The 57,671-nt window shown below is 44.4% G+C and carries 43 protein-coding genes, 3 tRNA genes and 1 pseudogene (2 of these 47 running past the window's edge); 13 read left to right on the top strand and 34 right to left on the bottom strand.

Annotated features, from left to right (window positions below; translation table 11 throughout):
- Window positions 1-1,224: the 5' portion of a sensor domain-containing diguanylate cyclase gene (locus tag ACYX4M_RS15470; protein WP_476080781.1), read on the bottom strand. Its footprint begins 237 nt before the window's first position; the window shows 1,224 of its 1,461 coding nt (coding positions 1-1,224); its start codon is at window positions 1,222-1,224; its stop codon lies off the left edge, out of view.
- Window positions 1,225-1,422: 198 nt separating this feature from the next.
- Between ACYX4M_RS15470 and ACYX4M_RS15465 the strand changes: the two genes are divergently transcribed.
- Together ACYX4M_RS15465 and ACYX4M_RS15460 are read left to right on the top strand one after the other, a co-directional pair.
- Complete coding sequence (locus tag ACYX4M_RS15465) at window positions 1,423-1,998, top strand: exopolysaccharide biosynthesis protein (protein ID WP_476080780.1); 576 nt, start codon at window positions 1,423-1,425, stop codon at window positions 1,996-1,998.
- A 141-nt stretch (window positions 1,999-2,139) separates the two neighbouring features.
- Window positions 2,140-2,913 (top strand): DNA/RNA non-specific endonuclease, encoded by a 774-nt coding sequence (locus ACYX4M_RS15460; protein WP_476080779.1) that lies wholly within the window; start codon window positions 2,140-2,142, stop codon window positions 2,911-2,913.
- A gap of 66 nt (window positions 2,914-2,979) precedes the next feature.
- Here ACYX4M_RS15460 and ACYX4M_RS15455 read toward each other — a convergent pair whose 3' ends face one another.
- The 8 genes from ACYX4M_RS15455 to ACYX4M_RS15420 form a co-directional block, all read right to left on the bottom strand.
- A complete protein-coding gene (locus tag ACYX4M_RS15455) occupies window positions 2,980-3,831 on the bottom strand; it encodes a sterol desaturase family protein (RefSeq protein WP_476080778.1) in 852 nt (283 codons plus the stop codon).
- A gap of 114 nt (window positions 3,832-3,945) precedes the next feature.
- Window positions 3,946-4,587 (bottom strand): CDP-alcohol phosphatidyltransferase family protein, encoded by a 642-nt coding sequence (locus tag ACYX4M_RS15450; RefSeq protein ID WP_476080777.1) that lies wholly within the window; start codon window positions 4,585-4,587, stop codon window positions 3,946-3,948.
- Entirely contained in the window at window positions 4,581-5,219 is a 639-nt protein-coding gene (locus ACYX4M_RS15445) for an ATP-binding cassette domain-containing protein (protein WP_476080776.1), read from the bottom strand. The genes ACYX4M_RS15450 and ACYX4M_RS15445 overlap by 7 nt, the downstream gene beginning before the upstream one ends.
- Window positions 5,209-6,972, bottom strand: a complete 1,764-nt coding sequence (locus ACYX4M_RS15440; protein ID WP_476080775.1) for an ABC transporter permease — start codon at window positions 6,970-6,972, stop codon at window positions 5,209-5,211. Before ACYX4M_RS15440 ends, ACYX4M_RS15445 begins: the two co-directional genes overlap by 11 nt.
- Window positions 6,972-8,249, bottom strand: a complete 1,278-nt coding sequence (locus ACYX4M_RS15435; protein ID WP_476080774.1) for an ABC transporter substrate-binding protein — start codon at window positions 8,247-8,249, stop codon at window positions 6,972-6,974. Before ACYX4M_RS15435 ends, ACYX4M_RS15440 begins: the two co-directional genes overlap by 1 nt.
- A 37-nt stretch (window positions 8,250-8,286) precedes the next feature.
- Window positions 8,287-9,150 carry a DUF547 domain-containing protein gene (locus tag ACYX4M_RS15430; RefSeq protein WP_476082893.1) on the bottom strand — a complete coding sequence of 288 codons (864 nt, stop codon included), beginning with the start codon at window positions 9,148-9,150 and terminating at the stop codon, window positions 8,287-8,289.
- 29 nt (window positions 9,151-9,179) lie between these two features.
- Entirely contained in the window at window positions 9,180-11,333 is a 2,154-nt protein-coding gene (locus tag ACYX4M_RS15425) for an FAD-dependent oxidoreductase (RefSeq protein WP_476080773.1), read from the bottom strand.
- Between the two features lie 15 nt (window positions 11,334-11,348).
- Entirely contained in the window at window positions 11,349-13,688 is a 2,340-nt protein-coding gene (locus ACYX4M_RS15420; RefSeq protein ID WP_476080772.1) for a TonB-dependent receptor, read from the bottom strand.
- A gap of 156 nt (window positions 13,689-13,844) precedes the next feature.
- Here ACYX4M_RS15420 and ACYX4M_RS15415 point away from each other — a divergent pair, with 156 nt between their 5' ends.
- The gene (locus ACYX4M_RS15415; protein ID WP_476080771.1) at window positions 13,845-14,255 is read left to right on the top strand and encodes a hypothetical protein; all 411 of its coding nucleotides are present in this window, start codon (window positions 13,845-13,847) and stop codon (window positions 14,253-14,255) included.
- Window positions 14,256-14,341: 86 nt separating this feature from the next.
- Here the strand turns inward: ACYX4M_RS15415 and ACYX4M_RS15410 are convergent, their stop codons facing one another.
- The gene (locus ACYX4M_RS15410; RefSeq protein ID WP_476082892.1) at window positions 14,342-14,806 is read right to left on the bottom strand and encodes an EVE domain-containing protein; all 465 of its coding nucleotides are present in this window, start codon (window positions 14,804-14,806) and stop codon (window positions 14,342-14,344) included.
- Window positions 14,807-15,058: 252 nt separating this feature from the next.
- Here ACYX4M_RS15410 and ACYX4M_RS15405 point away from each other — a divergent pair, with 252 nt between their 5' ends.
- Window positions 15,059-17,413 carry a YgiQ family radical SAM protein gene (locus tag ACYX4M_RS15405; RefSeq protein WP_476080770.1) on the top strand — a complete coding sequence of 785 codons (2,355 nt, stop codon included), beginning with the start codon at window positions 15,059-15,061 and terminating at the stop codon, window positions 17,411-17,413.
- A gap of 130 nt (window positions 17,414-17,543) precedes the next feature.
- Here the strand turns inward: ACYX4M_RS15405 and ACYX4M_RS15400 are convergent, their stop codons facing one another.
- From ACYX4M_RS15400 to ACYX4M_RS15390, 3 genes are all read right to left on the bottom strand, one after another.
- Window positions 17,544-17,963 (bottom strand): hypothetical protein, encoded by a 420-nt coding sequence (locus ACYX4M_RS15400; protein ID WP_476080769.1) that lies wholly within the window; start codon window positions 17,961-17,963, stop codon window positions 17,544-17,546.
- Complete coding sequence (locus tag ACYX4M_RS15395) at window positions 17,963-19,627, bottom strand: S41 family peptidase (protein WP_476080768.1); 1,665 nt, start codon at window positions 19,625-19,627, stop codon at window positions 17,963-17,965. The genes ACYX4M_RS15400 and ACYX4M_RS15395 overlap by 1 nt, the downstream gene beginning before the upstream one ends.
- 182 nt (window positions 19,628-19,809) lie before the next feature.
- Entirely contained in the window at window positions 19,810-20,940 is a 1,131-nt protein-coding gene (locus tag ACYX4M_RS15390) for a strictosidine synthase family protein (RefSeq protein ID WP_476080767.1), read from the bottom strand.
- A gap of 225 nt (window positions 20,941-21,165) precedes the next feature.
- Between ACYX4M_RS15390 and ACYX4M_RS15385 the strand changes: the two genes are divergently transcribed.
- Window positions 21,166-21,744 carry a demethoxyubiquinone hydroxylase family protein gene (locus ACYX4M_RS15385; protein ID WP_476080766.1) on the top strand — a complete coding sequence of 193 codons (579 nt, stop codon included), beginning with the start codon at window positions 21,166-21,168 and terminating at the stop codon, window positions 21,742-21,744.
- 327 nt (window positions 21,745-22,071) lie between these two features.
- Here the strand turns inward: ACYX4M_RS15385 and ACYX4M_RS15380 are convergent, their stop codons facing one another.
- The 5 genes from ACYX4M_RS15380 to ahpC all read right to left on the bottom strand — a co-directional run bounded on the left by ACYX4M_RS15380 (window position 22,072) and on the right by ahpC (window position 28,871).
- Window positions 22,072-23,571, bottom strand: a complete 1,500-nt coding sequence (locus ACYX4M_RS15380) for a PepSY-associated TM helix domain-containing protein (RefSeq protein WP_476080765.1) — start codon at window positions 23,569-23,571, stop codon at window positions 22,072-22,074.
- A 10-nt stretch (window positions 23,572-23,581) separates the two neighbouring features.
- Window positions 23,582-24,118, bottom strand: a complete 537-nt coding sequence (locus ACYX4M_RS15375; protein WP_476080764.1) for a hypothetical protein — start codon at window positions 24,116-24,118, stop codon at window positions 23,582-23,584.
- A 9-nt stretch (window positions 24,119-24,127) separates the two neighbouring features.
- On the bottom strand, window positions 24,128-26,290 hold the full coding sequence (locus tag ACYX4M_RS15370; RefSeq protein WP_476080763.1) for a TonB-dependent siderophore receptor: 2,163 nt from the start codon (window positions 26,288-26,290) through the stop codon (window positions 24,128-24,130).
- Between the two features lie 262 nt (window positions 26,291-26,552).
- Window positions 26,553-28,142 carry an alkyl hydroperoxide reductase subunit F gene (gene ahpF, locus ACYX4M_RS15365; RefSeq protein ID WP_476080762.1) on the bottom strand — a complete coding sequence of 530 codons (1,590 nt, stop codon included), beginning with the start codon at window positions 28,140-28,142 and terminating at the stop codon, window positions 26,553-26,555.
- Window positions 28,143-28,313: 171 nt separating this feature from the next.
- Window positions 28,314-28,871: an alkyl hydroperoxide reductase subunit C gene (gene ahpC / locus ACYX4M_RS15360; RefSeq protein WP_461851522.1), complete on the bottom strand. Its 558-nt coding sequence runs from the start codon at window positions 28,869-28,871 to the stop codon at window positions 28,314-28,316.
- 301 nt (window positions 28,872-29,172) lie between these two features.
- On the opposite strand from ahpC, the gene ACYX4M_RS15355 reads away from it, so the two are divergent.
- Together ACYX4M_RS15355 and ACYX4M_RS15350 are read left to right on the top strand one after the other, a co-directional pair.
- Complete coding sequence (locus ACYX4M_RS15355; RefSeq protein WP_476080761.1) at window positions 29,173-30,501, top strand: DUF2252 family protein; 1,329 nt, start codon at window positions 29,173-29,175, stop codon at window positions 30,499-30,501.
- A 321-nt stretch (window positions 30,502-30,822) separates the two neighbouring features.
- Window positions 30,823-33,414, top strand: coding sequence for an ExeM/NucH family extracellular endonuclease (locus ACYX4M_RS15350; protein ID WP_476080760.1), 2,592 nt, complete (start codon window positions 30,823-30,825; stop codon window positions 33,412-33,414).
- 170 nt (window positions 33,415-33,584) lie between these two features.
- Here ACYX4M_RS15350 and ACYX4M_RS15345 read toward each other — a convergent pair whose 3' ends face one another.
- A complete protein-coding gene (locus ACYX4M_RS15345; protein WP_476080759.1) occupies window positions 33,585-35,270 on the bottom strand; it encodes a response regulator in 1,686 nt (561 codons plus the stop codon).
- A 216-nt stretch (window positions 35,271-35,486) separates the two neighbouring features.
- Entirely contained in the window at window positions 35,487-36,158 is a 672-nt protein-coding gene (locus tag ACYX4M_RS15340; protein ID WP_476080758.1) for a 2OG-Fe(II) oxygenase, read from the bottom strand.
- A gap of 384 nt (window positions 36,159-36,542) precedes the next feature.
- Between ACYX4M_RS15340 and ACYX4M_RS15335 the strand changes: the two genes are divergently transcribed.
- The 3 genes from ACYX4M_RS15335 (at window position 36,543) to rluF (ending at window position 40,028) form a co-directional block, all read left to right on the top strand.
- Window positions 36,543-38,099, top strand: a complete 1,557-nt coding sequence (locus tag ACYX4M_RS15335; RefSeq protein WP_474807194.1) for a GNAT family N-acetyltransferase — start codon at window positions 36,543-36,545, stop codon at window positions 38,097-38,099.
- Between the two features lie 206 nt (window positions 38,100-38,305).
- A complete protein-coding gene (locus ACYX4M_RS15330) occupies window positions 38,306-39,112 on the top strand; it encodes a hypothetical protein (protein WP_476080757.1) in 807 nt (268 codons plus the stop codon).
- Between the two features lie 157 nt (window positions 39,113-39,269).
- Window positions 39,270-40,028: a 23S rRNA pseudouridine(2604) synthase RluF gene (gene rluF, locus ACYX4M_RS15325; RefSeq protein ID WP_474807197.1), complete on the top strand. Its 759-nt coding sequence runs from the start codon at window positions 39,270-39,272 to the stop codon at window positions 40,026-40,028.
- Between the two features lie 94 nt (window positions 40,029-40,122).
- Here the strand turns inward: rluF and rpsO are convergent, their stop codons facing one another.
- The 13 genes and pseudogenes from rpsO to ACYX4M_RS15260 form a co-directional block, all read right to left on the bottom strand.
- Window positions 40,123-40,392 carry a 30S ribosomal protein S15 gene (gene rpsO, locus ACYX4M_RS15320; RefSeq protein ID WP_012518257.1) on the bottom strand — a complete coding sequence of 90 codons (270 nt, stop codon included), beginning with the start codon at window positions 40,390-40,392 and terminating at the stop codon, window positions 40,123-40,125.
- A gap of 123 nt (window positions 40,393-40,515) precedes the next feature.
- Window positions 40,516-41,487, bottom strand: coding sequence for a tRNA pseudouridine(55) synthase TruB (gene truB, locus ACYX4M_RS15315; protein ID WP_476080756.1), 972 nt, complete (start codon window positions 41,485-41,487; stop codon window positions 40,516-40,518).
- Entirely contained in the window at window positions 41,488-41,889 is a 402-nt protein-coding gene (gene rbfA, locus ACYX4M_RS15310) for a 30S ribosome-binding factor RbfA (protein ID WP_118495169.1), read from the bottom strand.
- 113 nt (window positions 41,890-42,002) lie between these two features.
- A pseudogene (gene infB / locus ACYX4M_RS15305) lies at window positions 42,003-44,610 on the bottom strand (translation initiation factor IF-2).
- 24 nt (window positions 44,611-44,634) lie between these two features.
- Window positions 44,635-46,131 (bottom strand): transcription termination factor NusA, encoded by a 1,497-nt coding sequence (gene nusA / locus ACYX4M_RS15300; RefSeq protein WP_476080755.1) that lies wholly within the window; start codon window positions 46,129-46,131, stop codon window positions 44,635-44,637.
- Window positions 46,132-46,176: 45 nt separating this feature from the next.
- Entirely contained in the window at window positions 46,177-46,635 is a 459-nt protein-coding gene (gene rimP, locus ACYX4M_RS15295) for a ribosome maturation factor RimP (RefSeq protein WP_179983224.1), read from the bottom strand.
- 300 nt (window positions 46,636-46,935) lie between these two features.
- Entirely contained in the window at window positions 46,936-47,937 is a 1,002-nt protein-coding gene (locus ACYX4M_RS15290) for a response regulator (protein WP_476080754.1), read from the bottom strand.
- A gap of 14 nt (window positions 47,938-47,951) precedes the next feature.
- Window positions 47,952-51,278 (bottom strand): MHYT domain-containing protein, encoded by a 3,327-nt coding sequence (locus ACYX4M_RS15285; RefSeq protein ID WP_476080753.1) that lies wholly within the window; start codon window positions 51,276-51,278, stop codon window positions 47,952-47,954.
- Window positions 51,279-51,435: 157 nt separating this feature from the next.
- Window positions 51,436-51,512: transfer RNA gene (locus ACYX4M_RS15280), tRNA-Met, on the bottom strand.
- 52 nt (window positions 51,513-51,564) lie between these two features.
- Window positions 51,565-51,641: transfer RNA gene (locus ACYX4M_RS15275), tRNA-Met, on the bottom strand.
- Window positions 51,642-51,694: 53 nt separating this feature from the next.
- Window positions 51,695-51,771: transfer RNA gene (locus ACYX4M_RS15270), tRNA-Met, on the bottom strand.
- A gap of 203 nt (window positions 51,772-51,974) precedes the next feature.
- Window positions 51,975-52,277 carry a 4a-hydroxytetrahydrobiopterin dehydratase gene (locus tag ACYX4M_RS15265; protein ID WP_476080752.1) on the bottom strand — a complete coding sequence of 101 codons (303 nt, stop codon included), beginning with the start codon at window positions 52,275-52,277 and terminating at the stop codon, window positions 51,975-51,977.
- A gap of 166 nt (window positions 52,278-52,443) precedes the next feature.
- Complete coding sequence (locus ACYX4M_RS15260) at window positions 52,444-55,137, bottom strand: TonB-dependent receptor plug domain-containing protein (protein ID WP_476080751.1); 2,694 nt, start codon at window positions 55,135-55,137, stop codon at window positions 52,444-52,446.
- 418 nt (window positions 55,138-55,555) lie between these two features.
- Here ACYX4M_RS15260 and ACYX4M_RS15255 point away from each other — a divergent pair, with 418 nt between their 5' ends.
- Both ACYX4M_RS15255 and ACYX4M_RS15250 read left to right on the top strand, forming a co-directional pair.
- Window positions 55,556-56,539 (top strand): mechanosensitive ion channel family protein, encoded by a 984-nt coding sequence (locus ACYX4M_RS15255; protein ID WP_476082891.1) that lies wholly within the window; start codon window positions 55,556-55,558, stop codon window positions 56,537-56,539.
- 17 nt (window positions 56,540-56,556) lie between these two features.
- On the top strand, window positions 56,557-56,721 hold the full coding sequence (locus ACYX4M_RS15250; RefSeq protein WP_476080750.1) for an entericidin A/B family lipoprotein: 165 nt from the start codon (window positions 56,557-56,559) through the stop codon (window positions 56,719-56,721).
- A gap of 173 nt (window positions 56,722-56,894) precedes the next feature.
- On the opposite strand, the gene ACYX4M_RS15245 is transcribed toward ACYX4M_RS15250, so the two are convergent.
- Window positions 56,895-57,344, bottom strand: coding sequence for a MaoC family dehydratase (locus ACYX4M_RS15245; RefSeq protein ID WP_476080749.1), 450 nt, complete (start codon window positions 57,342-57,344; stop codon window positions 56,895-56,897).
- Between the two features lie 231 nt (window positions 57,345-57,575).
- On the opposite strand from ACYX4M_RS15245, the gene ACYX4M_RS15240 reads away from it, so the two are divergent.
- Window positions 57,576-57,671: the beginning of a LysR family transcriptional regulator gene (locus ACYX4M_RS15240; protein ID WP_476080748.1), read on the top strand. It continues 807 nt past the right edge of the window; the window shows 96 of its 903 coding nt (coding positions 1-96); its start codon is at window positions 57,576-57,578; its stop codon lies beyond the right edge, outside the window.

Raw genomic sequence — 57,671 nt, 5'->3', positions numbered from 1 at the left:
AGCGTGGAGTTCATCAAGCCGAGTATTAGGTAAAATAACGGCAAATTCTTCACCGCCATAGCGGGCAACTAGATCGTCACTACCTAAGCAGCTATTAGTTAATGTATCGGCAATTTTTTGTAATGCCGCATCGCCAGCCACGTGACCATAAGCATCGTTAAACTGCTTGAACAAATCCACGTCAATAAGCAGTAAGCTTAGCGCCAAGCCTTGTTCTTCACATCGCTCCACATCTCGCTGCAACGTATTTTCAAATAACCTTCTGTTCGCAATCCCTGTTAAGCCATCAATATTCGCTAAACGTTCTAGTTGCTTATTAGCTTCAAGCAGATCGATTTGTGCTTTTTGAAGCGCTTTTCGGTTGCGTAGACTTTGTAATGTGTTACCAAGCATCTCGCCTATTCGGCGCAAATATTCAATATCAAATGCGTTCCATGAGTATGGGCTGCCTATAATGTCACAGCCAATGAAACCGTAAATAGTATCGTCCACCATGATACGGACACACAAAATAGAGAAAATTCTCTCTTCTTCAAAAACGAGCTTTTCCGCCGCAGCCTCTTCAGGAAGTGTCGTTACATCATCAACTTTAAACATTCCATTAGAAATATGGGAAATGAAAAAGGGTAGCGAACTCGTTGGCATATTCTGAAGTTCATCAATAAAAGGCGTTACACCTGCGGCAACCCATTCGTGAGTATTAGACATACATTCACCATCATCGCTAAACTCAAAAAGGTAGCATCTATCTACATCACAGAACTTACCTAAGGCAGCCAAAGCTTGATCAATAATGCCGTCGAGTTCATGAACACTGGCTGTAATTAGTTTTGATGAAAAATTAGTGAGAAGCTGATTAAAAACTATATGCTTGCTTACTGCTGAACTTTTACTGTTCTCGCTAAACAATGCTGTAAAGTTTGTTTTAATCTGTACCACAACCCAATCCCCTACAGGAGTGGTTACCACACCACTTTCAACAAAACAGTTCATTGTCCTAGAACCTGTTTGAAGTCTGTAGTGCTGCGCTACTGCCTGCCCCTTTTCTGCAAGCACAAATGGCGACTTATCTGGGGAAATCTCTTCCTTTGTTTCGAGGTCAAAAAAACTAAAAGAATGCGTATCAACAGAATCAGATTGTCGTATCCCGAAATCCCGTTCAAAGCCCTTACTGACATGAATGCTGGCGGACTCTGGGCACTTGAATAAGATGCTCGAGGGCATTTGTCTCAGAATGGAAAGTATATCTGTCGTATTCAATTTGAATCTCACGAACTTCTATTCAGTAAATGTAGCAGTTAATCTTTAACTAGTTAAAAATCTATTTATCCCACGGCGCGCACCGGCACTTCATTAAACTTATTTAAGGAAAAAGCGTAATGATAAGTATAGCGATCATTAAATTGGAATTAGTAGGCGAATATGGGAAATTCAATTGTTGAATTAATGGAAGACATGTACAGCGAGAGCGAAAACACTACGTCACTAGGTGAGGTAATAGAACGCTTCGAAGACAGGGGCTTTGGTCCCCTTTTATTGATGCCAGCCCTGATCGCTCTGCTTCCCACTGGCGCCATCCCAGGCGTACCCACGCTGTGTGGAATCACTTTATTTTTTATATGTTCACAAGTCGCCATAGGAAAAACCAGTCCGTGGCTTCCAACATTTATTAAAAATAAAGAGGTATCTACTAACAAACTAGATAGCGCAGTTGAAAAAGCCAAGCCTTATGCGCAGAAAGCTGAAAAGCTATTAAAACCTAGGCTTACCTTTCTTTCACATACCCCATCAAAGAATATTATTGCGGCATATTGCGCGATTGCATCACTTTGCATGATACCTCTGGAGGTATTACCCTTTGCGGTAGCCTTGCCCGCTTTTGCTCTATGCGTTACCGCGCTTGGAGTAACCAACCGTGACGGCGTCTTTCTTATTGTTGGTATGCTGCTTCAATTAGGCACCGGATACTTAGTATTCAAGGCACTGGCGATGATGTAACAAAAAGTACCGGCTACAGTGTTCCCCCTACCTTAGGCGACAACCACTTGTTTTGTCGTGATTTTTACGTACTATTCGTGAAATTAAACAACTGTACTTTGGTACAGATTATTACTTTCATTAGAATAGAGCCGAAAAATAATGAAGAGACTTATTGCCGTATCTCTTGCTGTATCATTTGTTGTCCCCGCGTTTAAAGCCTTTGCTGAAAACTGTGTATTCAGCTGCCCTATTGGATTAAGTGGGCAAACCATAACTCGCTCTATTTATACGTTGAATAATAACCCACAAACAAAGTTTGCTAATTGGGTGGCGTATCATGTTACGCCCGAGACTATTGATGGCCCATCAAGAAGCCGTAACTGGAAAGCAGACCCTGAGTTGGATGATGAAAGCACATTAGAGCCCAATGACTATCAAGGTGCGTGGCGCGGTATAGGCACAGACAGAGGTCATCAAGTTCCTCTTGCCTCCTTTAGTAACTCACCAAATTGGCGAGAGTTGAATTACCTTTCAAACATTACGCCTCAAGACTCTGATTTGAACCAGGGTCCATGGGTTAAATTGGAAAATGCAGTGCGTAGCCTAGTGAGAACAGGGCATGATGTTTATGTGGTTTCGGGCCCTCTTTACGAAACTTTTTTCGCTGCGTTACCGGGTGCCGATGAGTTGCACAGCATCCCCAGCGGTTACTTTAAAGTTATCGTGAGTGAAGTTAACGGTTTAATGGAGGCCTCTGCATTCATTATGCAGCAAAATGCTTCTCGCCGTGATGATTACTGCGCAACGCAAGTTACCATTGACGAAGTAGAAGCGAGAACCGGGTTAGATATTATGCCAGTATTACCCGATGAAAATGAGGAAACCATTGAAGGCAGGCTCGGTAAGCTAGCGATGCGACTTGGCTGTAGCTAAGCTCTATGTATAGCTTACAGAACGAGTTATTTTGACACGCTAATAGGCAGCCTTTTTGTTTGCTAACTAGTTGCTTTTAAAAGGTTGCAGTAGCAAGGCACGAATTGAAGCGTTCTCTTTTACCGCAGGCACATCTTGTTGGCCTATAGGCAGTGTTTCGTCGCTTTGTTTTGCTCTAGGAGTAAAGCTTTTAAAAAGCCTGTCCCACCAAGATACGCTAAAGCCATAGTTAGAATTTGATTCCGCCTTTGCTTGGCTATGATGTATGCGGTGCAAGCGCTGGGTAATAAGCACCCAGCCCACTCTGTCATCCCACTTTTGCGGCATTCGAATGTTAGCGTGGTTAAATAGCGCAAACCCGTTAAGTGCGACTTCAAAAATAACAATAGCTATGGCTGGTATGCCTAGTATCGCCACTGCCAAAGCTTTAACGCCCAGACTAATAGCAATTTCAACGGGATGAAATCTAAGCCCTGTAGTGGTGTCGACATGGCTGTCGGCGTGATGCATTTTGTGAAAACGCCATAAAAAAGGCACCGTGTGAAACAATCGATGCTGCCAGTAAATAAGCATATCCAGCAGCAGTACACTTATTACCACTATACCGACAAACAGAGCGTTGCCGTATTGGGTATTATTTATTTGCTCAGTAGACGGCAAAATACCGACGGTTTTAGCTGTTACTAGATTAAACAGCCCAACGCCCTCTTGCTGGGCCCATATCGATACACCAACTAATGTTGCGGGAAGTAAAACTCTAGAGACTAGGGCCCCCAACACCACCATGGAAAGGTTTCCTACCCAGCGTGTTTTCCTATTCAACACGGCATTACGCGCTGGAAACAAGGCTTCCAGTACTGCCATAAAGACAAAAACACCAAGAAATACACTTAGGCGAATAGCTGACGCATTATCCACTACGGTTCTCTTTTCGATTCAATTTCATGTTTACTTCTTAACAACTAATTACGCTTTGTGCTCGCAGAAGGAGCAGTTCTGGCCCCTTCCCTTATCAGTTGTGACGCCCTAAACCTAATCAGTTGTCGAACACTGACTTTGTTCTACTTTATTTAAGGTGCTAAACCCACCCGCAATTCGAGTGACCACCGTTACGGCACAAGCAGCGGCAAAAATATATGCTAGTACAGCAAAATGTTCAGGCCAGATGCAAAAAGCAAGAAACATAAGAATTGTTTCTGTCCCCTCGGTTAACCCCTGCATATAATAAAAGCTCTTGTTAGCGAACTGGGGTCTGTCAATATGAAATTTTTCAGCTGCAATAGCAAAAGCCAAAAAGCTACTGCCCGTACCGATAAATGTGGCAAGCAGCACCATTGCTGGTATGCCCCAGTTGATGGGATCAGCAATGCCAAACGCTAAGGGAATAGATGCATAAAACAAAAAGTCTAGGCATATATCAAGAAATCCACCTGCACTGCTGCTACTTTGTTGATAGCGTGCTAACTCACCGTCAATACCGTCAAATACCCTGTTGAGTATAATGCAGCTGAGTGCCATTCCCCACCAGTTAAAAATAATAAAGGGGATGGCAAGAATACCTAAAATAAAGCCTGCAACGGTAACTTGATTCGGGCTGATGCCCTTTGCATCCAGTGTTGCGATCAATGGTTTTAATAGCGGTTTAATAAAGGGGGTAATTTTCGCATCTAGCATGATGATAACTCTATTATTTGACCGCCAGCAGCGAGGGCGTCCTCTTTGTCGTGTGTTACAAGTACTGCGGGAATGTTTCGCGCTTTTAGCTGCGCAAATGTCCAGCTTCGAATTTGCTCACGAAGGGCAAAATCTAGCTTACTAAAAGGCTCGTCTAACAATACGATGTCAGGTTGTGAAGCTATCGTTCTTAGTAACGAAACACGGGATTGTTGCCCGCCTGATAATGAAGTGACTGCGCGTTCCCCTATGCCCGCTAAGTCGACAGCGCTTAGCATTTGATCAATAGCCTGCATTTTAGCTTTTCGGTTTGTTTGACTGTTTTTAGGCATGGCAAAGGCAATATTTTCAGCAACCGTCATGTGCTCAAAGAGCAAGGCGTCTTGAAACATTATGCCCACTTTACGCAAATGAGCGGCTTTGTCGTTTACCACGGCCCCATTAATTTTGATGATACCGCTAAAACTGAACGGCGCGTTAAGTTGACCAGTAATTGCCTGCAGTAAAGTAGACTTTCCAGACCCACTTGGCCCCATTACCGTTAAAATTTCTCCGTCCTTCACACACACATTCACTTTTAATAGTGTGTTTTGTACATGAGAAATCACCAGATTTTCTAAATTAAGCGCCATGTAATACTGCTCTATTCTTTTTATCTAAAGTACGAATCTTGCTACCAGGTTTTACTAATGTGGCGGGTAAATACCACGCTATTACAAAGCCAACTAAAGGCATAATTGCTTGGATAATAACGAATACAGCCGTTAAGCGAGTACTGCTTCCCGATACTGATGCAACGGCTTCTGTTGTGATAGTGGCAATAGTTCCCCCCGAGGCCAGTAACGTAGGTAAGTACTGGCTGAAGCTGATAGCAAGCCCCAGCGCCCACGCCACCATAATGGCTGAAAACATGGATGGTAATTTAATAAGGTAGAACACTTGCCAGGGCGTTTTGCCTAAGCTTTGAGCAACCATTGCGTATCGTATGTCGAATTTGCGATAGGCTACCGCCATAGACAAAAATACATAGGGCACGACGTAAACCATATGAGCAATGTAGGTATGAAACCAAACAGCGTCTTGCAGCACTAGTTGCTGGAACCAAACTAAGCCATATAAAAAAGCGACACCAGGCACCAATAGCGGCAAAAACAACGAAATTGAAAACGCCCTTTTGGCATTTGTACCTGCGGGTTTAAGCAGCTCACTTTCAAGTGTAAATAATACTAACCCCAATGCTGAGGTACTTACCATTATCCCAAGTAATAAACTATTAGAAATTGGCGTAGCAAGAGTTTCTAGTGCTGTGCGCCAATGCAATAGCGTGGCACCTTCTGGCAGTAAGTTAGGATACAACCACTGCTTAGCCATTGAGTACATAAGTACCGAATAAATCACCGCACCGATTAAAGCAATGTATAGCGCTACAGTACTATAAGCGGCGCATTGCACAAGGCGATCAAAAAAGCGCCGATTTCCTTTCGCAAGCCTTTTCCTTGCCACATGTATAACTATACGTTCAATGCCTAACAACAGAAGTAACGCCAACGCACTAACTGTAACCTGAAGCACGGCTGCACTGCTTGCCAATAGGCGCATAGACAAATCGATATGGTTAAACCAATGCATAATCGCTACGGCCAAAGTGCTGGGGTTATTTCCCCCTAATATAAGCGGTATTTCCACGTTAGAAGTAGCGAAGACCAACACCGCTAATATAGGTAATCTGATTTGTGTGAAGACAGTGGGCATTACAAGCTTAAAAAAGGTTGCCACGGGAGAATAGCCAAGCGCCGTGCCCACTTTGATATAGCCAGAAAGTTTACTTTTCACTAATGGCTGGGACATTACACTTAACGCCATTAAAAGAATAAACGGTAGCTCTTTTAAGCTTAACGCCAGCAGTACGCTTAGCCCCCAAGAGTCATATGGGAAAAAGGCATCATAGGGAAAAAAAGCGTCGCCGGCACCAGGAATCGTAAAGTTCGTTCCAACTGCAGCTATTCGAGCAAATATGCCTGACGGGCTGAATACAAATAGCAAGGCAATGGCTGCAGCGGCATGAGGAAAAACAAGAAACGGACTTAATAAACCTTGAATTTTGTTTAGCCAATTCGATTGATAAAATGACGCTAGTAATAAAAATGCGCCAGCCATCGCCAGTAATGTAGACCCCACCCCAGTAAAAAGTGATAGCCACACCATCTGCCAAATATCATCAAGAGCAAATAGCGTTCTAAAAACGTCTAGTGAAAAGCTGTTTGCGCCTATGGCAGGAAAATAGCCTAACGCCGGAAACGCTACGCCAACCAACCCAGCCAAAACAGGGATGCACAGTAAAAGTAATAAGCACCAGCGTGCAACTTGCGTAAATTGAGCGAACATCAATAACGCGCTCCATAGCGTTGGTACCAAACTTCTCGCAATGCATCAGTCCAGCTTGAATGGGGTTCGGCCAGTAATATGGTTGGTTGAGACTTATCCAGCGCCGATGGGTGAATATTATCTTCTACGAAAAGCGCTTGGTCTGACGCTGAGAGGCTTTCAAGATCAAGCACGGTATCGTCTCCCCATACCTCTACTGCCTGTTTTTTAGCTTGTGCCTGGGGTGAAAGTAAAAAATTAACCACCGTTTTTGCCGCCGCTTTGTTCTTAGAATTATAAGTAAGCCCTACAAAGTGGACGTTTGCCAAGCTGCCGTCTTGCATAGAGTATGTACGTACGTCTTCGGGTAAATCAAAGCGAGTTACCGCCGAAGGAATTTCTGAAGCGGTAAAAGAGAAGGCCATTGAAAGCTCACCCGTTCCCACCAAACGTTGCAGTTGGGAGGCTTGCCGTAACATGTGTTTACCCTGTTGCCACATGGTGGGGTGCAGCGCATCAAGATACGTCCACAAACTCGGTAAAACTGCATTGAGCGATTTATCATTCGCTGGCTGATAGAAAAGGCTTAATTTATCTTTATTAAGTGCAAGCGCTGCATACTTAATAAAACTAATACCTAAATAATCGCTCGGTACTGGATAGGTAAACCTACCTGGTGATTTTTGGCTAAATCGTAGAAGCTCTTCAATGGTTTTCGGCGCCATAAGCCCTAGCGTATTTAAATGTGCGCTACGGTAGTAAAAAACCATAGATGCTTTGCCCCAAGGCGCCTCCATTCCTAACGTAGGCTCACCAAAGTCTGTGGTTACCGCGGGGTTTTGCTCAGGATTGGTTAGGCTAAAGTTGTCAAGCTCTCCTACCCACGAACTACTTAACAAATCGTGCTTTTTCATCGCAGCGAAGTTTTCGCCATTTATCCATATAAGGTCAACACTCCCGTTTTTGTGATTTCCAGCCGCCTTTTCAGCAAGCACACGAGAAACCGCATCACTAGTGTCGGCCAGCTTCACATGTTGTAGTTCTATGTTAAAGCGAGTTTTAACTTGCTCGGCTACCCACTGAAGGTAGCCATTGACCTGGGCGCTACCACCCCAGGCATGAAATCTAACAAGAGGCGGTTTTTCGCTAGCTGCTTCATCGCTGGTTTGGCCCAACGCAGGCTGGGCCTCAACAAATACCGAAAAAATGACTATGCAGGTAAAAAAGAATACCTGCATAGTGGTGAACAAGGGTCTATTTGTACTTAACTGGGCCGCAGCTTGCCACTCTGAATTCATTTGGGAAACATTCAGAGCTCTAGCATTAATGTTAGCGCTACTGTGCCGCATTAAGCGCCCAGTCATAGTTTAGGTATTCGATATCTGCAGTGTCATTTTTTAACGCTGAAACTTGCGCTTCAGTTAATTGCATTGCGTCTTTATACAGCAAGATAAACTCGTTGAGCGTTGACGTGTCGCGCCACTCGCCGTTTTCACCTTCAAAATCCTCACTGTACCAATCAAATATTTTTGATAGATAGAGTGTGTTATCGCTCATTTTGTTGCGAGAGGTGTCAGCCAAAAACCGCTTAGTTTGTGCCTCTAACTGCGAATCCAGTTTGTCTGTTGTGTATGCTTCTTCACGAAGCGCTGGGCAACCTACGCTGGCACAATTCACCGCAAAATGAATGCGAGGCTCGTTATAGTTTTTTGTGGTTTGGTTTGTACCGCGAATAAGTTCGTGTTCAATTTCATCCAATGTGCGAGTTTCGCCAAGCAGCGGGGCTATCTCTTTTTTCCAAGGCGAAGAAAAGAAACTTCCTAAATCTCGGATAGAGTCAATAGCTGGGTACTCAGTTAAAATAAGCTCAATGGTATAGGCGTTGTACGCGTTAATAAGAAAAGCGAGCTGTTTGTCCTTATTCCATGAATCGAATGTACTTTGCTCAACCTTAGCCAATCGCGCTAAATACTCGTTAAGCCTAGTCTGCTCTTTTTTAAAGCCATCGTAATTTACCTGTGTACTTGCGCCGTTGGAAATCGGCGTGACGTATTTACCTAATAATTTATCAAACGTGCTATGTAGGCCCGCTTCAGCACTAGCATAGAAACTTACGCTTGCAGCAAACAGCGCTAAGCTGCCTACTGCCACACTACGTGATACTGTACTTAAACGCGACAATAGGGCGATTTTGCGCACAAAAGACGATTGAGTAGTTTTCACTTCTATTACCCTCTGCGCCACGTGTGGAATTTCTCAACGTAGCTTAAAAGTTTTTCAGGAGCATTAGCGCGCTTCCAGTTCCCCGCTGCGTATTTCGCTCCTTCTGCCCACGTAGGGTAAGCGTGAATAGTGCCAAGAATTTTGTTAAGACCTAAGTCGTGTTTCATGGCAATAACAAACTCAGCAAGTAAATCACCAGCGTGCTCAGAAACAATAGTAACGCCCAGTATTTTATCCTTGCCCGGCGGTGTAAGCACCTTTATAAACCCTTTACGTGCACTCTCGGCCACGGCACGATCGAGTTCGGCGAATTCGTACCGAGTTACTTCCACATCAATGTCTTGTTCTGCAGCATCTCGCTCACTAAGACCTACCCTCGCCACCTCAGGGTCGATAAAGGTAGTCCAAGGGATCACGCGATAGTCCACCTTAAACTTCTTAAATGTACCGAACAGTGCGTTAACCGCCGCATACCATGCCTGGTGAGCGGCTACGTGGGTAAACTGATAGGGCCCTACCACATCACCTGCTGCAAAGATGTTTGGCATAAGGGTTTGCAGGTATTCATCGGTTTCTATGGTTCGATCGAACTGAATTCCCAAATCTTCAAGACCAAACCCATTAAGGCGCGCTTTTCGACCAACCGCCACAATCACTTCGTCATAGGCGATAGTAGCCTCAACACCTTCTTTAGCAACGACTAATACTTTTTCACCATCTTTCGTTTCAAAGCGCAGTGCTTCATGGGATGTGAGAACATTCACTCCGCTTTCTCGCAGTACAGATTCAGAATATTCAGCTACGTCCGCATCCTCGCGGCCCATTAAACGCGGAGCGCGTTCAACTTGCGTAACCTCACTACCCAGGCGAGAAAATGCCTGCGCCAGTTCACAGCCAATAGGCCCACCACCCAACACGATTAAACGCTTTGGCGCTTCTTCTAGGTCAGCAAACTTAGTCCACAAGGTGTCAGACGTGACATAACCGCTTTTTCCAATACCAGGCAGGTCTGGAACAAAAGGCGCTGCGCCTGTGGCAACAACAATGTTTTTAGTAGTTAGCGTTTGCGTGCCGCCATCATTCTTTTTAATTTCTACTGTCCAGGGGTCGATGATCTTTGCATAGCCTTTTACAACGTCAACACCCAAACTGGTGTAACGCTCTACACTGTCGTTGGGCGCGATAGCCGCAATGACTTCATGTACACGGGCCATCACTTTTTTAAACGACATGGCAGGTGATACGGGCTGCAAACCATAGTTGTCGGCATGGCGCATTTGGTTAGCTACTTTCGCCGTTTTTATAATGGCTTTACTGGGTACGCAGCCATAGTTAAGGCAGTCGCCACCCATTTCCCCGGCTTCTACCAGCGTCACTTTTGCTTTGACTGCTGCCGCAATATAGCTGGTGACTAATCCGCCCGCACCGGCGCCGATCACCACTAGGTTACGGTCAAATTTCTTTGGTTTGTTGTAGCCTTTGTAGACGCGGCGGCGATTTACTATTGCCACAATGCCTTTAGCAATCCACGGGAATATACCTAGCAATACAAATGAGAAGATAAGCCCTGGCGATACTATGCCTGACAGACTGTCAATTTGCGCCAACTGCGTACCAGCATTTACATAAACAGCGGTGCCAGCAAGCATGCCTATCTGGCTTACCCAGTAGAACGTCCAAGTTTTAAGCGACGTCAGCCCCATTAACAGATTGATTAAAAAGAACGGAAATACCGGTACCAAACGCAAAGTAAATAAGTAAAACGCACCTTGCTTTTCTACGCCCTCATCAATCTTTTTAAGTTTTTCTTTAAACTTGTTGCGAACGGTATCACGTAAGATAAACCGCGCGACTAAAAACGCCAGTGTTGCACCTAAGCTTGAGGCAAACGACACAATCACCAAGCCCTGCGCCAGCCCAAACAGTGCGCCTGCCGCTAGGGTCAAAATTGCCGCACCTGGCAGCGACAGAGCGGTAACCGCCACATAAATAGCGAAGAACACCCCAATGCTCAATACAGGGTTTTCTTCTATTTGCGCTTGAAACGTATCGAGTGATTCCTTCATCCCCTGAAGGGTTAAATAGCTATTCAAATCAAAGTAGAAAAAGCTAAATATAGCGGCGGCGATAACCCCTAAAAGCGCTATTTTCTTAAACATAAAAATCCTTAGCGCTTAAAACGCGTATTGCATGGTAACTTGAGCGTGACGGGGCACGTTTGGCATAACAAGCGTTGCGCCGAAATATCCACCTTCAAACAGCGGCTGCCAATTTTCTTCATCAGTCACGTTAATTACATCTAAGCGTACACGCAGATCGTCGCTAACTTGGTAATCAGCATTTAAGTCTATGGTGTACTGGTCGCGAATATGCACGGTTTGTAAAAAGTCTAGCGGGAAAGACTTGGTGTATAAAGCACTCGCACCAAGCTGAACATCATCAGTTACCTGCCAGCCAGCATTAATAGATGCTATTTGCGGTGGAATACCTTGTACTCGGCTGTTCGATGCTGGGAACGCCGCAAACGACGGAGAGCCTACTCCCGTGCCTTCAATAATATCCGGGCGACTGTTATCAAAAGCGTCGATCACCTGAGCCGTGCCTTGAAACGCTGCAGAGTCATCGAAGCGAGCGTCTAAATAACTGTAGGCAGCATTGACCCATACATCGTCGCCTTGGTAAAACATTTGCAACTCAAACCCTTTGGTTTTCACGCCGCTATTGCTGCCATCGCGATTGCGTAAGCTACGGGTTTGTTCGAACACTGCCGCTTCAGCATACCATTTGCTGTTTGGCGCGTATTTTACCCCTGCTTCATACAGAGTATTTTCGGTAGCAAAATTAAGCGGGTTAATTTCATTATTACCGCCCAATACTGTGCCCCCCGCCATGCTGTTTGACGTGGCATCGTTTTCGGAAAACGCCGCGTAAACATTCACATCACCCGTTAATTTGTACACTGCACTTAACTGGTAGCTGGTTAATGTATCGCTGTACGAATCTGAAGCTGCTTCAACACCAATCGGCGCTAGTGGGTCACGCGCGTCTACGTCATAGTAATCAACGCGTACGCCAGCAATAGTTGAAAATTTATCGGTCCAAATAGAGCGCTGCTGAAGCGCCAGGCCTGTTTGCCATGCGGTAGAGTCGGTGGTGTCTGACAAATTAAAATCGCCGTTACCATCACCGTCTACGTCGTATTGCGCACCCGGTGAAACATATACGCCAGGACGCAGCTCAACTAATCGGGCTTTTTGGGCATCGGTAAGCGGAATAACGCGGTTTGAGATAGGCCCGGTTAAATCAATCGGATTATCGGCCTCAGTGGTAAACTGGCTATAGCCCAACACGTCGTTGTAGCGTAGCGCTAACCCTACGGTCGTGGTTTGGCTGTCGTTCCACTTATAATCTAGCTCAGTGCGGTTTTCGAACGTGTCTGCCCCGTCAATGATCTCAACAAAGCTATTTTGCGCTATTTCTTCACGTTCAAGATATTGATAATAGGTAATGTTGCGAAGCGCCACGTTATCAGTCATTTTGTATTCGACACTGCTTCGAATAACCGTAGTTTCAGCGCCGTTAATGTCGTCAGGATTAGTAAATACGCGGTTGCGAGGAATAACCACTTCACCGGTAGGTGAAATAATGGCTCCAGCCCCCGGAACTGAACTGCCATTAGGCTGAGTGCCTTGCCCAGTAATATAAACACCGTTGTCGATAAGGTCTTGGGTTGGGCGGTTTATACCCGCATTGTCTGGATAGTCTGTGTCATAATATTCAGCGCTGATATCCCAAGTGAGTGCGTCGCTCGGTGTATAGCGATATGCAACAAATAGGTTTGTACTATCGCGCTCGGCGAAGTCGTAGAAGCTGCCGTGATCTAGGTATTCAGCACTAAAGCGAATGCCGCTTTTCCCTTCTTCTATTGCAGTACCGTAATCTACTTGGGCTGAATACTGCTCCCAACGCCCGGCGCGAAGGGTAACTTTACCCTTGCTTTCTGTGGTAGGCGCAACCTTAGTTTGAAGATTTACAAAGCCACCGTTGCGCTGGGTACTACCAAACAACACTGGCGACGGCCCTTTCACCACATCAATTTGTTCAACGCTATTAAACGACAAAGGCAACCCAAAGCCATTGTTGCCCGCTTGACGTCTAATACCATCTTGAAAAAGCTCACCTAATTGGCCGCGTATACTGGGCAGGCTTGGTGTGCCAAAGCCGCTAGAGGCGTACGCGTTAGGCGCTGCTTTTACGATGTCGTGTAAATCGTTAATGTTAAGTGCCTCTATCGCTTGTGCCGACAGTGACGTCACCGCTCTAGGTGTCTCAACTGCACTTAAACCGCTACCGAAAATGCCTTTAAGTGTGTTATCGCCAGGATTTAGCGTATCTAAACTCTGCTGGTTTCCTGTGACTTCAACCACTTCGATATCTTCTACCTGTTGGGCATAGAGCGATTGACTGATAGCAAGTGCAAGTGTGCTAACGGCAAGGCCGATTACTTTTTTCATTAACAATTCCGTATTTTTATTTATTATTCGACTAGACCGGTACGTGTCACAAAAAATTTCAGCACATTTAATTTTTAAAAAACATGAAATTAGTTGAAATTTTTATTTTGAACGGTCGTTCTAGTATGCTTGCACTATTATACTTTTGGAGCATATATGCAAAACAAAACCAATATTCAAAACCGACTTCAGTGGTCGTTACTTTCTCTTCGCGTAACTATTTTTATCGTTATGTTCGTATGGACACTCGATAAGTTTATTAACCCCGCACACGGCATGGCTATTTTTGAAAAATTCTATGGCATTGGTGGCGTTCCTGAAGTCGCCGTATACGTTATGGGCGCATTACAACTAGCATTGGTTTTAGCATTTCTAGCAGGCCTTGCGAAAAAATATACCTACGCCCTTATTTTCATTCTTCACGGCGGCTCTACCCTTTCGTCTTTCCCGCAATATCTAGACGCCTTTAATAATTTGCTCTTTTTTGCAGCATGGCCTATGTGGGGAGCATGCTTTGCACTATTCCTACTGCGCGATGCCGACACTAAATTTGCCTTTGGTAAGTAGTAAACATGTGTTGGGGCAACTGCACTAAATCGTGATAGCCAGTTGCCCTTACTTCGGCTCACCTCATAGCGCTCATACGGCGCTTTTTAACCTCTGGCAGCCGCATACAGTTGTTGCCATTCGCCCTCTTGTACCGGCATTATTGATAACCTTCCGCCTTTTTTAACTAGAGGTAGCTCAGTAATACCTTCCATACTCTTAATAACAGAAAGTGGAAGTACGCTGGAAAACTTTTCTATAAACTTCACATCTACACGATACCAACGAGGATTTTCTTCGCTGGATTTAGGATCGTAGTATTTTGACTCAGGGTTGAACTGTGTGGTGTCTGGGTACCCGCCTTTCACCACTTCTGCAACGCCTGCAATACCGACCAGTTTGCAGCTGGAGTGATAAATAAACACTTTATCGCCTAGCTTTACGCCATCACGTAAAAAGTTACGGGCTTGGTAATTTCTTACGCCATCCCACGGTTCAGTCTGGTCAGGACGGTTTGCCAAGTCATCGATTGAAAATGCATCAGGTTCTGTTTTAAATAGCCAATACGCCATGTTTTTATTCATTCTCTTAATCTTCGAACACTTACTGAAGCGTAGGTAAATAAACATACGCTGTATGCGCTCTTTTGATACTAGGCCGCATAGATAATTCAGCCATTTAACAAACACCAGTATACAAAGCACTTTTATTTAATGACAGTGCTATACCGCAGCTTGGCTAAGACTGCTATAATTGTGCACTTAATCTGAGCTTTAGCTTAATTTAAGTTCAGCAATTCCCTGATTTATCTAGATGTGATTACTATGCAAGCCACCATTAAGGCCGACCGCGGTCTGTTTTCTTACCCTAAATATTGGCCACACTGCTTGGGTACTGCGCCTTTTCTTCCTATGTCAAAAGAGGAAATGGATGCCCTTGGCTGGGACAGCTGTGACGTTATTTTGGTAACTGGCGATGCGTATGTCGATCATCCTAGTTTCGGTATGGCGGTTATTGGTCGTGTACTCGAAGCCCATGGTTTTCGCGTTGGCATTATTTCTCAGCCAGATTGGAAGAGTAAAGACGACTTCATGAAGTTGGGGAAGCCCAACCTGTATTTTGGCGTAACAGCCGGAAACATGGACTCCATGATCAACCGCTATACATCTGACAAAAAGCTTCGTCACGACGATGCCTATACTCCGGGTAATGTAGGCGGTAAGCGTCCTGACCGTGCCGTAACTGTCTATGCACAGCGCTGCCGCGAAGCTTTTAAAGGTGTACCTGTAATTGCGGGCGGTATTGAAGCCAGCTTACGTCGTATTGCGCACTACGATTACTGGAGCGAGAAAGTACGCCGCTCAGTGTTGTTCGACTCTAAAGCGGATATGCTGTTTTTCGGTAACGCCGAGCGCCCGCTTGTTGAAGTGACCCATCGCTTAGCGGCAGGTGAAGATATTGCCGATTTACGCGACATTCGCGGTACCGCAATCATTGTTAAAGAAGCCTTGCCCGAATGGCAAGGTGTTGACTCTACATCCCTAGACAGACCGGGCAAGATAGACGCCATTCCAAGCCCCTACCAAATGGAGCCTGAGTGCGACTCGCAAGATAAAGACACCAAAAGCAGCGAAGCACCAGAAGCCGCGCCCATTGTTATTCAGCCTGCGCAAAAAGAGAAAGAAAAGCGTAAGCCTTGGGAGAAGGTGTACGTTAAGCTGCCAGCGTACGAAACGGTAAAAGATAACAAGGTCTTATACGCCCATACATCGCGTATTTTGCACCAAGAGACCAACCCAGGTTGCGCTCGTGCACTGATGCAGCGCCATGGCGACAGACACATTTGGATTAACCCACCCGCTATGCCTCTTGAAACTGAAGAGATGGATGCGGTGTTTGATTTACCCTATCAGCGTGTACCTCACCCTGTGTATGGCGACGCTAAAATCCCTGCATACGATATGATCCGTTTTAGTATCAACATTATGCGCGGGTGCTATGGCGGCTGTACCTTCTGTTCTATTACCGAACACGAAGGGCGTATCATACAAAGTCGTTCAGAAGACTCTATCATTCGTGAAATAGAGCAAATTCGCGATACGGTACCTGGCTTTACTGGCGTAATTTCAGACTTAGGCGGCCCGACAGCTAACATGTATCGCCTGCGTTGTAAGAGCCCTAAAGCAGAAGCGACTTGTCGTCGCCCTTCCTGCGTGTACCCAAGCATATGTGCACATATGGATACCGACCATAAGCCAACTATCGACTTATACCGCCGTGCTCGCGAATTGCCTGGAATTAAAAAGATTTTGATCGCTTCTGGCGTGCGTTACGACCTAGCGGTAGAAGACCCAGAATACGTAAAAGAACTGGCTCTTCACCACGTAGGCGGCTACTTAAAGATCGCTCCAGAACACACTGAAGATGGTCCGCTTTCAAAAATGATGAAACCGGGCATGGGAAGCTACTACCGCTTCAAAGAGCTGTTTGATAAGTACTCGCAAGAAGCAGGTAAAAAGCAGTACCTGATTCCTTACTTTATTGCATCGCACCCGGGTACCACCGACGAAGACATGCTAAGCCTTGCGATATGGCTGAAAGAAAATAAGTTTAAGCTCGATCAGGTACAGAACTTCTATCCTTCGCCAATGGCAACGGCTACCACCATGTACCATACCGAGGTAAATTCCCTTCGCAAAGTCACTAAAGACAGTGAAGAGGTGCCTTCTGCAAAAGGTGAGATCCACCGTCGATTACACAAGGCGATGCTGCGTTATCACGACCCGAAAAACTTTGCGCAAATTCGAGAAGCACTTAAACGTATGGGACGTGAAGACTTAATTGGCCGTGGTCCTCAGCACCTTGTGCCGCCTGAGACCGCTGACGAAAAACGTCAGAAAGCACAAAAAGGACGTCGCGGTGAACGTGCGCTTACTAAACATACCGGGCTTCCACCGACGTTTCAGGGTAAAAACGGCAAAGGAAAAAGCCGTGAAGGTAGCGCGGTAAATAAAAACCGACGTAATACAAACGGCAATAAACAAGGCAGTGGCAACAGGCAAGATCAAGCCAACGGTAATACTGCCAATCGAAATTCCGGCAAGGCTTCTAAGGCGAATAATGGTGGCGGCAACAATCGTAACCGCACTCAAAAACAGCCAAGCATGCATAAACGTTAAGATAAAAAACGCTAAAATTAAAAAAGCTCGATGCTTTTAAACATCGGGCTTTTTTTGCGATTTTTAATAATAGCACTGCGCTATTTCAGCTAACTATTTATGTATACAATCTTTATTTACCAGCTTTACGCTAACGCTCAGTCGTGATTTGGTAGCACTTCATATTTTCAAGTTTGGCCAGCTCACCAGTTTGATCATTTCGCAGCAAGCAGTGTTTGCCATCACTTAGTAACGTGAAGCTGTACACAGGGTTATCATGCCTTCCTTCAACGGGTAACCCCCTGCTATCTACCTTCGCTTTTCGTTCAATTGTAATGTTTGAAGCTTTGCTAAACACATTATCAGCAACAGTGATGGGTATACCGCCGAACCAGTTGCTGATGGTATTTTCAATAGTTTGCTTTTGGCTTGCACTCGTGCTGTTAGTGATTGCTTTATACAACTCAGCCTCCCCGCTTGCAGCACAACCAATGACCAATGATAGCACTATAGCAAGGGCTGCAGCTGGCAGCCCTTTGCTTTTAGCTTTACCTCTACCGAATAAAACCATCAGTCTTGTTCCTGGAAAACGGGCTGATTAATCTTGTTATGTAAGATAAAGTTTTCTCTGCGCGTTTCGGGTGTGTCGATAGGAATAAGCTTTTCACCTACTAGCGCGCTATGATTACTGCGCAGTGCTTTTACATCAGCCATGCCATTGCCCGATACCACTTCAGGGCATGCGCTCGTAGCTGCAAATTCTAATGCTGCAGACAACATACCTTCATTTGGGTCACTCAAGCTTGCAGTAAAGTCATCTTCAACTTCACATCCTGGCAGTTCAAAATCGAAGTTCGGTGTATTGGTTGGCATAAAGCCATCGGCATAATCCCCAAAGCCTTTATTGTTCACCCCTTGAAACTGAATAGTGAAGTAAGTTTCACCACAGTTGTCTGTTGGATAGAAACCATAAGGCTTACCGCACGTTGTAGAGCCAATTTGTACTACCTCAACGTCTATACCGCGAAGAGCATTCATTACCGCTTCACTGGCTGAACACGTTGCATCTGTTGAAATTACATAAACACGAGTCAACGAAAGGCTCGGCAGTAAAGTATCGGTAAGCCGTCCGGCGTTATAATCGATAACATTGCTGTAAAAAGGCGTAGGACGTATTGTCTCACCAGTTACGGGGTTAGTCGTTGGGTTTTTATCGTTAAATCTTAAGGTTTCAAACGTAGCGTTGTTCGTTTGATTCGGGCCCGCTACCATATAAGAAAGCTGTGAGGCTAACGCCAAACGCCCCCCACCGTTGTAACGTAGGTCCATTACTAACTCGGTAACATTCTGTTCAACGAATGTATCAAAAGCCTCGATTAGCCCTTCCTGCGCAGTAACAATAAAGGCATTGAACTGGAAGTAGCCTGTTTTACCGTTTTCCGTATCTAGTACCTTAACGTTTTGAACAGGCGTTACGCTCACATCAGTAGAGGTAATATCTACAGACATAGTCGTACCGTCAACCAGTTCAAATTCAAAGCTTGTAGTGGTTCCGGCATCATCAGGAAACAGTCCATCGTTTAAAGCGTTTACACCTTGTTGGGTATTGTCATTAACGAAATCAACGCCGTTAATACTCACAACCTTAGCGCCTCGCGGCACATTCGCTGCAGCAGCAGGTGAACCAGGCTCAGTGAACCGCACCGTTAGCTCTCTTGGTACCGTGTTTGAGCCAAATTCCCAATCAAAACCAAATCCCGACTCTATGCCAGATTGAGATAGTTCGTTGTATTCAGCAGTGTCTTGTGAAAAATGAAAATTATCTTTTGGCGTGCCACTTGGCGTTAGTTCATTGGTTTTTAACTGGTCAAAGTATGCCAATACTGAAAAGTTTTCTGGGTCGTTATCGTCTACTTCGTCGTACCATAGGTAGGTGTCGTTAGTCCACGAGCGCAGCCACAGCTTTTCATCCATCGCGGTGCCTTGCGTATCTGGGTAGGCACTTCCGGTAAAAGGGTCGATGCCAGTTCTTGGCGTTTCACATTTTGCGATGAATTGAGATTGAGGCTCATAGACGCCGGCTTCCCACTCAGGTGCAGACGTAACGGGAGTTGTTGGTGTAGTAGGTGTCGTTGCTACAGGCGGGGTACTGGACGAACCGCCACCTCCTCCACATCCCGTGAGAAGTGAAATCGTGACTGCAAGTGCAACTGAAGTATACAAATACGCTTTCATAAATAGATGCCCAAAATGAAAAGTTCACCGGCCTTTATACGCTCGATAAAATTATGACGACTCACACTAGCATAATTTATAGTGGTATAGCTTTGTAAGATTACCTAGGTAACAAAAGTTTAAACATTGATTAAATGTAACTAAATTTTATCCAATTCTACGCACCAGTCGGATTATCGCCACTAGTTATTGCCACTGTTAGCATCAATATCTATTACAGTCACGTCGCTTGTTGGGCGTTTTTTATCAAGAGGCAGAATTCCCACAGCAGGCGCTTTTAAACTACTAATAAACAAGCCATGCTCTGTTTCTATAGCGCCAGTTACAAAGGGATAAGCGCCGCTTGGATCTTGAAGAGATTGAAGCAGCTTACCACTTTCGCTGATTTTTAGAAGATGCCCATACGCTTTCCCTTGAGGTCGTATGAACTGTGGTAAACGCTGTACTATTTTACGAATAAAGGGTTTATCTGATAGCCCGTCCACTGGTGCTGAACGCGGTGAAGCCAGGCCTAGATAATAGCCGCCGCTGGAAGCCTGGCTGATATTGTCAGGGAAACCGGGTAAGTTATCTATCACCACATCCACCCTTCCTTGTTGAGGACCTTTTAGCCAGTAGCGCAAAACTCGGTACTTTCCTGTCTCGTTAAATAATACAGAGTCTTGGTCATGACTCATTGTTACGCCATTTGCGAAAACTAAACCGTCTATCAAAACCCTGCTCGAAGCAGTTAATGGATCGTACTCAATTAACCTGCCATTCCCTTTGTGCTCTAGAATTTCTAGCAAGCTTGCCGAAAGCGTTCCACCATGATCCTTCGCGACAAACTTGGTGGTCGCGTCGGTAAAATAAACCTTTCCATTTTTTGCTATATCTACATCATCGGCGTATACAACGGGCGTATTCTCTACCTGATTAACAAGCGTTTTCAATTCGCCTTTGGCGTTTACAATTAGCAAACCTCCATGGGCATCGGCGATTAGTAGGTTTCCCTCGTTATCGTATTCAAGACCAAGTGGGCGGCCGTTGGTATTAATCCATGGTGTAAATGACGTTTGCCCCTGTTTCATTAATAAAACCGTGCCAGAATGCGTTGCTGTGGCGATGGTTCCCTCTTTATTTATCGCAAAATCTTCCGGCCCCTCTTCACCTTTCAAATGAATAAGCGAAAGCTCTGACAACAGCGAATTTTCTGTAAAGCCTTTTGTAAACCCGCCATTTTTCGGTGCTTGCCAACTGACTGGTTCGATGGGTACCGGCCACAATATTAAATAGGCAAAAATTAAAATAAGTGAACCCCATAGCACTTTCATTCACGCACTCCTTTTATATTTTTACTTACCTTAGCAAGCAACGTTGAACTACTCTGCTTTCATTTTTAAATAGAGCACTATTCACCAAAGCTTTAAGCGCTTCAAAAAAGCTAGGCTAAATTCGTGCATCAATAAGTGAATGAGCAAGCGCATTACAAATACGTAAGGCGGCATCCATATAATCATTTCGCGCGTTTTGTTAGTAAAACGCTGTTGGAGTACGTCATGCCATTTTATGCAAAGCTACTGGGAGCTAAATACACTAAGCAGGTAGATAAGGAACTACGTGCAAGTCATGCTGGCGAAACTGGCGCCGTTTGGATATACCGTGGGGCCATGGTTGCTGAATTTATCTCTAGCCTATTTCGCATTAGCAAAAGTAAAGACGGCACAGAACGCTTTATAAGAGAGCACCTTGAAACGGAGCGTGCGCACCTTGCTATTTTTGAAAGTGAAATGCCGCTGTTTAGAGGCAGCTTCATACTGCCACTATGGATAGCCGCGGGCTTTATAACCGGCTTCTTACCGCGCCTTTTTGGACAGAACTGGTTTTTCTATACCATTTATTGTGTAGAGGGATTTGTTGATTTGCATTATGACGAGCAGTGTAAAAACATGTCGGCATTATCTACCCCGCCATCAAACGTGATAGAGAGGTTTAAATACTGTCAGGAAGAAGAGCAGCACCATAGAGACGAAGCGTTAGCAATGATGACACGGCAACCATCTTTACCGATGAGGTTGTGGGGGCGCGCAGTAGAAAAAGGGTCTGCGTTGGCAGTTGCTGTCGCCAAATTAATTTAGATTGATACTCTGCAAATGACCTGAGTAAACAACAAAAACAGTTTCGCGGATAAAAATAGGAAAGAACGCTACAACATGGGAAAGAAAAACAGGTTAAAACCACCTAAGCCGTGTGACAACTGCGGGATTGAAGCTGACACTCAATTTCGCGTTCGACAGAGTGAGAAAGACGGCTGGCATATAGTGTGTAAAGCATGCCAGACCCTTGCGAAAAATGTGGAGGGCTACACGTATGGCGGGACGTGGAAAAGAGCAAAGCGCAACTAAGGTGATTACATCAAGGGGCGAGTTAACTGCACTAACGCCCCCTGATAATGATTTTAAGATTTATGCGTTAACACTCGTTCCTCGAGCTTCTTGATTTCTGTCGCCTCGATTTACTTCGCTATGGCCATCGTGAACATGATTAGCGCGAATTTTCTCCGCTCGTTTCAACAACGCAGTAGCGCGGTATAAGCTCCAGATCACGTACATTGCCATTGGAATATTTAGCTGAAGTGATGCAATAGAAAGCGCAGCACCTTGGTGTACGACAGCATAAGTGACTAAAAGTACCAGTACACTGAACCCAGATATCATCAACCACACTGGCTTTGTCAGCGATTTAACTGCCACGGTCACAGCCGTATTGAGTAACATTATGCACCAATATACGGCGATAAGAGAACCGGCAAAAAACATATCAACGGCTGCGGTTAAGGCCAGAGCGCTGACACTGCCCCAGACTACGGCGTACCAAAGTCTGCTCGCTAACGGTGGGTGGGCTTTTTTAGACAGCCAAATTTCCATACCAGAAACACATAGCATGGTTAGCATTACGCCTAATACAAAGTAAAACCACTTGCTGGTTAAGCCAGCAAAATCACCAAAATGAAGTCGATACATGGCCCATACAAGTTGCTTGCCCCATTCTCCGTCTTCGTAGCCAGCATCACCGATATAATTTCCAGCAGTATCAAAGCGATATCCTTCAGCATAAATCATGCGGTTCGGCGCTTTGGCATAAATCTCAATGAACTGCTCGGGCTCACCGACCTCGTGCACGGTTAAGAATATTGGAGACTTTTCAGGCGCAAGCGTTTCCATTTGCGCAAAGGCTTTCCCAATAGCGGGTTTACCTTCTTGGGGCGTTAATACTGGGTCGGGTGTGAAAATTTGGTCAACAACTGCATCCCTATCGCCGTCATAGTTGAGTGAAGCAACGACCACTAAAATAATGCCCGCCACGCCGAAATAGGCACCCGTAATCCCTATGATTAGATGAAATGGCGCAGCCCACAGACCAAAACGATTGTGCAAGTCTATTTGGGCTTGTTGACCATTACCGCCTCTTCTCAGTTTGAATGCATCTTTCCCAATTCGTTTATGGGCGATGATCCCCGTAATAACTAAGGTACATATAATGGCGCCTAGGGCACTGACTAAAATCATTCCCCAGCTATGCGGCAGGTTTAAATATAAATGCAGGTCCACCAGCATTTGCGTGAAAGACACGCTTTCTTCTTCAAGTAAATTACCTTCGCTATCGGCAAAATACGCTACGTGGTCGTTTTCAACCACCAACCTTGGAATATCAGATGTAGGAAACACAGCAAAGAGATGGTGAGACTCTTCGGTATGTTTAGCTAAGAAGCTATCCATAGCTTTTTCAATGGCCTGCGGAGAAACATTCTCCATCTCTTCAATATGTGGCTGCTCCCACCTTTCAAACTCTAGGTGAAATACGGCAACCGTTCCTGAAAGGCATACTAAAAAAAGCAGTACACTTAAAAACACACCAACCCAAGTATGTGCATTTAATGCATTTTGTTTTGTAACTTTATCCATTGATATTCACCTACATGGGTAAGAAGACAAGTATTGGTACACAGGCCGCAGACAAGGCTGCGTAAGCACCAATGACTTTAAATTTGTGAGCGGTAGCAAGGTAGTGATAAACGAAAAGCCCCCACAAAACTGGCAGTAGAACCGTACCCGTAGCTAGCTGGCCTGCGATAGAAAATGGAAGCAGCGCGCATACGCCTAGCGTTATTAGAACGCTAACAACCAATAAAACAACCAGTACCACTAAATAGTTTGCAACATTTGCCAGTACAGTACCTCTTGCAAAGTCAAAGCTTCGCGGCTGAGGTACGTTTTTAGGCTGTGGCAAAAACGTTTGATTTAATGCTATGAACGGCCAGACAAGAATTGCAGGAATACATAACGCATATAGTACGCCAAACTCCCACCCTTGGGCGAACGACCAGCATACCGCCGAAACTAGCCATACGGCTAAACCTAAATAAAGGTAAGTTGACGCTTGCTCACGCCAACTTTTATAAACAACCCCTAAGGCCGCGAGTGTTAAACCACCTGCTGCAACTGAAAGCATGATCATTCCTTAAAACGAATAGGTAAGCGACGCGTTTACTGTTCTACGTACACCTGGGAAACAATCCCCTCTGAACAAACACGACGTTAGGTATTTCTTATCAGTAACGTTTCTTACATTCAGCTGCAAATTCACGTTACTCGATAGCTCGTACGCCACCATTAAATCGGCCAATGTATAGCTAGGTGTTTCATAGCGAATAGCGCCATTATCTGAGACCGTTTCGCCGACATAGCGTACACCCGCACCTATGGTTAGCGCTTCAAGCTCAAGGGGAGAGTAATTAAGCCAAAGCGACGCATTGCTATCTGGCTGAGCTGACAATGAGAAACCGTTAGGGTCTTCTGCATTCATAACAGACGCAGCAAATTGCGCGGTTATCTCCCCAAAGTCCAAACGCCCTTCCAGTTCTATACCTTCGATAGACGTAACACCCTGCTGCTGGGCGGCTTCATCGGGTAAACCATTTGGATTAGGAAGGTTAGACACTTCAATATCGTAATACGCCAACGTTATAAAACCCGGAAAGGCTGATAATTCATACTTGATACCGGCCTCGTATTGCCGGCCTTCTTCTGGCTTAAGCTGATTGTTGTTGTTATCTAATCCCACCACAGTTTCGAATGACTCAGCATAGCTAAGGTAGGGTGAGATACCGTTATCGAAGCGGTATAACACGCCAGCAGAGTAAGAGGTTTGCGTATCGTCTTGTTCCGTCACGCCGGTATCATTGTCAACGCGATCGTGACGCAAACCCAACGTCATGCGCCAGTTTTTATAAGAAACCTGGTCTGATAAATACAACCCTGTATCTGTAACAGTTTGTTCCGGCGCATCGTTGTAAATTGAATCAAAAACCGCTTGCTCTGGCGCACCTGTATATACAGGGTTGGCTAAATCTAAAATGTATCTAAAGTCACCTTGTAACACCCCTCCACCAGCATAATACGCTGAGTTAGCGTCTGTTTTAACATCTTGGTATTGCACACCCGCTAGCAACTCGTGCTCAAAAGAGCCGGTTGCCAAGCGCTTATTTACACGAATATCAAAAGCGTGTTGCTTAAACGTATTATCAGCCTGATAAAAGGTTCTTGGCACGAAGGTATCAGCAGGCGCGACAGGCGCTCCTACAAAGGCGTTTAGGTAGCGCGTCCCACCTGTAAAAGTAGGCCACGCCTGATGGTAGTCTGCCTCGCCGTCTCGCCAAAGGACGGTAAATGAAAGTGACGTGGTATCGTCAATCACGTGCTCGCCAAGTAAGGTAACCTGATTTGACTTGGTATCAAATTTATTAAATTCGGGCTCGCCTGCGTAAACATCCTGATCCGGCAGATAGCTACCATCTGCCAAAGGTAATAGTGTGCCCTCTACAGGAATGAACTGTGCCGCAGTATCACTATCGGTATCCTGAAATAAGCCAATTAAGGTTAGCGTTGTATCATCTGACGGCATAAAAGAAAGTGAAGGCATAAGCACTTGCGTGTCATCACTGACATAATCAACCTGAGAGTCGGCATTGCGATAAATACCAACAAAGCGCCCTACCCACTTATCATCCTCAGACAGGCTGCCGTTTACATCCAAGGCAATTTGCGCCCGGTCGAAACTTCCATAAGACAATACAACTTCACTTCCCTTACCTAACGTGGGCGTCTTTGACACATAGTTCATGATGCCGCCCGGTGAGCCTTGTCCGTAAAGCACAGAAGCCGGACCTTTAAGCAGCTCAACCTGTTCCATTGTGTAAATTTCAGCGCGCGTTGAATTGTAGCTGCCAAACAACTCTTGAATAGAGTCGCGATAGCGAGGAATGCTTAGTCCTCTCGAAGATATTGAATCAACTCGTGTGGCGTATCCATAAGATTCACCGGTAACACCAGCCATGTAAGTAGCTGATTGGGATAGATTTAAGGCGCCTTTTTGCTTTAAGTCTAATGCCGTTTCAATTGATATAGTACGTGCAAGTTCAACGATTGGCGTATTAGATTTAGTAGCACCGAAGGGAGAACGCGTGCCAAGTACCTCTATCTTTTCAACTGCTATTTGCTCTGAAGGTGTAACTTGGTTGCTGCTTTCTTTCAAAGCTTTTGCAGTGTTAACGTCACTGTCTTGGGCATTGGCATAAGACACCAATACAGCCGTTACCGCTAAACTGGTTAATTTTTTGTTCATGTCGAGTGTTATCTTCTGATTATTTTGTTATGTCTTGTCCGCTTATTCACTCTGAAAATGGCGAATACTGCGTGACTAATTAATACTTTCGTTTAATCTAACAAAATAACATACAAATGATAACTACTTTCATTACTATTATTAAATGCAAGCACCCAATAATAAAAATAATGAAGCATTCGTGACTGAAAACGATCTATAAAAAAGCCGAACTAACAGTGTTAGTTCGGCTTTTTCGTACTCTTAATTTACCAACTAGCTACTATGCAGCTTCACTCTCGTCTTCAGTCTCAACCACTTCATGGCTAAGCAAATATTCAAAGGCCGCCAGTGACGCTTTAGCGCCTTCGCCCATCGAAATAACGATTTGCTTATAAGGCACAGTCGTCACATCACCTGCGGCGAAGATACCCGGCTCAGAAGTATGACACTTGGTATCAACAACAATTTCACCATACTGCGTCATCTCTACCGTGTCTTTCATAAACTGACTGTTAGGCACTAGACCAATTTGAACGAATACACCTGCAAGTTCGCGAGTGTGAACTTCATTGGTTGAACGGTCTTGATATTCAATTGCGTTCACCTTGCCATTTTCAGCGGTAATTTGTCGTGTAGCCGCATTTTTAATAATGGTAATGTTATCGCGCTTTTCAGCCTGATCGATAAGGACCTGGTCTGCTTTAAGCTCTGGCATAAACTCGAATACCGTTACTGACTTTACGATACCTGCCAAGTCTAGTGCTGCCTCAATACCAGAGTTACCACCACCGATAACAGCTACATCTTTACCTTTAAAGAACGGACCATCACAGTGCGGACAATATGCGACACCATTACCTACGTTCTCTTTTTCACCTGGAACACCAAGCTCTCTCCAACGTGCACCTGTTGCAACAATAACCGTACGGGTGCGAATTTGCTCGCCAGAGGAAAGCGTAATCGTTTTGATGTTACCTTTCTCGATGCTGTCTACGCGTACGTGTTCTTTAAGCGTGATATCGTAATCGCGGACGTGCTCCATTAGGTTACCTACAAGCTCAGGTCCCGTTGTTTTAGGCACAGAGATTAGATTCTCAATCCCCATAGTATCTTTGACTTGACCACCGAAAGTTTCAGCTACAATGGCTACTTTAAGGCCTTTGCGAGCACTGTAAATTGCAGACGCAACACCCGCTGGGCCGCCGCCAATAACAGTAACGTCTTGAAGCGGTAATGCGTCGCCTTTATTTGCCTCTTTAAGGCTAGGGTCACGCTCAATAAGTTTGTTGATAAGTACTGAACCATCAACTTTACCGTTCGCGAATAGCTCGCCATTAAGGTAAACGCTTGGTACACCTTGAATGTCGCGCTCTTGGATTAGGTTTTGATACAGCCCGCCGTCGATCATTTCGGTTTTGATGTTAGGGTTAATCAAAGCGAATTGATTAAGCGCCTGTACGACTTCAGGGCAGTTGTGACAGCTTAAGCTAATAAATACTTCAAAGTTAAGCGGCTCTTTAACGGCTTTAACCAATGTTTGAACGCTATCATCTAGCTTAAGTTCAGTGCCTGCTGCATGCAGCATGGCAAGTACAAGCGAGTTAAACTCATGGCCGCCCGGAATACCAGAGAAACGAATTCCAGTATCTTCTCCATCAGCCTCTAGTAGAAAGCTGATAGCGCTGCGTAGTTCACCATTAGTTTCACGCTCTTCTACGTTTAATTTTTCGCTTACTGAAGCAATGTCGGACAGAAACTTCACAAGCTCTTCGCGCTTGCTATGTTCACCGGTCTGTACGACAAAGGTTACGTTTTTTTGCATTGTCTCAGCATATGATTTCAATGCTTGTAAAATTTCTTTAGTTAACACGGTTATTCTGCCTTATTTTCGACACGCCGATCCCCGCCAACCTTTTAAGGCTAACAACATAAGCGGAAATAGGAAATTAACATCAGGGAGTGGAGACCCACTCCCTACAAACTATCTGCCTAACACTTCTGTTTACAGCTTACTGCTATGTTAGACACTAAGCGGTGCTGCTTAGATTTTGCCTACAAGGTCTAGAGAAGGAGCAAGTGTTTCTTCGCCTTCTTTCCATTTCGCTGGGCAAACTTCACCTGGGTTGTTTGCTACATATTGAGCCGCTTTAACTTTACGAACTAGGTCGTCTGCGTCACGGCCAATACCTTCAGAAGTGATTTCCATTGCTTGTACAATACCTTCTGGGTCAACAACGAATGTTGCACGGTCAGCAAGACCCATAGTTTCGCGCATACAATCGAAGTTACGCGTGATTTCGCCAGTAGGGTCACCGATCATTGCAAACTTGATCTTGTTGATCGTGTCTGAAGAATCGTGCCATGCTTTGTGAGTGAAGTGTGTATCAGTAGATACTGAGAATACTTCCACGCCACGAGACTGAAGTTCTTCGTATTTATCAGCGATGTCGCCAAGCTCAGTTGGGCAAACAAATGTGAAGTCAGCTGGGTAAAATACGAAAACTGCCCATTTACCTTTGATGTCTTCGCTGCTTACGTCTACGAACTCGCCGTCTTTAAATGCAGTTGCTTTAAAAGGTTTGATAGCAGTATTGATCAATGCCATGTTTAATTCTCCATTTGGTTTAAATATTTCCGCACACTAAATGCATACGGATACAAACTTTACGTATATTGTGTCGACATGGTTTTGCACTTTTGTGAAGATATTCACTTATGGTGAAATCCATGTCTCTTGAAACTGGTGATAAGAATAGCGCGCATCACTTAAAAAAACTAATTGGTAAAAATGAATCGCTTAATCAGGTTATTGAATTGAACGATGAAAATAGAATCAGTTAACTTACGGATAAGCGATACAACCTTGTTTTCAGCCTTAATATCTGCCGCGTGAGGAACAAATGACTAACCCCCGAATTCAACTGATTTCAGAAGAAATTAAGCGCATTGATAATCAAGCACCATCTCGAAGCTTGCCAAAACACACAAAAATGGCACACAGCCCCTTTGTATTTTATCGAGGAAGCGCACAATTATTTTATGCAGATATCAAAGCGGGTCTGATTAATTTTCCCAAAGAGTGCGATTCTCTTCCGCTGACCAGTGTGATGGGAGACTGCCATACCTCCAATTTTGGTTTTCTAACAGAGGAAGGCTCTCACGGAGATACGGTTATTTTTTCTCCCAATGACTTCGACGATGCCTGTGTTGGCAAAGCGCAATGGGACATACTTCGCTATCTCGTTTCGTTGCAGCTCGCGCAGCTACACTGTAGCGGCATCGTGGAAGGTAAATACTTCGGGGAAGACGTCGATACCACTAAGCCTGTTGTTACCCATCAACAAGTCATTAGTGCGCAACATGCATTTATCAAGCGTTATGTGGCGACTTGTAAAAGAGTTATTGAAGATGCCAGTATACTTAACGAAGCCATAGATTATTGTCCCGATGACGTACCGAGTAAACTCGCTAAGCTATACAAAAAAGCGAAAGCCCGAAGCGCTGGCGGTGAGGACTTTACGCTTAAAAGCGCGCTCGCTAAAGCGGTGTATTTCGATGGTAATACATTAGGTTTTAAACCCAACAGTGAAAAGTTCTCTACCCTAGATGAACGTGAATATGAAACATTACACGAAGCGTTTGCTCCTTACATGGACGACGCTATCGTTGATATTGTTAAACGCCTGAACGCAGGAACTGGCTCAGTGAATATGGCGCGCTATTATTTTTTAGTCGGGCCATCTAAACCGCATAGTAAAACAAGCTTTGCACATTGCCATATTGTAGAAGTCAAACAGCAGCGTGTTGCCGCACCCATTTACTATTTCCCAAACATCAACCCGGTAAACGGTTTAAATGCCGCTCACCTCACGGCTCGCTGCCAACGACGAATGCAAAGAAAGCCCGACCTTGTTCTTGACGAAGTTAAATTTGAAAATGCTCACTACCTTGTTCGCTCAAGGCATCACGCTAAGGTAGGTATCGATCCTCACGATATTGCAATGGGCAATAAAGCGATAAATGGTGGCTTTGAATACTTTGCAGAGTTATGCGGTTATAGCTTGGCGCTGGCCCACTGTCGTGGAGATAGAAGAAGCACGCGTTTCGCCCAATCAGCATCAAGTATTTTGTCACAAACAGAAAGCTTACTCATAAAAATTGCAAATCTCTATGCAGAGCAAGTAGTTGAAGATCATGCTTTATTTTCGCGTCACCTCGAATTTAATTGATACTCCGAGTGAATCTTTAATAGAAACAGAAGGCTGCAAAATAAAGGCAATAGCATTATTTATCGCTTGCGAAGGTATTTGAAAAGGAGTTAAGAGTACAAGTAAGTTTATCCGTACAGTTTAACCCATTGTTTTTTAATATAAATTCAAAAATCAGCTTGAATAAGGTTAAGTCATTTCTATTATTCACAAACTTCCCTACGGTAGAACAAGCAATAACAAAATTGCGCATCACTACGCGCTCTTCTTTTGCAGACTCAAATAGCAAAAATGTTAGCGTTGGTGATTCAAAAATAATGAAAACTACAAAGGGAAAATGACGTGAAAACATCATTAACTTTACTATCTGCAGGGATTATTTCTGCACTTTCTTCTACTGCTATACAAGCCAACGATTTAGTTATCAGTGGTGTTATAGACGGGCCATTAAGTGGTGGTGTTCCTAAAGCCGTAGAGCTATTCGTTGTAAACGATATTGCTGACTTATCTGCCTATGGCATTGGCAGTGCGAACAATGGTGGTGGCACTGACGGCGAAGAGTTCACCTTTCCAGCTGGTGTTTCTGCAAGCGCAGGCAGCTACATTTACGTTGCTTCAGAGGTTGATGGGTTTACTGCGTTTTTCGGTTCTGCGCCAGACTACAATACATCATCAATGGCTATTAATGGTGATGACGCCATTGAACTGTTTAAAGATGGTAGCGTAATTGACACTTTCGGTGATATTAACGTAGACGGCAACGGTACTGCATGGGAATACTTAGATGGTTGGGCATACCGTACATCAGGGCAAACGGCTAATGGCGGTAGTTTTGAAGCATCAAACTGGACTTATAGTGGTGTAGATGCGCTTGACGGCTCAACTACAAATGCAGATGCAGCCAGCCCCTTCCCTACCGGCACGTTCACTACAGAAGGTGGTGAAGATATTGTTGATGTGCCTGAAGAGCCCGCAGTGGAACTGGGCGTATGCGGCGACGACGCAATGCTAATTAGTGCTATTCAAGGTAACGAAAGTAGCTCTGCTGAAGTTGGCAATAGCCATATTGTCGAAGCTATCGTTACTGGCACCCGTGCTGATGGTTTCTTTATACAAGAAGAAGCAGCGGATCAAGACGGTGATGAAAACACATCTGAAGGTTTGTTCGTAGACGGCAGCGTCGATGTTGCCACCGGTAACGTCGTTCGCCTTTATGGTGAAGTAGAAGAAAACTACGGCATGACAACCCTTGCCATGGATAGCGATGTAGCTGCACTCGATTGTGGTGCGGTTGATTCAGTAGCGGCAGTCCAGCTGTCGATGCCTTACGAACTTGATCTTGAAACGGTTGAAAGCATGGTTGTAAGCGTAATTGATGCCACAGTAACAAGCACAAACAACCTTTGGCGCTTCGGAGAAATTGTAGTAAGCGATACGATTAAGCGTCAGCCAAGCGATATTGCAGCACCGTTGTCAGATGCTTACACAGCCGCCGTTGAAGCGAGCGAGGCAAGCCTTCTAACTATAGAAGATAACAACGGTTCGCAATATCCTGATGCGCTAAACTATTTCCCTACTTTCAGCTACGCAAATGCCATACGAATTGGAGATGCGGTTTCTGCCTCAGGCCCATTAAATTATAGCTTTGGTACTTACAGAATTAACCCTAGCGACATTATTGAAGTAACGTCGACTCGTGAGGCTAACCCTGTTGTTATAGAGGGTAACCTATCAATTGCCACCTTCAACGTGCTTAACTACTTTAACGGTGAAGTAGATGAAAATGGTGATGTAACTTTCGATTATGATGACAATCGCGGTGCTGACGATGCTATAGCGTTTGCATTACAGCAAGGTCGTATTGTCGAGGCCATTGTTAACCTTAACGCTGACGTTGTTGGCCTAATGGAAATCGAAAACGACGGTTTTGGTGATGATAGTGCAATTCAATCACTCGTAAATGCCATTAATACTGAGTTAGTTGAAACCGAGCAATACTCATTTATCGCTACGAGTGACGGTAGTGAAATAGGCACAGATGCCATCACTGTTGGCCTGCTTTACAAAGCCTCTGTAGTAGAGCCAGAAGGCGACGCTACAATTGTTGCAATGCCAGTACAACAAATTGATGAAGATAGCTTGGCACGGATGCGCCCTAGCTTACTGCAAACTTTCGTTCATAATGAAAGCAGCAAGTCTTTCCTTGTTGCTGTCAATCACTTTAAATCTAAAGGTGGCCAATGCGCTGAAGACATAGCAGAGGAGCCGTCTGAGATCACAACGATTCAAGGCAGCTGCAACGCACTTCGCGTATCAGCAGCGATGACTTTGGGTAACGCATTAAGTGAAGAGAGCCTGCCTGAGCGCAAAGTAATCTTAGGCGACTTAAACGCGTACAGCGCCGAAGATCCTGTGGCAGTACTTACTGACTATACACCTGAAGCTCGTGGTTACACGATAAATACTGCGGTAAATACAGAGATGGACGATGGCGCTTCTGTTGAAGTTGAGTCTAGCTTCGGCTATCACAATCTAGCTGAAGAATTTGATGCAGAAGGCTTCTCATATTGGTTCTACGGTACCGAGCAAGTAGGTAGTTTAGACCACGTTCTGGCAAGTGAAGCCATGCTTGAAGACGCTATCGATGGTGCACACTGGAATATAAACTCAGTTGAAGCTTACCAGCTACAGTATGACCAAGCCCTTCGTTATTATGCTGATGAAGACGGCTACGCGTTCACTGATGTGGGTCCATTCAGAAGTTCAGACCATGACCCATTCATCGCTACATTCGATTTACAAGCGGATGTCGTTGAAGACGTTGAGGATGAGGAAGACGATAACGACAGCTCAGGCGGCTCAATGGGAGGAATTCTTGCTCTGCTAGCCGCAGTAATTGGCTTTCGTCGTCGTACTACTGCTGTTAAAAAATAGTAGAAGAGAAAGTTAACGTCTACAAAAATTAAAAAAGCTGCCTTGAATTCAAGGCAGCTTTTTTTGTATTTTCAATTTTGCGTGTTCAGGAAACTGTCTTTTTCTTATACCTTTACAAGTAAAATTTAACCATTGGTTTCGTCAGTATACAGAACGTACAAGCCGACAAGTTATGTTTTAACGGCTACCATACCAACTAAGTCAGCAGCATTAGAGTTATCAACTTCAATACCAATACGCGCGATATACTGGTCCCGTTTTTCCGCCTGAGTGGCTGATAATTCTCCAGCACAAAGTAATTTAGCAGCACATTGCGCCGAATTCATTTGTTCTTCACTTAGTCCATTGTCTAGATGTATTTGAGTAATAACTTTAAGCAGGCTTAACGCAATTTGCTTGTCTTTAGGTGACAAAGTCAACGCCTGTCTTAAATTGTTATATGCGGGGACAAGCCGATTTTCTTTGTAATTTACGGCCGCCATCTGCTTAAGCTCTTTAGTAGTAAACTGAATTTCGGTACGCTCTATAGACTCTTGATTGAGGTACTCATTTACCACTTGTGAGGTGAAATTATCACCTTCTATTTGCTTTCTCAGCTTATCTAGAATGCTTACACAGTGCTCACGCATACCCAATTCATGGAAGGCTTTCATCTTATCTAAGCTATCTTCCATTGACAGCCCTTCAGTCGATGCTGAGCGATCCTTCATTAATTTTTCAGCTTCACGTTTCTCGTCTCTAAGACACAGTACCCGGGATCTGACCACATCTATTTGTTCAGCAAGCTGGTTCTGCATGCCTTTCTGTTGCTTTAGCTCTTCAAGCTCACTTTCCGCACGTTTAAGGTACTTTTCACCTTCTCCATTTCCTAAACTTGTTGCCAAGTCAATGGTAGAACGAATAACATTTAATGTCAGTTGCGGTGAGTCATGAATTGAGTTTTTTGCGTACTTAGCCATACTCTGAACAGCAGTGAGTTGACCGGCTTTGTCGTGATTAAGTCTTGCTAAATCCCACAAGCGCTTGTTTCGCTCGATATTACGGGGCGCAAGCCGACTAGCCTCTTTCATTTGCTCGTAAGCAATATCGAACTGCTCTTTCTCAATAAAATATTGCGCAAGCAAGTCAAAAGTCAAAAACCGTGTATCGGGTCGCTGAAGTAAATCATCTACTAATAGTTGCGCTTCTTCTAGTTCATCTTGACGAAGTAACGAACGGGTCAGGCCAATATGAACCCAAGCGTGATCGACACTTTGCAATAATGTTCTGAAATAATCCTCTGCCGTTTCGTAGTCCCTAAGCTGCAATAAGCAGTCGCCTATGAGGCGCTTTATTTTAGTGTGATACTCAGAAAGTGACGCGTCTTTTAGCTGCCTTTCGGCGTAATACATCGCTGTTGAGTAGTCGCCTGCATGCATACAATGCAGCATTTTGTGAAGCTTTAATCGAACCTGTATAAGATACTCTAAACGTGTCTCAATCTTATTGCGCTGTAAGGGTTTAACCCAGAAGTCATCTGGCTGCAGTTCTACAATACAATTAACAAGCTCAGGCGATGTCTCTGCACTAAGAAAAATAACCGTGGTAGTGTCGTTGATGTGGTTGAGGTGTTTTAGTTCTTCAAAAAGATGAAAACCATCTTTATCATGACTAACGTTAAAGGCAAGCAGTACAAAGTCATATTGTCTTGCCTCACATAACCTTTTTGCGTGGAATGCATTAAATGCACTGCTTACGTTTTTAATTCCAATTTCGTGTAATGCTGATGCAACAACATCGTGAACTAGCCCCTGGTTATCGATAACCAGCACATGTAGTTCTTCTCTTGGGGTGGGGGCAGGTATTTTTTCCAGCATTAACCAATCACTTCTTACATCTTTTCCCTAAGCAACACAATAGAATAAGAACACCCTATTGTGGACATCACTATGCTATCTAGGTGACCTCGCGTAAAAACCCTACGTCGGTTTTTATCAATTAGCGTGGAGTATCACGCTTATGCCTAAAGCATAGCGTTATCACAACAAATATATAGTAGATTCACATTATACATAAGTATGGGGTTTTGGATACTAGCGCGGAGGGTCGATGCTGTCATTAACAGTACCGTTAACCCTAAACCACCCTGCAACAGAATGGCGCGTTTTTACCGCTGGTAAAACTTCGTGGGGAAAAGCTTCGCTAAGAAACACTACTAACGTTCCTTTAGCCGGTAAAACTTTTGTTCCTGTTTGATCATTTTCATCAAAATACAGCACTAATTCTCCGCCGTCAGTCTCTTTCCAGCTATCGTTGAGATAGGCAACAAGTGATAGCACTCTGTTGCCCTGACCTTTGAACGCATCTACATGGCGTTTGTAAAATTTACCTGGTCCATAGCTAGCAAAATGACTTTCAAAAGAAAAGAGCCCCATAAAAAGCGAACGATTTATATATTGTTGAATGGCTTCACACCAAGACAGCCACAAAGCGCCTTCCTCAGAGGAACCGGTAATCCAGCAAATTTCGTCCCCTCTTACTTTTTCAGCTTTCTGATAATTCTCTGCACGACCAATACCCGCTTTTCTATATTCAGCTTCTGAGATTGAACGCTGACAATCTAACAGTGCTTGTGTAACAAAATCCGGTAAACCATTCTCCTGAATAGAAAAGCCTTTAGTGACTAAGTCATCGACGATGTTTTCAAATATGGCTTCATCGAAAACGTGTAGAGGCTGATACGACGCAAGTTGTTCTCTATTCATCAAACTCTTTTTACCTATGGGCAGTTAACTAATCGTTAAATTATTAGGAAGGTGTGGACGTAAAAAAAAGGTAGCGAACTTATACGCGGCGTTGAGCCTTGTGGCAATTGCCTGACCACACATTTTTCGCACTATTTTTTTATCGATAAAAGAAAAATTATTTATCGTTTTGACGGCTAAAGAATTCGCACGTTTCTTGCTAATCTTTTATATCAGTGTACGAGTAAGCTCCGCTAAAGAAAGCTCACCCTTCAATTGTTATCTTCGCCTTTACCGTAAGAACGCGAGGACTACATTTAACAGTTGAAAAAAGCACTACATGGCGTTTAAGTAGAAATATACACAAAATACGTATCAGAAATTTTTTAGCAAAAAGAGTAACCCATGAGTCAAGATCAAACACAGATAGAAGAAACAGAACATCATCTAGACTTAAGAAACTTGAGGTTGGACGACTACAACGATGTAAAAGCGTTAATGGATAACGTATACGCTAACGTTGGAGGCGCCTGGCCTTATTCTAACTACAAAGCGCAAGTCACTACCTTTCCTGAAGGACAAATATGCATTGAAGATAAAGGGAAGGTCGTTGCCTTTGCCATTTCTGTTATTGTTGATTACGACCAGTTTGGTGATAAGCATAGTTACGATGAAATAACTGGGGATGCCTATCTTACGACTCACGATCCAAATGGTGATGTGCTTTATGGCGTAGAAGTTATTGTTTGCCCAGAATACCGCGGTCTTCGTTTAGGTAGGCGGCTATACGAAGCGCGAAAAGAGTTATGTAGAAACTTAAACCTAAAATCGATTATGGCAGGGGGGCGCATCCCCAACTATAGAAACTATGCACATGAACTGTCGCCTTATGAATACATTGAGCAAGTAAAGCTTAAGGATATTTACGATCCAATTTTAACGTTTCAGCTATCCAATGGCTTCGAGGTAAAGCAAGTAATGACTGCGTACCTCCCTGAGGATGAAGCATCGAAGGGTTATGCCACGTTACTTCAATGGCATAATATTTACTACGAGCCGGGCACGCCTTCTTTAATCGCCAGCAGGAAATCAAGTGCGCGTATAGGATGTATTCAGTGGCAGATGCGCTACTTCAACAATGTAGAAGAACTGCTTCAGCAAGTAGAATACTTTGTCGACGCTCTATCTGACTATTCATGCGATGTGGCCTTGTTCCCTGAATTTTTTAATGCCCCGCTTATGGGTCTTAGCCCATCCGATTCGTCCATCGACGCGATTTGGCATTTGGCTACCTATACGGATGAAATTTTAACTGCCGTATCGCACTTAGCGGTGTCGTACAATATTACGATTATTGCCGGGTCTATGCCTGTGGTAGAAGAGGAGCTGCTGTATAACGTAAGCTATATATGCAAACGAGACGGAACGATTGAAAGCCAGTACAAACTTCATCCAACCCCTCATGAAAAAGAGGACTGGATAATGAAGGGCGGAAATAGCCTTAAGACCTTTGATACCGACTTCGGGAAAATCGGTGTTCTAATTTGTTATGACGTGGAATTTCCAGAGCTAGCACGCATTCTTTCCGACCAAGAGATGCAGATTTTATTCGTGCCATTTTGGACAGACACAAAAAATGGTTATTTACGCGTTCGCCGCTGTGCACAAGCAAGGGCTATCGAAAATGAATGTTATGTGGCTATTGCAGGCAGTGTTGGTAATCTACCTAAGGTGGATAACGTGGATATCCAATACGGGCAGACAGCCGTGTTTTCACCCAGTGATTTTGCGTTCCCTCACGATGCTATCGTGTCAGAGACTACACCAAATACCGAAATGACGCTGATTGTTGATTTAGACCTCGACAAACTCACCAAACTGCAAAATGAAGGCTCGGTACGAAACTACCTTGACCGACGCCGTGATCTTTATCGGGTTGAGTGGATTGGCGATAAAAACTAACTAGGTCTTTATCAAGAAAAAGTGCTGGGGATGGTCGAATACCAGCTTCTTTGGCTTATGGAGAGCTAGCATTCTACATAAGCCATAGAATTTCCTTCGATTTAGCGATAACATGAAACTGCGCGCAAAGAATAATGGGCTCTCTTATAGATAAAAGGTTATGACGTCATAAAGAGAGCGCTACATAAAGAGATTATTAATTTACTATGGCAAATAATTCGAAAAACGATGAGTTTCCAACCATAAGATTGGATGAAGAAGACCGTCGAGATTATCAGACTAAAAGGCAAGCGACCCCGACAAAGGCGACCACGTCCTCACCTTCTCCTTCAGCTAACCGCCAGCCTTCAAATAGTGGTAGTGGTAACGGAGTCTGGGTTGTTTTAGTTGCCTTGATCGCCTTAGCGGCGTGTGGTGGTTGTTACTACTTGTACACTATGCTTGAACAACAAAAAGCTGTGGCTGAACAAGCCGAAAAGCGTATTATGCAGCTAGAGAACAAGCTTTCTGCGACAGGCGAGGAAATTGGCGAATCTACGGTTGCTTTGCAAGTTAAAGTTACTGAGTTGTCTAATAAAACCAATGAACTTTGGGAGCAAATGGACAAACTTTGGGCTTCTGCTTGGCGTCGTAATCAAAAAGAAATCGCTGACCTTGGTGATCGTGTTGGTAATGTTCAAACTGCACTGAATAAAAATGTCAGCGCCGTTTCTGACGACGTAAAAAGCCAAGCTGCAGCAATCGGCTCTGTTAAAAATCAATTGGCATCACTAGCCGATGAACTACTTGCTGTGAACGTTCAACTAGAACAAGCCACAAGCGATAAACAAAGTGCCCAGCAACGTGTGCGTAATCTTACCGATAAACTATCGGTTTTGGAACAGCGCAACACAACGTTATCTGGACGCATTACCAGTCTAGAAAACGAGATCCGCGACATCGCCACAAAAGTAGTATCAAGTGGCAGTGCCAGTGGTGGTGCGGGCTCACCTCCCTCACCTGCTGGCAGTTAAATTACCTACCACCGGCTGGCTTGTTGTTTTCAAAACGAACAGCAATATATAGCTACGCCAGATAAATACAGAAAAAAGAAAGGGGTTAATCGCCCCTTTCTTTTTTGTCGTGATACCATTACCGCCTTCGACGAAATAAGACAGGACATACTGCGCAATGAGTGACCAAGCGCCTAAACGTTTAAATAAATATATTAGTGACACAGGCCTATGTTCGCGCCGAGAAGCGGATAAACTCATTGAGCAAAAGCGCGTTACGGTAAATAACAAACCACCAGAGCTTGGCACTAAAATTGGCGCTGGCGATATCGTTAAAGTTGATGGCAAGGTGGTAGGTGCGGTAGCGAAGGACAAATCAGATAGGGTCTATATTGTATACAATAAACCTATAGGCATAACCTGCACTACCGAGCGCCATGTTAAAGGCAATATTATTGACGCTATCGGCCATAAAGCACGTATATTTCCCGTAGGTAGGCTTGATAAGCCTTCTGAAGGACTCATCATACTCACCAGCGATGGTGATATCGTTAATAAAATATTGCGCGCTGAAAATGCGCATGACAAAGAATATGAAGTGACGGTTAACCAGCCCATTAGTGAGCGATTTGTAAAGCGTATGGCACGCGGCGTGCCCATATTAGGTACAGTGACGAAGCCTTGTGTCGTTAAACCAACCGGCAAAAATAAATTCACTATTATTCTTACCCAAGGGCTTAATCGCCAAATACGCAGAATGTGCGAGTTTTTAGGCTACGAGGTCACCAAGCTTAAGCGAACGCGTATTATGCATTTGGAACTCAGTAATTTAAGGCCAGGTCAGTGGAGAAATTTAACTGAGCGTGAGCTGAAAATAATGCAAAATGCAGTTCGCTCTTCCACTAAAACTGCAGAGAAAGTCGATTCGCGTCAATAGACCTACTTCATCACACGTCATACGCAATAAGTTACCAAAGCCAAGAGCAGACGAAAAAAAAGCGCCCATCGGGCGCTTTTCTTGAAACCTAGTCTTATCGACGTAGACCTAGACGCTTGATTAGGTCAAGGTAACGCTCAGCGTTCTTGCCTTTAAGGTAGTCTAGAAGCTTACGACGTTGGCTAACCATACGTAGAAGACCACGACGAGAGTGGTGATCTTTCTTATGATCAGCAAAGTGACCTTGAAGCTTGTTGATGTTGTGAGTAAGCAAAGCTACTTGAACTTCTGGTGAACCAGTGTCGCCTTCTTTTACGCCGTACTCAGCAATGATTTTCGCGGTTTCTGCTTTAGTTAGTGACATATCATTCTCCTAATATTTATGCTTCGCCGATCACTAATTCAGCAAAGCGGAATGAGCGCCGTATTATAATGACGTTTACACACTTAGCAAGCCATAAACCATCTTTATTTACCGGCGCAACTTCTATTGATAAACAACTCGACGCTTTGGGTTAACAAACACTTCTTGTTTGGGAATGCCTTGATCTTTCGGGTCAAGTACCCCTTCTCCTACGCCGAGAAAAATACCATTGGTATCAGCACCGTGATATACGCGGTAAGATGTGCCCTCTTCAAGCGCTTCGCTGCACATACCTTTAACCGATTGACCATTGTCAAAACGATTTCTTTCGGCATCGTTGATTGTTACGAAAGGCAGACGACTTACCGCTGTATCCATGGGAATAAGCAAGTCATCAAGGGCGTTGAAGTCACCGTCTTCTAGCGATTCTTGAATTTCAATCAGCTTGTCCAATGAAACCATCTTATCGGTGGGATAGTCTGCGACTTCGGTCCGATGTAAGCGGGTCACATAAGCACCACAACCAAGGTTCTGTCCTAGGTCGTCTACGATAGAGCGAATATAAGTACCTTTGCTACACTTGATGCGCATATCCACATAAGGCAGTTCGATACGCAGTATGTCCAGTTCATACACTTCAATATCACGGGGTTCACGTTCAATCTCTATGCCTTGACGCGCATAATGATAAAGCGGCTTACCTTGATGCTTAAGCGCAGAAAACATAGAAGGGATCTGCTTACTTTTACCTAAAAAAGCTAAGCAAGCATTGCGTACTTGCTCTTCCGTGACTTCAACGGGCTTCTCTTCTACTACTTCACCGTCGGCGTCAGACGTGGTTGTGCGAACGCCAAGTTGTGCCGTAACCTCGTAGGTCTTTTCAGCATCCAAAAGAAACTGTGAGAACTTGGTAGCTTCACCCAAACACAGCGGCAACATGCCACTGGCAAGTGGATCAAGAGCGCCCGTATGCCCAGCCTTAGCGGCTTTGTACAACCAGCGCACTTTTTGAAGCAGTTGGTTTGATGATCCACCAAGCGGTTTATCAAGCAATACTATGCCGTTAATGTCACGGCCCTTACGACGTCTTGCCATCTACTCCTGCTCTTGTGAATCGTCTTCATCGCGCTTCGACTCATCTTTAGCGATGGTCTGTGACACAAGATTAGAAATACGCATGCCTTCAACAATCGATTTATCTTCAAAAAAGTGAAGATCAGGTACTGAGCGCATGCGAATACGTTTTGCAAGGATACTGCGAATGAACTTTTTGTATTCAGCTAGCTGCTTGATTTGGGCTTTGCCCTCTTCTTCAGTGCTGTTGTAGATAGTCACAAAGATTTTCGCGTGAGCTAGGTCGCGCGATACATCTACATCAGAAACCGTGATTAAAGGCATATCGCCTACGCGGTGTTTATATTCGTTTTGCAGAATGCTCGCTACTTCTTTATGAACTTGCTGAGCGACTCTGTCGGTACGTGAAAATTCACGAGCCATTGTACTCTCCTTTCCTTATTTAACCAGCGGCATGCTTGAGGCTGTTTGCTTTATACAGACAAAAACGGGAGCACTCGGCCCCCGTTTTTCACATGCCGAATTAACTAAGGCAATTAAATTTCGCGTTTAACCTCAACGATTTCGAAGACCTCAATTTGGTCGCCTACTTTCACATCGTTATAGTTCTTAACGCCGATACCACATTCCATACCGTTACGTACTTCTTGTACATCGTCTTTAAAGCGACGTAGTGATTCTAATTCACCTTCGTAAATTACTACGTTTTCACGAAGTACACGGATTGGGTTGCTACGCTTAACGTTACCTTCTGTAACCATACAGCCTGCAATTGCGCCCAGTTTCGGTGACTTAAATACGTCACGTACTTCGGCAAGACCAATGATTTCCTGCTTGAACTCTGGAGCAAGCATACCGCTCATGGCCGCTTTCACTTCGTCAATTAGGTGGTAGATAACGCTGTAGTAACGTAGGTCAATTTCTTCAGCTTCTAGTACGCGACGTGCTGTTGCATCGGCACGAACGTTAAAGCCTAGTACGATAGCGCCTGATGCCGCCGCAAGGGTCGCGTCAGTTTCGGTGATTCCACCTACACCACTACCTACAATATTAACTTTAACTTCAGAAGTTGAAAGCTTAACCAGTGACTCAGAAATCGCTTCTACAGAGCCCTGTACGTCAGCCTTAAGTACGATATTAAGTTCGCTAACGTCACCTGACTCCATGTTCGCAAACATGTTTTCAAGTTTCGCTTTTTGCTGACGAGCAAGTTTAAGTTCGCGCTTCTTCTGGTGACGCTTCGCTGCTACTTCACGTGCTTTACGTTCGTCTTTAACAACAGCGGCATCTTCACCCGCTACTGGAACACCTGAAAGACCAAGTACTTCTACCGGCGTTGAAGGTCCTGCAACCTTAATCTCTTTGCCGTTTTCGTCGCGCATTGCACGAACACGACCGTACTCTTCACCACATAGTAGAATGTCACCAGCCAGTAATTGACCTTCTTGAACAAGTACTGACGCTACCGGACCACGACCTTTATCAAGACGAGATTCGATAACAATACCGCGACCGGAGCCTTCAGCTACCGCTTTAAGGTCAAGTAGTTCCGCCTGAAGCACGATAGCATCCAGAAGTTCATCGACGCCCATACCCGTTTTCGCAGAAACGTTACAGAACTGGTGTTCACCGCCCCACTCTTCTGAGATAACTTCTAGTTGAGATAGCTCAGTTTTAACACGGTCTGGATCAGCTGTTTCTTTATCCATTTTGTTCACTGCAACGATAAGAGGCACGCCAGCAGCTCGGGCGTGCTGTACCGCTTCTTTCGTTTGCGGCATTACGCCGTCATCTGCAGCAACAACAAGAATAACGATATCCGTCGCCGTAGCACCACGAGCACGCATTGCAGTAAACGCGGCGTGTCCAGGCGTATCGAGGAAGGTGATTTCACCGTTATCTGTTTGTACTTTGTAAGCACCAATATGCTGAGTAATACCACCCGCTTCACCGTCTGCTACTTTTGCACGGCGAATGTAGTCAAGCAATGATGTTTTACCGTGGTCAACGTGACCCATGATGGTAACAACAGGAGCACGTGTCGATTTTTCGCCATCTGTGCCGTCTGCTAGCAACTCATCTTCAAGCGCATTGTCATTTACAAGCTCGTACTTATGACCCATCTCTTCAATAACTAGTACCGCTGTGTCTTGGTCTAGTACTTGGTTGATGGTAGCCATCTCGCCCATCTTCATCATCGTTTTGATAACTTCGTTAGACTTAATAGCAAGTTTACTTGCCAGCTCACCAACAGTGATGGTTGCGCCAAGCTTAACAACGCGCTCTACTGGCGCTGCAGGCTTGTTAAAGCCTTGCTTAAGATGCTCACCAGCGTTTTTCTTAGACTTGCGACGACGACGTGAAGAACGCTCAACTTGCATGTCTTCTTCGTCTTCTGCTTCTTGAGCGTAGCGGTTAGAGTGCAAGTGAACTTCTTCAGCTTCTGCTTTCTTACGACGCTCTTCTTCTTCTTTCCAGCGACGCTCGTTTTCTTCAGCAAGTTTACGCGCTTCGTCAGCCGCCTTCTTCGCGTCTTCTTCAAGTTTCTTCTGCGCTTCTTCTTCCTGTGCTTTGCGAAGACGCTCTTCTTCCTGACGTGCAGCTTCTGCTTCCGCTTTCTCAGCTTCAGTTAGTTCAGGCTCGTCTGCTTTACGGGCTTCAGCTTCTTTCTTAGCTTGCTCCGCGCGACGCGCACGCTCTTCATCAGCAGCTTTCTTCGCTTCTTCTGCTTTACGCGCTTTTTCTTCAGCGGCTTTCTTCGCTTCAGCAGCGGCTTTCTCTTCTGCTTCGCGCTTCAAACGTGCCTCTTCTTCAAGACGCTTCAGCTTCTTCTTCCGCTTGACGCTGCTGTTCTTCAACGTCGCTGCGCTTAACGTATGTGCGCTTCTTGCGTACTTCCACTTTCACTTCTTTCGACTTACCAACACTTAATGTGCTAGTTGTCTTACGCTTAAGTGTCATACGCGTTGGTTCAGCTGCGCTGCCGTGTTGCTTACTTAAATGATCCAATAGTTTCTGTTTCTCGTCTTCGTTTACCTGATCGCCGGCACTCTTAGAGATACCCGCGTCTTTAAACTGGCCAACCAATCGGTCAACGGTCGTACCAATGTCGCTGGCGAGCTTTTCAATAGATACATCTGCCATTACGTAATTTTCCCCCTGTTGACCTTACTCTTCTTCACTGAACCATACGATATTACGAGCCGCCATGATTAACGCACCGGCTTTCTCTTCGTCTAGTTCATCGATATCACTGATATCATCGGTACCTTGTTCTGCTAATTCTTCCAGGTCAGTAACGCCGCGGCTGGCCAACACATAAGCCACGTGTTTACTCATACCTTCAAGATTTAATAAGGCTTCTGTAGGCTCTGCACCTTCAAGCGATTCTTCATTCGCTAGTGCACGCGTGGTTAAGAAAGCACGCGCTCTATTGCGCAGCTCTTCAACCATTTCTTCATCTAGCCCTTCAACCGCTAGAAGTTCGCTTGCTGGCACGTATGCCACTTCTTCTAGCGTTGTAAAGCCTTCATCTACCAAGACAGACGCAAACTCTTCGTCAATGTCCAAACCAGCAGTAAATAGATCAAGTACCTTCGCGTTTTCTTCTTCGTGCTTCTTGTTGAGGTCGTCAACCGTCATCACGTTAAGTTCCCAGCCTGTAAGCTGGCTGGCTAGGCGTACGTTTTGACCACTACGGCCAATTGCCTGAGCTAAGTTGTCCGCTTCAACTGCTACGTCCATGCTGTTGCTGTCTTCGTCAACAACAATTGACGCAACTTCAGCGGGAGCCATTGCATTGATAACGAATTGCGCAGGGTTCTCGTCCCATAGCACGATATCAACACGTTCACCGCCAAGCTCACCTGATACGGCTTGTACACGTGAACCACGCATACCCACACACGCACCTACTGGGTCTAAGCGCTTGTCGTTAGTTTTAACTGCAATCTTTGCACGTGAACCCGGATCGCGAGCAGCAGACTTAATTTCTAGCGTCTCTTCTGCAATTTCAGGCACTTCCAAGCGGAATAGTTCAACTAGCATGTCTGGGTGAGTACGGCTAATAAATAGCTGTGCACCACGTGCTTCCGGACGGATAACGTAAAGAAGACCACGTACACGGTCACCTGGACGGAAAGTTTCACGAGGAAGCATATCATCGCGATAGATAACGCCTTCTGCGTTATTACCCAAATCAATAATGATATTGTCGCGGTTTACTTTCTTAACCGTACCCGTAACAAGTTCACCCACTTTGTCTTCGTACTCAGCAATCATTTGCTGACGTTCAGCTTCGCGCACTTTTTGTACGATAACTTGCTTAGCGGTCTGCGTAGTTATGCGGTCGAATTTGATAGATTCAATCTGTTCTTCCACATAATCGCCAAGTTGTATCTCTGGCTCGTCAATTTGCGCCGCAGAAAACGTAATTTCAGCAAATGGATTTTCTTGCTCTTGATCATCCGGGATAACCAACCAGCGACGGAATGTATCAAAGTCACCAGACGTTCTGTCGATACTTACACGAACTTCGATTTCGCCTTCGTTTTTCTTTTTGGTTGCACTAGCGATTGCATACTCTAGCGCTTCAAAAATCTTCTCTCTAGGCACTTGTTTTTCATTTGAAACGGCTTCCGCCACTAACAAAATTTCTTTATTCATTTTCGCCTCTCTTATGCCTTCGTCGATGAAAGCAGAGCTGTTCCGTTAATCGAACGTGGGAACAACGTTACCTTTTTCGATATTCGCCACAGCTAACTGGAACTGCTGGCCATCCACTTCAATACTTACAATGCCGTTTTCACACGTAAGTACTTTGCCTTTAAAATTACGTCGGTCGTCCATCGGCATAGACAATCGAACTTGAACCACTTCACCTACAGCCTCGATGTAATGCTTTTCTTTGAAAAGCGGTCGGTCCATACCTGGTGATGACACTTCGAGGTTATATTCAGTGCTAATTGGATCTTCAACGTCCAAAATTGCGCTAACCTGATGACTTACATCTGCACAATCATCTACGGTAATACCGTTCTCATGATCAATAAAAACGCGAAGAATTGAATGCTTCCCCGCTCGTACAAACTCGATACCAACCAATTCAAAGCCCAGTGCTTCTACACCTGGCTCTAGCATTTCGGTTAGTTTCTCTTCAAGTTTTGCCAATGCAAACCTCCAAAAACGAAAAAAGGGCCTAAAGCCCACCTGTCATCACCCGGCTCAGCGAGGCTGACTCCAGGTTTTAATACAACAAAAAGCCCCGGACTAGCGGGGCTTTTATTAAAATTCTGAACCCATACCTGCCAATGTAGGCAGTTGCAAACTTATGGGTAAAACCACCGATAGGTGATAGCTTGCTAATGATAAGTGCGTTACTTTCCTTTAATGAGGGAGCCCGCTCTCATCACTTGATGCGCACATTATACGTATAGGCGGCGCATTAAGCAACAGCGAAAGACGTAGCGGTTAGTCCTCATCTTTAAACTTAACTTTTATGTCGAGAATTTTAGGCATAATTTCTATCATTAATTCGACCAGTTTTGGTTCGAAATGCTTACCCTTCTGACTCTCCATAAAATCTATGGTTTTTTCGATACTCCACGCTTCTTTATAGGGGCGTTTACTAGTCAGTGCATCGAACACATCAGCAATGGCACAGATGCGTCCCTCTATAGGAATGTCTTCCCCGGCAAGACCATTTGGGTAACCCGTTCCATCCCATTTCTCATGGTGGGTTAGGGAGACTGACTTTGCCACTTTTAGCAGTAAAGAATCGCCGCAATCGCCGATGATCTCTGCGCCAATTTCTGGGTGGTGCTTCATAGTGGCAAATTCTTCATCAGTGAGCTTACCTGGCTTAAGCATGATGCTATCAGCAATACCAATTTTGCCAATATCGTGCATAGGAGCAGCATGGAGAAGAATTTCTGCCTGCTTCTCAGTAAGCCCATAAGCTAGCGCCAATTCTCTTGCGTAATGGCTCATTCGCATGACGTGCATGCCTGTTTCGTTGTCTTTGTATTCAGCAGCTTTACCTAATCGCTGTACAACTTGCAAACGACTATCTAACAACTCGTCTGCCTGAACTAAGCTAAGGTGAGTCTTTACGCGTGCTTTAACAATTGCTGGAGATATGGGCTTAGTGATGTAATCCACAGCACCTGCATCAAAACCCTCAGTTTCCTCATGCTCGTCACTTAATGCCGTGACGAAAATAACTGGGATGTGCTTGGTACTCGACTGCTGCTTAAGTTGGCGACAGACTTCAAACCCTGTAAGTCCGGGCATCATAACATCAAGCAGTATCAAGTTTGGTTGCCTTCCCCTAGCAAGTTTTAACGCTTCTTCGCCGTTTCTGGCGAAAACAAGCTGATAGTCCGGAGCTAAAAGTTGCTTTAAAACCCTTAAATTAACAGGCTCATCGTCAACGACTAATAGCGTAGGTTGTTCAATCTCAATCTCTAACATGCCGTGTCTCTGGACTATTTTAACTCTTGTATTAATAAAGAAATATGCTCATGCGCCAATTCAAACTCAAAGTCATCTATGTCTAAGAGAATTTGACCGATTTGCTCATTGTGATTAGAGCACCCTAGTTCTTTTAAAAATGATAGCTCCGCTTCATCCACCATGTTTTGCTCTACACTATTGAGCATAGCTTCCAGGTGACTGAGGAGCAAAGCATTATCGATACTTTCATTGATCGCATTTTCTGCATATAAGGGCGATTCACTTAGCATCGACTCTATTTGTTCTAGAGCATCGCGGAGCTGATTAACTTGTTCAATATCAATGATTGATTTCAGCGCCTGCGCCTCTATATCTTTAGTAATACGGAAGAAATTGGTTAAACATAGGTTACCCGACGTTCCTTTTAAGCCATGAGAAAGTGATGCTACCGCTTTATAATCTTCTCTTATAGCTGCGTTCATCAACTCATCAACCTTTTCCCTGCTTGTTGAAGTGAATTTATCCACTTCCTGTAGTACCGTCCCTAAACTTCCCCACAGACCAACAGCTTTCTTTAGATTTAAAGTAGCTTTATCGGCTTTAAACGCTGATTTTGAGTCGTTCTCTGTAGGCGTATCTGCGACAACAAAAGTATCGAGCTTTAATACCCGAGCTACCTCTTCCATAAGTGTGCCAAAGTCCACCGGTTTGTTAGCGAACCCTTCCATGCCCGCTTGTTGCGCCGCATGCTTATCCTGCACTAGAACACTGGCAGTTAGCGCAATAATAGGCGTTGGGGGTAATTCGTGTTCTTTCTCAAACTTTCGCCGTTGCTTTGCCGCCTCTAAACCGTCTAGCTTTGGCATTTGCAAATCCATTAAAACGACGTCAAATGAAGTCGACTCCATTTTTTCTAACGCTTGCTCACCATCAGTGGCAGTGTCTACCTGATGCCCAGCGCGAGTAAGGAGCAAAGACAAAAGCTCTACATTTTGTAGTACATCGTCAACTACTAATACGTTTAACGTTGAATGAATTTGGGTTGAAGACGGTTCTGAAGTATCAGGGGTGTATTCAGTAACTTCAACCGCTTTTAGCGGCAACCTAAAGGTAAAGGTACTTCCTTTGCCTTTTTCACTGGTAACACAGATGTTTCCGCCCATAAGTTCAACAAGCTGTTTAGAAATAGTAGTTCCCAGGCCAGTACCGCCATATTTTCTACTCATCGATGCGTCCGCTTGCGAGAACGGGTCGAACACTCGCTCTACTTGTTCTTGCGTCATCCCGATGCCGGTGTCTGAGACGCTAAAATAGACAAACTTATCGTCGCCTCTCACGTTGATGGATACCTCACCTTCATGGGTGAACTTAACGGCATTTCCAATAAGGTTATTGAGCACTTGCCTAAGGCGTTCGGGTGCACCTCGGTACCCATCTGATACAGAATCATCAACATTTAAAACGAGGCCCACTTTTTTCCGCTTAGCTTCTAACCAAAATGTAGAAACAACCAAATCTAATTCTTCTCGAATAAGAAAGTCGCGGTAATCTAAATCAAGCTTCCCCTTATCTAACTTTGCGCTATCCAGTATGTCGTTGAGAAGGTGCAGCAGCGAGCGAGCAGAACGGTTAATTGTGGTTAAATGGGATTTTTGCTCTTCACGCAAAGAGTCCCCTAGCATCAAATCGCTAAAACCAATAATTGCGTTCATAGGAGTACGAATTTCGTGACTCATATTGGCAAGGAATGCAGTACGTGCTGCAGCCGCTTGTTCTGCTGTCTCTTTCGCTGCTTTTAACTCTTCTTCCATTACCCGTCTTTGGGTTATATCTGATATAAAACCATCGACATAGAGATTATTGCCATCATCGTCTTTAACGTGAGTACCATGTTCGGTCACCCACTTTACTTCCCCTGATTTAGCTATGATGCGGTATTCATAAGAAAAGGCACCCTGTTGGGCATTAACATCAGAAAGTCGCTCAACGTCATCTGGATGATAGAGGTCAGTAAAAGAACGTTTAGGATTCGGTAAAATGAAGTCACTCGGTGGATATCCGGTTATTTCCAGCACAGCGTCACTAATAAAAACCATAGGCCAGCCAGGCATGTTCAAACACCGATAAGCCATACCCGGTATATTCGAAATCAAGCTTCTGAACTTAGCTTCACTTTCGCGCAAAGCATCTTCCATTTCTCTGCGCTTTCGTAGGTCTGACGCAAAAGAAACAAATACCGGCTTACCGTCTATTTTGGTATAGCCTACGCCTAAACGCACTGGTATGCGCTCCCCTCCCTTTCTGAGAACTTCTACTTCCCTGCCTGCACCTATGATTTGTTCAGTAGGTACAACCCGTTGGCTGAAAAAGTCATCGCCATAAAGGTGCCGCCTCTCTGGTGTGACCATATCGGCGGCGTGCATTCCAATAATCTCTTGCTGGGTGTAACCATAAATGTGCTCAACAGCGGGGTTAGCAGTTTTTATGATACCTTTATCGTCTACGGTAAGAATGGCGTCGACAGCGGTATCGGTAATTGCGCTTTGAATTCGTTCACTCTCAAGTGCGCGTAACATAGCATCGCGATATTTAAATAGAAGACTAATACCCAAGACGAAAACGATCATCACCAAGGTAACTATAGCAATTGAAATTGCTAGAAGAACAGCAACATCCGACGATTGATTTGATGTTTCCATACCTGGCGGCAGCACAAACCGAGCGGCAGCCATGCCAGTATAATGCATACCCGCAATGGCCAATCCCATAACAGTACTTGCTAATAGCACATGCTTACCCAGCATCTTTCTGCTTTGAATCGCAGCAGCAATACCAAACTTTATCCATAGTGATAGCATTGCCAAACATATAGCGACCACGATAGAAAGGGCAAACATACCAAGGTCATAGCGAAGAAGCGGCGCCATCTCCATTGCAGCCATACCACTGTAGTGCATGGTGCCGATACCTGCGCCCACTAATACGCCACCTAAAATTACTTCAGCTACGGTTATATGCGTTTTAATCAAAAGATGAAGGGCTACCCATGCTGCAGCTACACCTGGAATTGCAGACAGCCCAGTTATAAAAGGGTCGTAGCTAACAGGTAAACACAATTCAAATGCGGTCATGCCGAGAAAATGCATTGACCAAATTCCCCCTCCGAGCGCTATGCTACCCGTAGTTAACAAAGTATTTCGTCTCAACGCATCTTGAGTAACAGCAGCTTGCCCTGCGACGTTAAACGCCATAAATGAAGCAAAAACAGCGACTAATAAAGACAGAACAATGAGAGGAAAATGATAAGCGCCTTCAATTAAGGTGGCGTGTTCTTCGTATGTGAAAAAACGAGCAATCATGAGGCGGCTAAACTACCTATTAGTTTTATTTTTTGGGCACTTCGTAACTTAGCACACTCTTTTTTTCAGTGCGGTAGTTAATTCGTAGTAATTGAATTGATTTTGTGCGAAGAGACAAAAGAAAAGAAAAAACCCAGCAAAAGCTGGGTTTCTAATGTGGTTGCGGGAGCAGGATTTGAACCTACGACCTTCGGGTTATGAGCCCGACGAGCTACCAGACTGCTCCATCCCGCGACTGTACGGTTAGTTTGCTTGCGCAATACTTTTTAGTTCTGGTTTTACAAATTGGTTGCGGGAGCAGGATTTGAACCTACGACCTTCGGGTTATGAGCCCGACGAGCTACCAGACTGCTCCATCCCGCGACTGTACGGTAAAGCCTGCGTTTGCAGAGCTTTGAAATTCTGGTTATTTTCTGTGGTTGCGGGAGCAGGATTTGAACCTACGACCTTCGGGTTATGAGCCCGACGAGCTACCAGACTGCTCCATCCCGCGCCAGAAAATTACTGTTGCAAGCGTTGCGTACAATGCCTCGCTTCAACGTGGGGCGTATTATACATAGAGACTTATTCAACACAAGTGCCAAGTCGAGAAATATTTCATTTTTCTGACTGTTAGCGGTTTAATTAACCAACATGTGCAAAGTTAATACAAATTACCTGTAAAACAAGCCCATTTAAAACAGTTCACTGCCCAAACTATCTAAATTTTTCCATTTTTTCAGCAAGCGAAAAGTCGAGCTCTGTTAGTCCATCAGCATCATGGGTAGTGAGTGTGACCTCTACTTTGTTGTATACGTTAAACCATTCAGGATGATGCTTTAGCTTTTCTGCCCAAATCGCAATTTGCGACATCCACCCAAATGCACGGATAAAACTTTTAAATGTGAATGTTTTTTTGATGCAATTACCGCTTCGCTCCCAATGCGTGCCGTCTGTAACTAAATCATTAAGTGCAGCCAGTTTAGTCGTAATAGTATCTTCCGATAGCTTTGTCGGCATTATTATCTCCCATTAATTTTTATAAGTGTTTTACTTACTCTAAATAATGAAAGTTAGATTAGAAAAGGGATATGGATAAAACTTGAAAAAATATGTGGAGCTTTTAGTTTACAAAAAGCCGGCTTTGGAAGCCGGCTCTAACTTTCTGCAATCTTCAGCAATAACCTTAAAACTCTATTGCTAGCCTCGCGTAAATCTGTCGACCACGAGGATCATGTACTTTTGAATCGAAGCCACTGTTTGTGAATACCTGAGGTGGTTCTTCATCAAATAGATTTACTCCCCCTAAGGTCAATACATAACTTTGATCGGTATCGAAAACGCTACCTAAGTCAATGTTGTACTGAGCGTCAACCGTTAACATGCTGTCGATTTCATAAAAACCATTTGCACATCCAGCGGTATTACTTGTTCCATCTGCACAGTTTTGATCGTCGTCATATGACGATATGTAGCGCAGAAACACGTTTGCCGCGTGTACATCATGTTGCCAGTTAAGGCCAATATTCATACGTAACTCTGGCGATGAAACACCTATGTTATTGAAGTTACGGCGACCGGCACCATCTATATCGCCTGCTTGCGGGTCGCTCAAGTCATACTTAGTAATATAAGTCGCTTGTATCGTAGGTGTAATGTTGCCAAGTTCAGTCTCCATTTTATAGCTGGAAACAAAGTCTATGCCCGATGTTTCCAGTGAACTTGCATTAACATAAGTATTGTTAATCTGTAAAACTGGCCCCGTTAAAGGGTCACCTGCTCGTACGATCCGCGATGTGTCAGTAGGGTCTGCGTTCAAAAGCGCTTGCGCATTCTCTTGAATGATCAAATCTTCAAACTCAAAGTTCCAATAATCTACCTCAATTGATAGGTCTCTGAATGGCTCGTAAGAAAAACCTATGTTGTACGCTGTAGACTCCTCAGGTTTTAAGTCCTCATTACCCGATGTACGCACAGCGACAAAAGCTTGCGCACCTTGCACAGGGTCGACAACTTGTTGTAGTGAAGTAGCGCCCCCCTGAGCAAGGAATACGGTTGGCGCTCTAAATGACGTGGAGATCGAGCCTCGTAGCGAAAACTCGTCTGTCGCGCGCCATGATATAGCCAGCTTAGGATCAACGGTGCTACCAATGCTACCGCCGTAATCTTCATAACGAAGAGCTAACTGCACGTCAAGTTCGTCACTAACAGGTAATGCTAATTCCCCAAAAGCCGCCCAAACATCTTGGCTTCCATCTAAATCAGGATTACCGATAACAAAAGTGAAGCTGTCTTGATTAGATAATTCATCGTAATCCTGCCTCAGGCTGTTTTCACGATACTGAACCCCGAGTGCAAGCGCCGCGTAACCGCCACCCATTTCGAAGGTATCAAAAGAGGTAAACGCTTCGAACACTTCTAGATCAGCTTTCGAGTCGATGACCTGCTTACCTGTAAATGAACTAAGTACATAGTCTGAGTTAGGCGCACTTGTATATGACGTTGCGAATGGATTGAAAAATTCGCAACTACCTTCTCCTGGCGTTCCCAAAACTGGATTACAATTTGAACCCCCGAAACCTAACAGTGCGAGTTGAAATTCAGTATTCAATACATCAGGTACTGAAAATACAAAGTCATTTACTGCCCTTGTATAACTTATTTCCCAAAAACCACTATCAGTAACACCTTGTAAATTTGTGCTAAAGCGGAAAGTATCTGACTCTGTATTTGCAGCATCACCGGGCTGCCCATTGCCTTCAGCACGACCAAAAAACGAAACCGCACGCCCAAATGGATTTTGTGGGTGATAGTCTGGAACCACTGGTGCAGTCAGGATAGGAAAGCTTGGTGCACCACCACGTTCGGCTCGGTTCCGTGCCATGCCAATTTCAGTTGTCCAAGTGATGTCGTCTGTAAATTCGTACTCGGCACGTGTATATGCATTAATGCGGCTTTCATCCGGTACATAAGAATAGTAGGGGCCGAAATCGAAACCACAAAGGCCAACATCTAGCCCAGGCACTGTGCCCTCCGGCGCTAATATCTGTGGAAAACCACCGAATTCTTCACACCCAAACGGGTCGATAACTGGAACACCTGGCGCAATGAAGAAACTCGCTGGATTCCCCAAGGCACTAGTATCGTCTTGTGGGCGACTCAAGCGTCTATCGCTTATAAAAAGCGGAGAGCGATTTGTATAACTAATAGCGGCAATAACATTACCTTTATCGCCCGTAGATCCCCAAAGGCCCTGAAGGACATATTCTTTATTATCGCCATGTGCACCGTCTTGATAATCGACGCTCACCATCGCACCATCGTAATTACGCTTTGTAATAAAGTTAACTACGCCTGCAACAGCATCAGAACCGTATAAAGCAGATGCACCGTCCTTCACTACCTCCATGCGGTCAATGGCAATCATAGGTACAAGAGAGCTTGTATCTACAAAGTTTAGCCCCTCGTTTGTAGGCTGAGCGGTGACGACCTGGCGTTTATTGTTAAGCAGCACCAGAGTCGATGCTACGCCTAAACCGCGCAGGTTGATGTTTGATGTACCCGCAGTGGCGTTTTGAGTGAAGGCATCAGGATTGTTTTCGGCACCTGTGTTGATGGTTAGCGTTTGAGTAATATCGGCAATATTCTTGGCACCAATAGCGTCTATTGCAACGCTGTCGACAACGGCTAGCGGTGATGGAGATTCGAAGTTTTCGCTTCTGCGAACAAAACTTCCGGTAACAAGGATTAGCTCTACGTCTTTCTTAGCTTCCTGCTCGGATTCAACGTCAGTTTCTTGCGCTGACGCGATAAAAGGTGAGCAAAATAAAGCAGCACCGACCATTGCGGCTACCGCTGTTTTACGCGTATTTAATTTCATAGTGTGATTCCAAATCTGGGCTTATCACTACCGGCACTACTACCCACACTTTCCGCTAGCAACAGGCTATTCGATTTTGTTTTGTTATTGTCTGAGGCCAACAGAATATTGACCTACATCACTGATACTATGCCTGAATTTTATTTTTGTAAATTTATTGTGAATAATATGTTTACATTAATTTCACACATGGTCAGACCACTCAAACTTAAGGCTAACGCATAGAAATTACCCGATAGCGAGAGTGAAAGGCTAATGAGAATAAGTTGCGCAAAGTGCGTAATTTCTTCACTAATTCATTTTTGACAAAAGGAAAGGAAACCTGTTTTTTCATAAAATTCATTAAGTTAAAAAACATTTACAACAGGAACAGTTCTTGAAGCACCGTTAAGAACGATTAAAAATGGTAATGGAGTCTATGGAGTTTCCTGAGATAGATGAAGTATATGAGCTTCTAACTGAAAAACTCGAAAGCTGGGTAGAAGGTGCAATCACTTTGCTACCTAATATTGTCGTTGCATTCGTTATTGCGATTGTTTTTGGTCTCATTGCTAAAATGGTCGGAAACGTCGCGGGCAAACTGATGCGGCGCACTTTTGAATCTCGTCAGATAGCCGGTCTTCTCACATCTATAATTAAGGCTCTAGTTCTTGTCGCTGGTATATTTATCGCGCTAGATTTTGTTGGCCTGAAAGGTACAGTCACATCCCTCCTTGCTGGTGCAGGTATTGTTGGATTGGCCATTGGTTTTGCATTTCAAGATATGACGGAAAATTTCATTGCCGGTGTTGCAATGGGCATCAGAAAGCCTTTCGATATCGGTGACGTGATTGAGGCTGAAGGGGTGTTTGGTAACGTTAAAGAGATAAATTTACGCAATACTCTTGTTGAAACCTTTTATGGCCAACTTGAAGTTATTCCAAACAAGATCCTGTTTCGTAATATTCTGACCAACTATTCCTATTTAGGCTACCGAAGAATAGAGGTCCCGGTTGGCATTTCTTACGCTGACGATATTGAAAAAGCCGCGCAAGTTATCACTGACGCGATGAACGATAAGGATTATGTGATTAAAAAGGATGAGACCGCGGTTTATGCAGAATCATTCGGTGACTCCAGTATCAATCTATTGCTGTGGTTTTGGATCCGCTATCCCGGAGAACCTGGGTTCATGGTGGTACGTCATGACGCCATTAGCACAGTAAAAACCGTACTTGAAGACAACGATATTCTGATTCCATTCCCTATCAGAACATTAGATTTTAATGCAAAAGGCGGCGATAAGCTCAACGCGATGTTAAAGCAGCGAGATGAAGAAAGCTCGTCTGATACTAATTCTTCGTCACAAAAAAATGGTGACGAAAAAGCGGCTGACAACACAAGTCATGCCGACGATGAGTAAAACCAAAGGAGAGACAAATGGAAATGTTAAATTCAACTACACGTAAACATACGTTCTTAGCAATGATTCTAGCAGCGAGTATTGGAAGTTTAGGTGGTTGCGCTACAATCGAAGGCGCAGGTAAAGATATTCAAAGTGCAGGCGAAGCCGTTGAAGAAGGTGCTGAAGAAGCGTCAAACTAAGCAGTTTATTATGCAATATGAAAAGGTCAGATGAGGGCATGCCTCATCTGACCTTTTTTCATAATCACCAACTGTTAAGTAAGCGAACGTAAACTGGCTAGTCGTGCGAACTATTAGCATCTAAGCTTCTAAAGCTCAAATTCAAGCAGGTCAGACACCATTTCTCGTTAATTTTACGGTTTCATAACCGCTAACATTAAAAAGCTTCCAACAAGCGCTGGTTTCCCACTCGATTTCAAAATACAGCTAGCCTCTACCTTAAATAGTTTGCCTTGTTGTTTATCGGTTACATCAACAAGCTTAAATTGGTATTTTAAAGCGTCATTGCTTTGGACTGGTTCAAGGAAGCGAAGCTTATCGATGCCATAGTTTATCATTGAGGCAATTTTATCGCTTGGAGCTAGAACTTCACCAAACGCTTTGGGCATAAGACTGGCACTTAAAAAGCCGTGTGCAATCGTTGTTTTAAACGGACTCTCTTTTTGACAGCGAGCTGTATCTAGATGAATCCATTGATGATCACCTGTGGCGTCAGCAAACTGATTAATCATGTCTTGAGTTACAGTTAAAAAATCAGCTTGTTCAAGCACATCCCCTACCGATAGTTCTAAAAGCGTCTTCATATCTAAGTCCAATCTCCATTTAATAACGATGAAACTACTATTATTCACTTGAATGTTTCAATTAACTTTTAATAATAGGTATTTATAAATATTCTTGTTACACTAACGTAAATTATTCGTAGATGCTATGTAGTGACAGTTTCTATAGTTGCTTTATTTTCGCTGTGACAATAACAGCGGTTCTTCATCTGTTGGCTTTTTACTGGGGCACTCGCCCTTAAAGGACTAGTTATGAATCTCAATAGAATTGATTTGAACCTGTTTGCCGTATTCGATGCTATTTACACGGCAGGTAGCTTAACCAAGGCAGCTGACGTCTTGTGTATT

The organism is Alteromonas sp. ABV4_150 (assembly GCF_056311745.1).
The sequence above is the reverse complement of the archived record's forward strand: the minus strand, read 5'-3'. Positions and strand labels throughout refer to the sequence as shown.

Bases quoted from the DNA above. Each gene is read 5' to 3' on its own strand.
- ACYX4M_RS15465 (WP_476080780.1), top strand. From the start codon at position 1,423: ATGGGAAATTCAATTGTTGAATTAATGGAAGACATGTACAGCGAGAGC.
- ACYX4M_RS15460 (WP_476080779.1), top strand. From the start codon at position 2,140: ATGAAGAGACTTATTGCCGTATCTCTTGCTGTATCATTTGTTGTCCCC.
- ACYX4M_RS15450 (WP_476080777.1), bottom strand. From the start codon at position 4,587: ATGCTAGATGCGAAAATTACCCCCTTTATTAAACCGCTATTAAAACCA.
- ACYX4M_RS15445 (WP_476080776.1), bottom strand. From the start codon at position 5,219: ATGGCGCTTAATTTAGAAAATCTGGTGATTTCTCATGTACAAAACACA.
- ACYX4M_RS15440 (WP_476080775.1), bottom strand. From the start codon at position 6,972: ATGTTCGCTCAATTTACGCAAGTTGCACGCTGGTGCTTATTACTTTTA.
- ACYX4M_RS15435 (WP_476080774.1), bottom strand. From the start codon at position 8,249: ATGAATTCAGAGTGGCAAGCTGCGGCCCAGTTAAGTACAAATAGACCC.
- ACYX4M_RS15425 (WP_476080773.1), bottom strand. From the start codon at position 11,333: ATGTTTAAGAAAATAGCGCTTTTAGGGGTTATCGCCGCCGCTATATTT.
- ACYX4M_RS15420 (WP_476080772.1), bottom strand. From the start codon at position 13,688: ATGAAAAAAGTAATCGGCCTTGCCGTTAGCACACTTGCACTTGCTATC.
- ACYX4M_RS15415 (WP_476080771.1), top strand. From the start codon at position 13,845: ATGCAAAACAAAACCAATATTCAAAACCGACTTCAGTGGTCGTTACTT.
- ACYX4M_RS15410 (WP_476082892.1), bottom strand. From the start codon at position 14,806: ATGGCGTATTGGCTATTTAAAACAGAACCTGATGCATTTTCAATCGAT.
- ACYX4M_RS15405 (WP_476080770.1), top strand. From the start codon at position 15,059: ATGCAAGCCACCATTAAGGCCGACCGCGGTCTGTTTTCTTACCCTAAA.
- ACYX4M_RS15400 (WP_476080769.1), bottom strand. From the start codon at position 17,963: ATGGTTTTATTCGGTAGAGGTAAAGCTAAAAGCAAAGGGCTGCCAGCT.
- ACYX4M_RS15395 (WP_476080768.1), bottom strand. From the start codon at position 19,627: ATGAAAGCGTATTTGTATACTTCAGTTGCACTTGCAGTCACGATTTCA.
- ACYX4M_RS15390 (WP_476080767.1), bottom strand. From the start codon at position 20,940: ATGAAAGTGCTATGGGGTTCACTTATTTTAATTTTTGCCTATTTAATA.
- ACYX4M_RS15385 (WP_476080766.1), top strand. From the start codon at position 21,166: ATGCCATTTTATGCAAAGCTACTGGGAGCTAAATACACTAAGCAGGTA.
- ACYX4M_RS15380 (WP_476080765.1), bottom strand. From the start codon at position 23,571: ATGGATAAAGTTACAAAACAAAATGCATTAAATGCACATACTTGGGTT.
- ACYX4M_RS15375 (WP_476080764.1), bottom strand. From the start codon at position 24,118: ATGCTTTCAGTTGCAGCAGGTGGTTTAACACTCGCGGCCTTAGGGGTT.
- ACYX4M_RS15370 (WP_476080763.1), bottom strand. From the start codon at position 26,290: ATGAACAAAAAATTAACCAGTTTAGCGGTAACGGCTGTATTGGTGTCT.
- ACYX4M_RS15355 (WP_476080761.1), top strand. From the start codon at position 29,173: ATGACTAACCCCCGAATTCAACTGATTTCAGAAGAAATTAAGCGCATT.
- ACYX4M_RS15345 (WP_476080759.1), bottom strand. From the start codon at position 35,270: ATGCTGGAAAAAATACCTGCCCCCACCCCAAGAGAAGAACTACATGTG.
- ACYX4M_RS15340 (WP_476080758.1), bottom strand. From the start codon at position 36,158: ATGAATAGAGAACAACTTGCGTCGTATCAGCCTCTACACGTTTTCGAT.
- ACYX4M_RS15335 (WP_474807194.1), top strand. From the start codon at position 36,543: ATGAGTCAAGATCAAACACAGATAGAAGAAACAGAACATCATCTAGAC.
- ACYX4M_RS15330 (WP_476080757.1), top strand. From the start codon at position 38,306: ATGGCAAATAATTCGAAAAACGATGAGTTTCCAACCATAAGATTGGAT.
- rluF (WP_474807197.1), top strand. From the start codon at position 39,270: ATGAGTGACCAAGCGCCTAAACGTTTAAATAAATATATTAGTGACACA.
- rpsO (WP_012518257.1), bottom strand. From the start codon at position 40,392: ATGTCACTAACTAAAGCAGAAACCGCGAAAATCATTGCTGAGTACGGC.
- truB (WP_476080756.1), bottom strand. From the start codon at position 41,487: ATGGCAAGACGTCGTAAGGGCCGTGACATTAACGGCATAGTATTGCTT.
- rbfA (WP_118495169.1), bottom strand. From the start codon at position 41,889: ATGGCTCGTGAATTTTCACGTACCGACAGAGTCGCTCAGCAAGTTCAT.
- nusA (WP_476080755.1), bottom strand. From the start codon at position 46,131: ATGAATAAAGAAATTTTGTTAGTGGCGGAAGCCGTTTCAAATGAAAAA.
- ACYX4M_RS15290 (WP_476080754.1), bottom strand. From the start codon at position 47,937: ATGTTAGAGATTGAGATTGAACAACCTACGCTATTAGTCGTTGACGAT.
- ACYX4M_RS15285 (WP_476080753.1), bottom strand. From the start codon at position 51,278: ATGATTGCTCGTTTTTTCACATACGAAGAACACGCCACCTTAATTGAA.
- ACYX4M_RS15265 (WP_476080752.1), bottom strand. From the start codon at position 52,277: ATGCCGACAAAGCTATCGGAAGATACTATTACGACTAAACTGGCTGCA.
- ACYX4M_RS15260 (WP_476080751.1), bottom strand. From the start codon at position 55,137: ATGAAATTAAATACGCGTAAAACAGCGGTAGCCGCAATGGTCGGTGCT.
- ACYX4M_RS15255 (WP_476082891.1), top strand. From the start codon at position 55,556: ATGGAGTTTCCTGAGATAGATGAAGTATATGAGCTTCTAACTGAAAAA.
- ACYX4M_RS15250 (WP_476080750.1), top strand. From the start codon at position 56,557: ATGGAAATGTTAAATTCAACTACACGTAAACATACGTTCTTAGCAATG.
- ACYX4M_RS15245 (WP_476080749.1), bottom strand. From the start codon at position 57,344: ATGAAGACGCTTTTAGAACTATCGGTAGGGGATGTGCTTGAACAAGCT.